Source organism: Burkholderia sp. MSHR3999, assembly GCF_000833595.1.
GTDB classification, from domain to species: domain Bacteria; phylum Pseudomonadota; class Gammaproteobacteria; order Burkholderiales; family Burkholderiaceae; genus Burkholderia; species Burkholderia ubonensis.
Genome location: NZ_JRFO01000006.1, coordinates 398391 through 454345, shown reverse-complemented (window position 1 = coordinate 454345; position 55955 = coordinate 398391). Strand labels below are relative to the sequence as shown.

At 69.3% G+C, this 55955-nt stretch carries 52 protein-coding genes (2 of these 52 cut by a window edge); 27 read left to right on the top strand and 25 right to left on the bottom strand.

Going from position 1 to position 55955, the window contains the following annotated elements; genetic code table 11:
* Positions 1-175, top strand: the 3' end of a protein-coding gene (locus KY49_RS19330; protein WP_042586868.1) for a cysteine hydrolase family protein. 479 nt of this gene lie to the left of the window's left edge; the window shows 175 of its 654 coding nt (coding positions 480-654); the start codon falls outside the window, past its left edge; its stop codon occupies positions 173-175.
* A 33-nt stretch (positions 176-208) separates the two neighbouring features.
* On the opposite strand, the gene KY49_RS19325 is transcribed toward KY49_RS19330, so the two are convergent.
* A complete protein-coding gene (locus KY49_RS19325) occupies positions 209-847 on the bottom strand; it encodes a TetR family transcriptional regulator (RefSeq protein WP_010098534.1) in 639 nt (212 codons plus the stop codon).
* A gap of 402 nt (positions 848-1249) precedes the next feature.
* On the opposite strand from KY49_RS19325, the gene KY49_RS19320 reads away from it, so the two are divergent.
* From KY49_RS19320 to KY49_RS19310, 3 genes are read left to right on the top strand one after another with little or no spacing between them, the layout of a single operon-like run.
* The gene (locus KY49_RS19320) at positions 1250-2533 is read left to right on the top strand and encodes an efflux RND transporter periplasmic adaptor subunit (protein WP_042586197.1); all 1284 of its coding nucleotides are present in this window, start codon (positions 1250-1252) and stop codon (positions 2531-2533) included.
* 15 nt (positions 2534-2548) lie between these two features.
* Complete coding sequence (locus KY49_RS19315; protein ID WP_042586196.1) at positions 2549-5749, top strand: efflux RND transporter permease subunit; 3201 nt, start codon at positions 2549-2551, stop codon at positions 5747-5749.
* The gene (locus tag KY49_RS19310) at positions 5749-7275 is read left to right on the top strand and encodes an efflux transporter outer membrane subunit (RefSeq protein ID WP_042586195.1); all 1527 of its coding nucleotides are present in this window, start codon (positions 5749-5751) and stop codon (positions 7273-7275) included. The genes KY49_RS19315 and KY49_RS19310 overlap by 1 nt, the downstream gene beginning before the upstream one ends.
* A 262-nt stretch (positions 7276-7537) precedes the next feature.
* Here KY49_RS19310 and KY49_RS19305 read toward each other — a convergent pair whose 3' ends face one another.
* Positions 7538-8911 carry a nucleobase:cation symporter-2 family protein gene (locus tag KY49_RS19305; RefSeq protein WP_010090831.1) on the bottom strand — a complete coding sequence of 458 codons (1374 nt, stop codon included), beginning with the start codon at positions 8909-8911 and terminating at the stop codon, positions 7538-7540.
* 415 nt (positions 8912-9326) lie between these two features.
* On the opposite strand from KY49_RS19305, the gene KY49_RS19300 reads away from it, so the two are divergent.
* The 3 genes from KY49_RS19300 to fghA all read left to right on the top strand — a co-directional run bounded on the left by KY49_RS19300 (position 9327) and on the right by fghA (position 12937).
* The gene (locus KY49_RS19300) at positions 9327-10784 is read left to right on the top strand and encodes a xylulokinase (RefSeq protein ID WP_042586194.1); all 1458 of its coding nucleotides are present in this window, start codon (positions 9327-9329) and stop codon (positions 10782-10784) included.
* 168 nt (positions 10785-10952) lie between these two features.
* Positions 10953-12059 (top strand): S-(hydroxymethyl)glutathione dehydrogenase/class III alcohol dehydrogenase, encoded by a 1107-nt coding sequence (locus KY49_RS19295; RefSeq protein WP_042586193.1) that lies wholly within the window; start codon positions 10953-10955, stop codon positions 12057-12059.
* Positions 12060-12088: 29 nt separating this feature from the next.
* Complete coding sequence (fghA, locus tag KY49_RS19290; RefSeq protein ID WP_042586192.1) at positions 12089-12937, top strand: S-formylglutathione hydrolase; 849 nt, start codon at positions 12089-12091, stop codon at positions 12935-12937.
* 104 nt (positions 12938-13041) lie between these two features.
* Here the strand turns inward: fghA and KY49_RS19285 are convergent, their stop codons facing one another.
* From KY49_RS19285 to KY49_RS19270, 4 genes are read right to left on the bottom strand one after another with little or no spacing between them, the layout of a single operon-like run.
* Positions 13042-13827, bottom strand: coding sequence for a metal ABC transporter permease (locus KY49_RS19285; protein WP_042586191.1), 786 nt, complete (start codon positions 13825-13827; stop codon positions 13042-13044).
* A complete protein-coding gene (locus tag KY49_RS19280) occupies positions 13820-14713 on the bottom strand; it encodes an ABC transporter ATP-binding protein (RefSeq protein WP_042586190.1) in 894 nt (297 codons plus the stop codon). Before KY49_RS19280 ends, KY49_RS19285 begins: the two co-directional genes overlap by 8 nt.
* On the bottom strand, positions 14710-15639 hold the full coding sequence (locus tag KY49_RS19275) for a metal ABC transporter solute-binding protein (protein ID WP_042586189.1): 930 nt from the start codon (positions 15637-15639) through the stop codon (positions 14710-14712). The genes KY49_RS19280 and KY49_RS19275 overlap by 4 nt, the downstream gene beginning before the upstream one ends.
* 46 nt (positions 15640-15685) lie before the next feature.
* Positions 15686-16156 (bottom strand): Fur family transcriptional regulator, encoded by a 471-nt coding sequence (locus KY49_RS19270; protein ID WP_042586188.1) that lies wholly within the window; start codon positions 16154-16156, stop codon positions 15686-15688.
* 355 nt (positions 16157-16511) lie between these two features.
* On the opposite strand from KY49_RS19270, the gene KY49_RS19265 reads away from it, so the two are divergent.
* The 6 genes from KY49_RS19265 (at position 16512) to KY49_RS19240 (ending at position 22491) form a co-directional block, all read left to right on the top strand.
* On the top strand, positions 16512-17288 hold the full coding sequence (locus KY49_RS19265) for an L-iditol 2-dehydrogenase (RefSeq protein WP_042586187.1): 777 nt from the start codon (positions 16512-16514) through the stop codon (positions 17286-17288).
* A gap of 109 nt (positions 17289-17397) precedes the next feature.
* Positions 17398-18717 (top strand): ABC transporter substrate-binding protein, encoded by a 1320-nt coding sequence (locus tag KY49_RS19260; protein ID WP_042586186.1) that lies wholly within the window; start codon positions 17398-17400, stop codon positions 18715-18717.
* Between the two features lie 110 nt (positions 18718-18827).
* The gene (locus tag KY49_RS19255) at positions 18828-19772 is read left to right on the top strand and encodes a carbohydrate ABC transporter permease (protein ID WP_042586185.1); all 945 of its coding nucleotides are present in this window, start codon (positions 18828-18830) and stop codon (positions 19770-19772) included.
* A complete protein-coding gene (locus KY49_RS19250; protein ID WP_042586184.1) occupies positions 19769-20632 on the top strand; it encodes a carbohydrate ABC transporter permease in 864 nt (287 codons plus the stop codon). The genes KY49_RS19255 and KY49_RS19250 overlap by 4 nt, the downstream gene beginning before the upstream one ends.
* Positions 20629-21324: an HAD family hydrolase gene (locus KY49_RS19245; RefSeq protein ID WP_042586183.1), complete on the top strand. Its 696-nt coding sequence runs from the start codon at positions 20629-20631 to the stop codon at positions 21322-21324. Before KY49_RS19250 ends, KY49_RS19245 begins: the two co-directional genes overlap by 4 nt.
* Positions 21325-21381: 57 nt before the next feature.
* Positions 21382-22491, top strand: a complete 1110-nt coding sequence (locus tag KY49_RS19240; protein ID WP_042586182.1) for an ABC transporter ATP-binding protein — start codon at positions 21382-21384, stop codon at positions 22489-22491.
* A 43-nt stretch (positions 22492-22534) separates the two neighbouring features.
* On the opposite strand, the gene KY49_RS19235 is transcribed toward KY49_RS19240, so the two are convergent.
* On the bottom strand, positions 22535-23419 hold the full coding sequence (locus KY49_RS19235) for a LysR family transcriptional regulator (protein WP_042586181.1): 885 nt from the start codon (positions 23417-23419) through the stop codon (positions 22535-22537).
* A gap of 114 nt (positions 23420-23533) precedes the next feature.
* On the opposite strand from KY49_RS19235, the gene KY49_RS19230 reads away from it, so the two are divergent.
* Together KY49_RS19230 and KY49_RS19225 are read left to right on the top strand one after the other, a co-directional pair.
* A complete protein-coding gene (locus KY49_RS19230; protein ID WP_042586180.1) occupies positions 23534-24730 on the top strand; it encodes a serine hydrolase domain-containing protein in 1197 nt (398 codons plus the stop codon).
* Positions 24727-25926, top strand: coding sequence for an MFS transporter (locus KY49_RS19225; protein WP_042586179.1), 1200 nt, complete (start codon positions 24727-24729; stop codon positions 25924-25926). Before KY49_RS19230 ends, KY49_RS19225 begins: the two co-directional genes overlap by 4 nt.
* A gap of 38 nt (positions 25927-25964) precedes the next feature.
* Here the strand turns inward: KY49_RS19225 and KY49_RS19220 are convergent, their stop codons facing one another.
* The 6 genes from KY49_RS19220 to kynB form a co-directional block, all read right to left on the bottom strand.
* Positions 25965-26966 carry a sugar-binding transcriptional regulator gene (locus KY49_RS19220; protein WP_071749337.1) on the bottom strand — a complete coding sequence of 334 codons (1002 nt, stop codon included), beginning with the start codon at positions 26964-26966 and terminating at the stop codon, positions 25965-25967.
* 52 nt (positions 26967-27018) lie between these two features.
* Complete coding sequence (gene xylB, locus KY49_RS19215) at positions 27019-28500, bottom strand: xylulokinase (protein WP_042586177.1); 1482 nt, start codon at positions 28498-28500, stop codon at positions 27019-27021.
* A gap of 96 nt (positions 28501-28596) precedes the next feature.
* A complete protein-coding gene (gene dalD / locus KY49_RS19210) occupies positions 28597-29991 on the bottom strand; it encodes a D-arabinitol 4-dehydrogenase (protein ID WP_042586176.1) in 1395 nt (464 codons plus the stop codon).
* A gap of 145 nt (positions 29992-30136) precedes the next feature.
* Entirely contained in the window at positions 30137-31072 is a 936-nt protein-coding gene (kynA, locus tag KY49_RS19205) for a tryptophan 2,3-dioxygenase (protein ID WP_042586175.1), read from the bottom strand.
* A 95-nt stretch (positions 31073-31167) separates the two neighbouring features.
* Entirely contained in the window at positions 31168-32421 is a 1254-nt protein-coding gene (gene kynU, locus KY49_RS19200; protein ID WP_042586174.1) for a kynureninase, read from the bottom strand.
* A gap of 24 nt (positions 32422-32445) precedes the next feature.
* Positions 32446-33099, bottom strand: a complete 654-nt coding sequence (gene kynB, locus KY49_RS19195) for an arylformamidase (protein ID WP_042586173.1) — start codon at positions 33097-33099, stop codon at positions 32446-32448.
* Between the two features lie 130 nt (positions 33100-33229).
* On the opposite strand from kynB, the gene KY49_RS19190 reads away from it, so the two are divergent.
* The gene (locus KY49_RS19190; protein WP_010090865.1) at positions 33230-33730 is read left to right on the top strand and encodes an Lrp/AsnC family transcriptional regulator; all 501 of its coding nucleotides are present in this window, start codon (positions 33230-33232) and stop codon (positions 33728-33730) included.
* On the opposite strand, the gene KY49_RS19185 is transcribed toward KY49_RS19190, so the two are convergent.
* The 3 genes from KY49_RS19185 to KY49_RS19175 form a co-directional block, all read right to left on the bottom strand.
* Positions 33717-34226 (bottom strand): flavin reductase family protein, encoded by a 510-nt coding sequence (locus KY49_RS19185; RefSeq protein WP_042586172.1) that lies wholly within the window; start codon positions 34224-34226, stop codon positions 33717-33719. The genes KY49_RS19190 and KY49_RS19185 overlap by 14 nt on opposite strands.
* 239 nt (positions 34227-34465) lie before the next feature.
* A complete protein-coding gene (locus tag KY49_RS19180; protein ID WP_042586171.1) occupies positions 34466-35131 on the bottom strand; it encodes a hypothetical protein in 666 nt (221 codons plus the stop codon).
* Entirely contained in the window at positions 35128-36534 is a 1407-nt protein-coding gene (locus KY49_RS19175) for a selenium-binding protein SBP56-related protein (protein WP_042586170.1), read from the bottom strand. Before KY49_RS19175 ends, KY49_RS19180 begins: the two co-directional genes overlap by 4 nt.
* Positions 36535-37043: 509 nt before the next feature.
* Here KY49_RS19175 and msrA point away from each other — a divergent pair.
* On the top strand, positions 37044-37592 hold the full coding sequence (msrA, locus tag KY49_RS19170; protein ID WP_042586169.1) for a peptide-methionine (S)-S-oxide reductase MsrA: 549 nt from the start codon (positions 37044-37046) through the stop codon (positions 37590-37592).
* A gap of 7 nt (positions 37593-37599) precedes the next feature.
* Here the strand turns inward: msrA and KY49_RS19165 are convergent, their stop codons facing one another.
* The 3 genes from KY49_RS19165 to pdxH all read right to left on the bottom strand — a co-directional run bounded on the left by KY49_RS19165 (position 37600) and on the right by pdxH (position 40902).
* Entirely contained in the window at positions 37600-38892 is a 1293-nt protein-coding gene (locus tag KY49_RS19165) for a DUF72 domain-containing protein (protein WP_042586168.1), read from the bottom strand.
* Positions 38893-38915: 23 nt separating this feature from the next.
* On the bottom strand, positions 38916-40136 hold the full coding sequence (locus tag KY49_RS19160; protein WP_042586167.1) for an SAM-dependent methyltransferase: 1221 nt from the start codon (positions 40134-40136) through the stop codon (positions 38916-38918).
* Between the two features lie 121 nt (positions 40137-40257).
* Positions 40258-40902, bottom strand: coding sequence for a pyridoxamine 5'-phosphate oxidase (pdxH, locus tag KY49_RS19155; RefSeq protein WP_042586166.1), 645 nt, complete (start codon positions 40900-40902; stop codon positions 40258-40260).
* A 128-nt stretch (positions 40903-41030) separates the two neighbouring features.
* Here pdxH and tcdA point away from each other — a divergent pair, with 128 nt between their 5' ends.
* Positions 41031-41888 (top strand): tRNA cyclic N6-threonylcarbamoyladenosine(37) synthase TcdA, encoded by an 858-nt coding sequence (gene tcdA / locus KY49_RS19150; RefSeq protein ID WP_042586165.1) that lies wholly within the window; start codon positions 41031-41033, stop codon positions 41886-41888.
* Positions 41889-41934: 46 nt separating this feature from the next.
* Here tcdA and trxA read toward each other — a convergent pair whose 3' ends face one another.
* Together trxA and KY49_RS19140 are read right to left on the bottom strand one after the other, a co-directional pair.
* Positions 41935-42783 (bottom strand): thioredoxin, encoded by an 849-nt coding sequence (trxA, locus tag KY49_RS19145; RefSeq protein ID WP_042586164.1) that lies wholly within the window; start codon positions 42781-42783, stop codon positions 41935-41937.
* 52 nt (positions 42784-42835) lie between these two features.
* A complete protein-coding gene (locus tag KY49_RS19140; protein ID WP_042586163.1) occupies positions 42836-43717 on the bottom strand; it encodes a pirin family protein in 882 nt (293 codons plus the stop codon).
* A gap of 226 nt (positions 43718-43943) precedes the next feature.
* Between KY49_RS19140 and KY49_RS19135 the strand changes: the two genes are divergently transcribed.
* A complete protein-coding gene (locus KY49_RS19135) occupies positions 43944-44822 on the top strand; it encodes an EamA family transporter (RefSeq protein ID WP_175550725.1) in 879 nt (292 codons plus the stop codon).
* A gap of 69 nt (positions 44823-44891) precedes the next feature.
* Here KY49_RS19135 and KY49_RS19130 read toward each other — a convergent pair whose 3' ends face one another.
* Together KY49_RS19130 and tsaE are read right to left on the bottom strand one after the other, a co-directional pair.
* Positions 44892-46421 carry an N-acetylmuramoyl-L-alanine amidase gene (locus tag KY49_RS19130; RefSeq protein WP_042586161.1) on the bottom strand — a complete coding sequence of 510 codons (1530 nt, stop codon included), beginning with the start codon at positions 46419-46421 and terminating at the stop codon, positions 44892-44894.
* Positions 46403-46957, bottom strand: a complete 555-nt coding sequence (gene tsaE / locus KY49_RS19125) for a tRNA (adenosine(37)-N6)-threonylcarbamoyltransferase complex ATPase subunit type 1 TsaE (protein ID WP_042586160.1) — start codon at positions 46955-46957, stop codon at positions 46403-46405. Before tsaE ends, KY49_RS19130 begins: the two co-directional genes overlap by 19 nt.
* A gap of 17 nt (positions 46958-46974) precedes the next feature.
* Between tsaE and queG the strand changes: the two genes are divergently transcribed.
* From queG to xerD, 3 genes are all read left to right on the top strand, one after another.
* A complete protein-coding gene (gene queG, locus KY49_RS19120) occupies positions 46975-48210 on the top strand; it encodes a tRNA epoxyqueuosine(34) reductase QueG (protein ID WP_042586159.1) in 1236 nt (411 codons plus the stop codon).
* Between the two features lie 146 nt (positions 48211-48356).
* On the top strand, positions 48357-48827 hold the full coding sequence (locus KY49_RS19115) for a methylated-DNA--[protein]-cysteine S-methyltransferase (protein ID WP_042586158.1): 471 nt from the start codon (positions 48357-48359) through the stop codon (positions 48825-48827).
* Positions 48824-49771, top strand: coding sequence for a site-specific tyrosine recombinase XerD (gene xerD / locus KY49_RS19110; protein WP_042586157.1), 948 nt, complete (start codon positions 48824-48826; stop codon positions 49769-49771). Before KY49_RS19115 ends, xerD begins: the two co-directional genes overlap by 4 nt.
* Before the next feature lie 24 nt (positions 49772-49795).
* Here xerD and KY49_RS19105 read toward each other — a convergent pair whose 3' ends face one another.
* Positions 49796-51358 carry a class I adenylate-forming enzyme family protein gene (locus KY49_RS19105; protein WP_042586867.1) on the bottom strand — a complete coding sequence of 521 codons (1563 nt, stop codon included), beginning with the start codon at positions 51356-51358 and terminating at the stop codon, positions 49796-49798.
* A gap of 251 nt (positions 51359-51609) precedes the next feature.
* Here KY49_RS19105 and ybaK point away from each other — a divergent pair, with 251 nt between their 5' ends.
* A complete protein-coding gene (gene ybaK / locus KY49_RS19100; RefSeq protein WP_042586156.1) occupies positions 51610-52101 on the top strand; it encodes a Cys-tRNA(Pro) deacylase in 492 nt (163 codons plus the stop codon).
* A gap of 308 nt (positions 52102-52409) precedes the next feature.
* Entirely contained in the window at positions 52410-53048 is a 639-nt protein-coding gene (gene plsY, locus KY49_RS19095) for a glycerol-3-phosphate 1-O-acyltransferase PlsY (protein WP_042586155.1), read from the top strand.
* Between the two features lie 70 nt (positions 53049-53118).
* Here the strand turns inward: plsY and KY49_RS19090 are convergent, their stop codons facing one another.
* A complete protein-coding gene (locus KY49_RS19090) occupies positions 53119-53604 on the bottom strand; it encodes a YajQ family cyclic di-GMP-binding protein (protein WP_042586154.1) in 486 nt (161 codons plus the stop codon).
* Between the two features lie 152 nt (positions 53605-53756).
* Between KY49_RS19090 and murB the strand changes: the two genes are divergently transcribed.
* The 3 genes from murB to KY49_RS19075 form a co-directional block, all read left to right on the top strand.
* The gene (gene murB / locus KY49_RS19085) at positions 53757-54800 is read left to right on the top strand and encodes a UDP-N-acetylmuramate dehydrogenase (protein WP_442854633.1); all 1044 of its coding nucleotides are present in this window, start codon (positions 53757-53759) and stop codon (positions 54798-54800) included.
* A 133-nt stretch (positions 54801-54933) separates the two neighbouring features.
* Positions 54934-55317, top strand: coding sequence for an ArsR/SmtB family transcription factor (locus KY49_RS19080; protein WP_042586152.1), 384 nt, complete (start codon positions 54934-54936; stop codon positions 55315-55317).
* Positions 55314-55955, top strand: the 5' portion of a protein-coding gene (locus KY49_RS19075; RefSeq protein WP_042586151.1) for an SRPBCC domain-containing protein. 441 nt of this gene lie beyond the right edge of the window; only the first 642 of its 1083 coding nucleotides appear in the window; its start codon is at positions 55314-55316; its stop codon lies beyond the right edge, outside the window. Before KY49_RS19080 ends, KY49_RS19075 begins: the two co-directional genes overlap by 4 nt.

The following is a 55955-nucleotide window of genomic DNA, read 5'->3' as shown; positions in this document are numbered from 1 at the left end:
GGCAAGCGCAGAGGAGATCCACCGCGCGTACACGGTGGTGTTCCAGTCGAACTTCGCGGCGGTGATGTCGACCGACGCATGGATCGCCGGGCTGGCGGGCGGCGCGATGCCGGCGCGCGAGTCGGTGTCCGCGTCGAACCGGCGGGCCCGCGCGCGCCGCGCGCAGGCCGCCTGACGTGCCGCCGCGTGCGCCGGCGCGCGCGGCGCGTCAGTCGTCCTTCAGCATCGCCGGGCTGTAGCGCAGCATGTCGAAGCAGCCGTCGACGAGCTTTTCCGCATGCTGCTCCGCGTCGATCTCGTCGGGGAGCATCAGCATGTCGCGCACGAAGCCGCTGACGAGCGCGTGCAGCATCAGGGTCGCGCGCCACGTGTCGAGCCGTTCCGGCAGCAACTTCAGTTGCACGGCCATCGCGAGATCGGCGTCGATCGCGTGCAGCGCGTCGCTCATGCCGGCACGATTGCGCTGCAGCAGCGGCTCCAGGTCCGCCACGTACTCGCACTTCATGAACAGGATGCTGAACACCCGGCGCAGCTGCGAATCGCGCTGGACGCCGAGCAGGCACCAGATCAGGATCTTGCGGACCTTGTCGAGCGGATTGCTGCCGGGCGCGTCGGCCGGCAATTTCTTCAGTTCGTCGATCGGCAGCAGCACGCGATCGAACATCGCGTCGAACAGCTCGCTCTTGTTCGCGAAATGCCAGTAGATGGCGCCGCGCGTCACGCCGGCGTGGTGCGCGATGTCCGCGAGCGACGTGTGCGACACGCCCTTCTCGAAGAACACGTGTTCGGCGGCGTCGAGGATGCCGTTGCGCGTGGCAAGGGCTTCCTCCTTGGTGCGTCTGACCATATTCAGGCCTGGGGGAGATCGATCGGTGGGCGAAACAATAAGGTTCGCATCCCTCGCCGTACCCGTGCAAACGGGCTATCCTAGCGACTCGTAACGTTTCGTAATACCAGCGGTCGCGGCGGCGCAGGGTCTTTTTACATACATTCGTGAATGTATATACAATACCACCCTACGATCGAATGGCCAAAGGGGCAATCAGTTAATATCCCACACTGCTGATTCCCGCCAAAGCACTACCAGCCCGCAGTTCGGGGCGTCTTCGTCGGCACAGTGGTTCCGTGCCGCTTGCTGTATCTAGCAGTCCAGTAATTCAGGTGTTCGATCAGCGCCGCAAGGCGCATCCGTGTTGCGTCCGGGCCGGGCGCGACACTCATTCCATTGGTTACACACAGAGGTCGCTCCATGCGCGTCGAACGGGTTCCATACCGCTTAATCACTGTCGCGACGGCCGCCGTTTTCCTGGCCGCGTGCGGGAAAAAAGAATCGGCACCGCCGCCGCAAACGCCGGAAGTCGGCGTCGTCACCGTCCAGCCGGAAACCGTGCCGGTCTTCACCGAACTGCCGGGCCGCACCAACGCGTTCCTGGTCGCGCAGGTGCGCGCGCGGGTCGACGGCATCGTGCTGCGCCGTGAATTCACCGAGGGCACCGACGTCAAGGCGGGCCAGCGCCTCTACAAGATCGACCCGGCGCCGTACCTCGCGCAACTGAACAGTGCGAAGGCGTCGCTCGCGAAGGCGCAGGCGAACCTCGCGACGCAGAACGCACTGGTCGCGCGCTACAAGGTGCTGGTGGGCGCGAACGCGATCAGCAAGCAGGACTACGACAACGCGGTCGCCGCGCAAGGGCAGGCGGCGGCGGACGTCGCGGCGGGCAAGGCGGCGGTGGACACCGCGCAGATCAACCTCGGCTATACGGACGTGGTGTCGCCGATCACCGGCCGCGTCGGCATCTCGCAGGTCACGCCGGGCGCGTACGTGCAGGCGAGCCAGGCGACGCTGATGTCGACGGTGCAGCAGCTCGATCCGGTGTACGTGGACCTGACGCAGTCGAGCCTCGACGGGCTGAAGCTGCGCCAGGACGTGCAGAGCGGGCGGATCAAGACGAGCGGCCCGGGGGCGGCGAAGGTGTCGCTGATCCTGGAGGACGGCAAGACGTACTCGGAGCCGGGCAAGCTGCAGTTCTCGGACGTGACGGTGGATCAGGCGACGGGCTCGGTGACGATCCGCGCGATCTTCCCGAACCCGAACAGGGTGCTGCTGCCGGGGATGTTCGTGCGCGCGCGGATCGAGGAAGGCGTGAACGAGCACGCGTTCCTGGTGCCGCAGATCGGCGTCACGCATGACCAGAAGGGGCAGGCGGTCGCGCTGGTGGTGGGGGCGGACAACAAGGTTGCGCCGCGTCCGCTGACGACGACGGGCATGCAGGGGCAGAACTGGATCGTCGAAGGCGGGCTGCAGGCGGGCGACCGGGTGATCGTGCAGGGCATCGACAAGGTGCGTCCGGGCGCGACCGTGAAGACGGTTGCGGCCCAGCTCGCGCAGGCGCAGGGCGCCGCCGCAGGGGCTGCAGCGCCGGCCGCCGCGCCGTCGTCGGGCTCGTCGCCCGCCGCGTCGCCTGCCGCCTCGTCGGCTGCAGCGTCGGGCGCCGCCCCGGCGAGCGCTGCCGCCGCGTCGAGTGCTCATTAACAGGGAGCCTGTTTCATGGCAAAGTTTTTTATCGATCGCCCGATCTTTGCATGGGTGATCGCCATCATCCTGATGCTGGCCGGGGTCGCGGCGATCTTCACGCTGCCGATCGCGCAGTATCCGACGATCGCGCCGCCATCGATCCAGATCTCCGCGAACTACCCGGGCGCTTCCGCGAAGACGGTGGAAGACACGGTGACGCAGGTGATCGAGCAGCAGATGAGCGGTCTCGACAACTTCCTGTACATGTCGTCGACGAGTGACGACTCGGGCACGGCGACGATCACGCTGACGTTCGCGCCGGGCACCAACGCCGACATCGCGCAGGTCCAGGTGCAGAACAAGCTGTCGCTCGCGACGCCGATCCTGCCGCAGGTCGTGCAGCAGCTCGGCCTGTCGGTGACGAAGTCGAGCAGCAGCTTCCTGCTGGTGCTCGCCTTCACGTCCGAAGACGGCAGCATGAGCCGCTACGACCTCGCGAACTACGTCGCGTCGCACGTGAAGGACCCGATCAGCCGGCTCAACGGCGTCGGCACCGTCACGCTGTTCGGCTCGCAGTACGCGATGCGGATCTGGCTCGATCCGACCCGCCTGACCAACTACGGCCTCACGCCGGTCGACGTGACCAGCGCGATCAGCGCGCAGAACGTGCAGGTCGCGGGCGGCCAGCTCGGCGGCACGCCGGCGAAGCCGGGCACGATGCTGCAGGCGACGATCACCGAGGCGACGCTGCTGCGCACGCCGGAGGAGTTCGGCAACATCCTGCTGAAGGTCAACCCGGACGGTTCGCAGGTTCGCCTGAAGGATGTCGGGAACGTCGCGCTCGGCGCGGAAAACTACAACTTCGACACCAAGTACAACGGCAAGCCGAGCGCGGCGCTGGGCATCCAGCTCGCGACCAACGCGAACGCGCTCGCGACCGCGAAGGCGGTGCGCCAGCAGGTGGACACGCTGTCGAAGTACTTCCCGCACGGCCTGTCGGTGTCGTATCCGTATGACACGACGCCGTTCGTGAAGCTGTCGATCGAGGAAGTGGTCAAGACGCTGCTCGAAGGCATCGTGCTGGTGTTCCTCGTGATGTATCTGTTCCTGCAGAACCTGCGGGCGACGATCATCCCGACGATCGCGGTGCCGGTCGTGCTGCTCGGCACGTTCGCGATCATGTCGCTGGTGGGCTTCTCGATCAACACGCTGTCGATGTTCGGCCTCGTGCTCGCGATCGGTCTCTTGGTCGACGATGCGATCGTGGTGGTGGAGAACGTCGAGCGGGTGATGGCGGAGGAGGGCTTGTCGCCGAAGGAGGCGACCAGGAAGGCGATGGGCCAGATCACCGGCGCGCTGGTCGGCGTCGCGCTCGTGCTGTCGGCGGTGTTCGTGCCGGTGGCGTTCTCGGGCGGCTCGGTGGGCGCGATCTATCGTCAGTTCTCGCTGACGATCGTGTCGGCGATGGTGCTGTCGGTGCTCGTCGCGCTGATCCTGACGCCGGCGCTGTGCGCGACGATCCTCAAGCCGATTCCGCAGGGTCACCACGAAGAGAAGAAGGGCTTCTTCGGCTGGTTCAACCGCACGTTCAACCAGAGCCGCGACAAGTACCACGTCGGCGTGCACCACGTGATCAAGCGCTCGGGCCGCTGGCTCATCATCTACCTGGTCGTGATCGTCGCGGTCGGCCTGCTGTTCGTGCGCCTGCCCAAGTCGTTCCTGCCGGATGAGGACCAGGGCCTGATGTTCGTGATCGTGCAGACGCCGTCCGGCTCGACGCAGGAAACCACCGCGAAGACGCTCGCGAACATTTCCGACTACCTGTTGAACGACGAGAAGGAAATCGTCGAATCCGCGTTCACGGTCAACGGCTTCAGCTTCGCGGGCCGCGGCCAGAACTCGGGTCTCGTGTTCGTCAGGCTGAAGGATTACTCGCAGCGTCAGCACGCGAACCAGAAGGTGCAGGCGCTGATCGGCCGGATGTTCGGGCGTTACTCGAAGTACAAGGACGCGCTGGTGATTCCGTTCAACCCGCCGTCGATTCCGGAACTCGGCACCGCCGCCGGCTTCGACTTCGAGCTGACGGACAACGCGGGCGTCGGCCACGACGCGCTGATGGCCGCGCGCAACCAGCTGCTGATGATGGCTTCGAAGGATCCGACGCTGCAGGGCGTGCGTCCGAACGGCCTGAACGATACGCCGCAGTACAAGGTGAACATCGACCGCGAGAAGGCGAACGCGCTCGGCGTCACCGCGCAGGCGATCGACCAGACGTTCTCGATCGCATGGGCGTCGCAGTACGTGAACAACTTCCTCGACACCGACGGCCGGATCAAGAAGGTCTACGTGCAGTCCGACGCGCCGTTCCGGATGACGCCGGAAGACCTGAACATCTGGTACGTGCGCAACGGCACGGGCGGGATGGTGCCGTTCAGCGCGTTCGCGACCGGCCACTGGACCTACGGTTCGCCGAAGCTCGAGCGCTACAACGGCATCTCGGCGATGGAAATCCAGGGCCAGGCCGCACCGGGCAAGTCGACCGGCCAGGCGATGGCGGCGATGGAAGCGCTCGCGAAGAAGCTGCCGGAAGGCGTCGGCTATTCGTGGACGGGGCTGTCGTACCAGGAAATCCAGTCGGGTTCGCAGGCGCCGATCCTCTATGCGATCTCGATCCTCGTCGTGTTCCTGTGTCTCGCGGCGCTGTATGAAAGCTGGTCGATCCCGTTCTCGGTGATCATGGTCGTGCCGCTCGGCGTGATCGGCGCACTGCTCGCGGCGACGCTGCGCGGCCTCGAGAACGACGTGTTCTTCCAGGTCGGCCTGCTGACCACGGTGGGCCTGTCCGCGAAGAACGCGATCCTGATCGTCGAGTTCGCGCGCGAGCTGCAGGTAACGGAGAAGATGGGGCCGATCGAGGCCGCGCTGGAAGCGGCGCGCCTGCGGCTGCGTCCGATCCTGATGACGTCGCTCGCGTTCATTCTCGGCGTGATGCCGCTCGCGATCAGCAACGGCGCGGGCTCGGCGAGCCAGCACGCGATCGGCACCGGCGTGATCGGCGGGATGATCACCGCGACGTTCCTCGCGATCTTCATGATCCCGATGTTCTTCGTGAAGATCCGCGCGATCTTCAGCGGCGAGAAGGAAGACGTCGACGAGGCGCTGCGTCTTGCGCAGGATCACATGCACCAGGCGGAGAAGGGCGACCACGGCGACGACGAGAAGAAGGGGCAGTGATGATGCAAAAACATGCTTTGACTGCAATCGCGGTCGCGCTCTTCGCCACGGGCTGCACGATGGCGCCGCATTACACGCGGCCCGATGCGCCCGTTTCGCAGGCGTTCCCGTCCGGCGGCGTGTACGCGACGCAGCCGGCCGCGGCGGCCGGCGCGCGCAGCGCGAACGGCCAGGCGGCGACCGACATCGGCTGGCGCGAGTTCTTCGTCGATCCGCGCCTGCAGCGGCTGATCGAGATCGCGCTGAACAACAACCGCGACCTGCGGGTCGCGGTGCTGAACATCGCGGCCGCGCGTGCGCAGTACCAGATCACGCGTGCGGACCTGTTCCCGACGCTCGACGCGGTGGGCACCGGCAATCGCCAGCGGCTGCCGAACGCGCTCACGGCGGTTCCGGGACGCAACATCACGACGACCTACAACGTCGGGCTGCAGGCGTCGTGGGAACTCGACCTGTTCGGCCGGATCCAGAGCCTGAAGGACCAGGCGCTCGCGAAATACCTCGCGACCGCGCAGGCCCGCAAGGCGTCGGAGATCGCGCTGGTCGCGCAGGTCGCGGACCAGTACCTGACGGTGCTGTCGACCGACGACCTGCTGAAGGTGACGGAAAACACGCTGAAATCCGCCCAGGCGTCGTACGACCTGACGAAACTGAAGTTCGACAACGGCACGGGCTCGGAGCTCGACCTGCGCCAGGCGCAGACCGTGGTCGAAACGGCGCTCGCGAACCAGCAGGCGCAGGCGCGCGCCCGCGCGCAGGCGGTGAACGCGCTGGTGCTGCTGATCGGCCAGCCGCTGCCGGACGACCTGCCGCCGGGCCTGCCGCTCGACGCGCAGAACTTCCTGACCGACATCCCGGCCGGGTTGCCGTCGGACCTGCTCACGCGCCGTCCGGACATCATGGAAGCCGAGCAGAGCCTGCTCGCGGCGAACGCGAACATCGGCGCGGCGCGCGCGGCGTTCTTCCCGCGCATCTCGCTGACGGGTGCGTTCGGCACCGCGAGCCCGACGCTCGGCGGGCTGTTCAAGGCCGGCACGGCGGCGTGGTCGTTCGCGCCGCAGATCACGATGCCGATCTTCGAGGGCGGCGCGAACCTCGCCAATCTCGATCTCGCGAACGTGCAAAAGCGCATCGAGATCGCGAACTACGAGAAGGCGATCCAGTCGGCGTTCCGCGAGGTGGCGGACGGGCTGGCCGCACGCGGCACGTACGACCAGCAGATCGCCGCGCTGCAGCGCAACGAGCACGCGCAGCAGCGTCGCTACGACCTGTCGGACCTGCGCTACAAGAACGGCGTCGACAGCTACCTGTCGGTGCTGACCGCGCAGACCGACCTGTACGCGGCGCAGCAGACGCTGATCAACGCACGGCTGGCACGGTGGACCAACCTCGTCGACCTGTATCGCTCGCTGGGCGGCGGCTGGATCCAGCGGGCCGGCGAGACGCCGCGTCCGGCCGACCAGCCGGTCGACTACGGCAAGGCGGCTGCGCCTGCACCGGCGTCGGCCGTTGCGGCGAAGGGCTGAGCGCCGCCGGTCATCGCGATGCATGGCGGGCAACCGCCAGCATCGAGCCGGCGGGCGTTGCATGCGTGACGCAACCCGGGTTACTCACGCAACGCCCCGCACACAAAAACGCCACGGATGAGAATCCGTGGCGTTGTGTTTTGGGCGGGGGCTTTGCACGTGCAAAGTTGGCGCGCGTGCCGGACGCAAACAAAAACGCCACGACAATGCCGTGGCGTGTTCCGGTCCGGACGCAGCGCCGCATCGCGGCGCGATCGGGCGGTCAGTGCAGGTCGGCCGGCCGCCCGTCGAAATCGTGACCGGCGCGGCGGATGTCGCACTTCGCTTCCTTCTCGCCCTTCACGCCGTTGAACACGATGTTCAGGATGACTGCGGAAACCGACGCGAGCAGGATGCCACTGTGCAGGATCGGCGCGAGCGCGCCCGGCAGCTTCGAGAAGAAGTGCGGCGACACGACCGGCACGAGGCCGAGGCCGATGCTGACCGCGACGATGAACAGGTTGTGGTGGTTCTCCACGAAGTCGACCTTCGACAGCACCTTCACGCCGTTCGCGGCGACCATCCCGAACATCACGATTCCCGCGCCGCCGAGCACGAACGGCGGCACCGACGCGACCACCTGCGCCATCTTCGGGAACAGGCCGAGCAGCACCAGGATCACGCCGCCCGTCGCGCACACGAAGCGGCTCTTCACGCCCGTCACGCCGATCAGGCCGACGTTCTGCGAGAACGACGTATGCGGGAACGAGTTGAAGATGCCGCCGATCAGCGTGCCGAGGCCGTCGACGCGCAGGCCGCGCACGAGGCGATCCTGGTCGACCGGACGATCGACCATGTCGCCGACCGCGAGGAACATCCCGGTCGATTCGATGAACGTGACGAACATCACCGTGACCATCGTCGCGATCGACAGCGGGTCGAAGTGCGGCCAGCCGAAGTGGAACGGCATCACGAAGCCGACCCACGGCGCGATCGACACGCCGTCGGTGTTCACGCGGCCGAGCGCGAACGCGATCGCGAAGCCCGCGACGATGCCGAGCAGCACCGAGATGTTCGCGATGAAGCCGCGGCCATACTTGTTGATCAGCAGGATCAGCGTGAGCACGAGCAGCGACAGGCCGAGGTAGACGGGGCTGCCGTACTCCGGATTGCCGACGCCGCCTGCGGCCCAGTTGATGCCGACTTCCATCAGCGACAGGCCGATCACCGAGATCACCGTGCCGACGACGACCGGCGGGAAGAACCGCAGCAGCTTGCCGATCGTCGGCGCGAGCACGATGCCGATGACGCCGGCCGCGATCGTCGAGCCGAAGATGTCGAGGATGCCGAGGCCGGGGTTCGTGCCGATCGCGATCATCGGGCCGACCGCCGCGAACGTGCACCCCATGATCACGGGCAGGCGGATGCCGAAGAGCCACAGGCCCAGCGTCTGGATCAGCGTCGCGATGCCGCACGAAAACAGATCGGCGCTGATCAGGAACGCGATCTGGTCTTTCGGCAGCTTGAGCGCGCCGCCGACGATCAACGGCACGGCGACCGCGCCGGCGTACATGACGAGAACGTGCTGCAGTCCGAGCGTTACGAGCTTGCCGGTCGGCAACACTTCATCGCACGGATGGACCGTGTTCGATTGCATCTGTCTCACTCCATGATCTTGTATTCGGGGTGGTACGAAGTTATGCGGAACGGCCATGCGCAACAAGAGCGCTGGGTTCTATTCCGTTCTTTGCTGGTTCGATATGCCGATTCGGCATGAAGCGGGGCGTCGCGCATCGGGAATCTGCCGCAGGAGTGAGGTTTCCCGGTTTTATAGCCGTCCAAAATAATGCGGACTCCCATGTCAAATATGGGGCGCTTTATGGTGTGTATCGCAATTCGGGAATAGTGGTCATTTCAGGGTGTGAAAAAATGCGCCGGGTTAACCCGCGAACGGGTGTTTTAAAGCACGTGGCGAGTTCGATCGCATTCGCAATTCACGATCGCGAAAAAATGGGGCGCATATTGCGATCCCGCTATCATCGAAGCTTGTCCATTCAAATCGTCGCTTCGTCATGCGCTTGCTCGGAATCGATCTCGGCACCGGCTCGGTGAAACTCGTTACGCTCGACCCGGACGGCGTCGAACGCGCGGTCGCGAGCGAACCGTATGCGCTGTCGTCGCCGCAGCCCGGCTGGGCGGAAATCGCGCCGCAGGCGTGGTGGGATGCGCTCGTGCGCGCGGCCGCGCGGCTGCCCGCCGACGAGCGGGCGCAGGTCGCCGCGATCGGTTTTTCGGGGCAGATGCACGGCGTCGTGCTGATCGATGCGGCCGGCCGAGCGGTGCGGCCCGCGCTGCTGTGGCCCGATACGCGCGCCGCGCGCCTCGCCGCCGCGGCGGACTGGCCGGACGCGCCGAACCCGGTTGCGCCGGGGATGGCGGGCCCGCTGCTGCGCTGGGTGGCCGCAAGCGAGCCGGCGGCGCTGCGCGCCGCGCGCTGGGCCGTGCAGCCGAAGGACTGGCTGCGCATCGCGCTCGGCGGCGACGTCGCGGCCGATCCGAGCGATGCGTGCGCGACCGCGCTCGCGACGCCCGACGGCGCATGGGATGCCGCGCGGCTCGACGCGCTCGGCCTGCCGCGCGCGCTGTTTGCGCCGGTGCGCGCGTCGACGGCGCCGTGCGGCGGGCTCGCCGCGCAGGCGGCCGCGGCGCTCGGCTTGCCGGCCGGCGTGCCGCTCGCGACCGGCGCGGCCGATACCGCGTGCGCGGCGCTGGGCAGCGGCCTCGTCGCGGACGGCGACGCACTGCTGACGACCGGCAGCGGCGGGCAGATCGTCGTGCTCGCGGACCGGCTGCCCGCCGCGCGACGCGGGCTGCATCGCTATCGCGCGGCCGCGGGCGGCGGCTACTACACGATGGCGGCGATGCAGAACGTCGGGCTCGCGCTCGAAGCGGTGCGCGGCTGGCTCGGCTACGCGAGCTGGCCGGCCGCCTACGACGACGCGTTCGCCCAGCCGGCGTCCGAACGGCTTTCCTTCCTGCCGTACCTGAGCGGCGAGCGCTCGCCGTGGATGAATCCGGACGCGCGCGGCGGCTGGCTCGGCCTCGGGCTCGGCGATACGCGCGGCGCGATGATGAGGGCGGCATTCGAAGGCGTCGCGTTCGCGCTGCGCGCGGGGCTCGATGCCATTCGTGCGGAAGGCGCGGAAGGTGCGGAGGGCGCGGAGCGCCGCGCGGTCGCATCGCTGCGCCTGGCCGGCGGCGGCTCGGTCGATCCGCGCTGGCGCCAGCTGCTGGCCGACGCGCTCGGCGCGTCGCTCGACGCGGTCGATTGCCCGAATGCCGCGACGCGCGGCGCCGCGCTGCTGGCCGGCGTGGCGATCGGCCACTGGAGCGAGGACGCATTGCGTGCGCTCGCGCCCGCCGCGTCGCCGGTGGCGGCGCCGTGCGGCGACCGCGCGCTCGCGACGCGGCACGCGCGCTTCGTCGACCTGTATGCGCGAACCGCTGCATGGTTCACGCTGGACGTTTAAACTCGGGCACTTGTCGTTTTGCGTCAACGATGACGCATTCGGGCAATACGACGGCCGTTTCCCGCACGCGGCGCGTGCGTCGATCGGCCATCATGGGGAGCACGATTTCACTCGACATGCCGCGCGACGCCGCGCGGCATGTCCACGTCTACAGATAGGAGTCACACGATGAAGACGAAAGCCGCGATTGCATGGAAGGCGGGTGCGCCGCTGACGATCGAGGAAGTCGACCTGGAAGGGCCGCGCGCGGGCGAGGTGCTGATCGAGGTGAAGGCGACGGGGATCTGCCACACCGACTACTACACGCTGTCGGGCGCGGATCCTGAAGGGCTCTTCCCGGCGATCCTCGGCCATGAAGGCGCGGGCGTGGTGGTCGACGTCGGCCCCGGCGTCGGCACGGTGAGGAAGGGCGATCACGTGATTCCGCTCTACACGCCGGAATGCCGCGAGTGCAAGTTCTGCCTGTCGCGCAAGACGAACCTGTGCCAGAAGATCCGCGCGACGCAGGGCAAGGGGCTGATGCCCGACGCGACGTCGCGCTTCTCGCTCGACGGCAAGCCGCTGTTCCACTACATGGGCACGTCGACGTTCTCGAACTACATCGTGGTGCCGGAGATCGCGGTCGCGAAGGTGCGCGAGGACGCGCCGTTCGACAAGATCTGCTACATCGGCTGCGGCGTGACGACGGGCGTCGGCGCGGTCGTGTACTCGGCGAAGGTCGAGGCGGGCGCGAACGTAGTGGTGTTCGGCCTCGGCGGGATCGGCCTGAACGTGATCCAGGGCGCGAAGATGGTCGGCGCGGACAAGATCATCGGCGTCGACATCAACCCGAAGCGCGTCGAGCTCGCGAAGAAGTTCGGGATGACGCACTTCATCAACCCGAACGAGGTCGAGAACGTGGTCGACCATATCGTGCAGCTCACCGACGGCGGCGCGGACTACTCGTTCGAGTGCGTGGGCAACGTGAAGCTGATGCGCCAGGCGCTGGAATGCACGCACAAGGGCTGGGGCCAGTCGTTCATCATCGGCGTTGCGGCAGCCGGCGAGGAAATCAGCACGCGGCCGTTCCAGCTGGTGACGGGCCGCGAGTGGAAGGGCTCGGCGTTCGGCGGCGCGCGCGGGCGCACCGACGTGCCGAAGATCGTCGACTGGTACATGGAAGGGAAGATCAACATCGACGACCTGATCACGCACACGCTGCCGCTCGAGAAGATCAACGACGGCTTCGACCTGATGAAGAAGGGCGAGTCGATCCGCTCGGTCGTGCTGTACTGATCGCGCGCTGTTCACCACAGGAGACGACGATGCTCGAACTCGTTTCGTCACACGCGTGCCATGGCGGCGAGCAGCGCTTCTATCGCCATGACTCGACGGCGATCGGCCTGCCGATGAAGTTCTCGGTGTACCTGCCGCCGCAGGCCGCGCACGGCCGCGTGCCGGCGCTGTTCTATCTCGCGGGGCTCACCTGCACCGAGGAGACGTTCGCGATCAAGGCCGGCGCGCAGCAGTACGCGGCGCAGCACGGCCTCGCGCTCGTCGCGCCCGACACGAGCCCGCGCGGCGCGGGCGTTCCGGGCGAGACCGACGCGTGGGACTTCGGCGTCGGCGCGGGCTTCTATGTCGATGCGACCGAAGCGCCGTGGTCGACGCATTACCGGATGGAGTCGTACGTGACGGGCGAGCTGCGCGAGATCGTCACGGCCGAGTTGCCGATCGACGGCGCGCGGCTCGGGATCTTCGGCCATTCGATGGGCGGGCATGGCGCGCTGACGCTCGCGCTGCGTCACCCGGACCTGTACCGCTCGGTGTCGGCGTTCGCGCCGATCGCCGCGCCGTCGCGCTGCCCGTGGGGCGAGAAGGCGTTCTCGGGCTATCTGGGCGACGCTCGCGAAGCGTGGAAGGCACACGACGCGAGCGAGCTCGTCGCGCGCGCGGATGCGCCGAAGTTCGCGGACGGCATCCTCGTCGATCAGGGGCTCGCCGACCAATTCCTCGCGAACCAGCTGAATCCCGACGTGTTCGAAGCGGCGTGCGCGGCGGCAGGACAGCCGCTGACGCTGCGGCGGCATGCGGGCTACGACCACGGGTATTACTTCATCTCGACGTTCATCGCCGATCACATTGCGCATCATGCGCGGGTGCTCGGGCGATGACCGTGTGACCGGCGTCGCGCGGGTCGCGCAATCAAGAACGCCGGCGTGCCCTCGAAGGCACGCCGGCGTTTTTCATGATGCGTGCAGTCACGCCGCCGCGTGCGTCACGCGTGCCGCCGCAACAGGCTCGCCCCATACACCATCGCCGACAGCGCCGTAATCCAGAAGCTCGTCGGCCAGTCGGTGTAATACGCGAGCACGATACCCAGCCACGCCTCGAACAGCGCGAACAGCGCGGCGAGCACGACGCCCGTCGACAGCCGCGTCGACACGTTCTGCGCGGCGGCGGCCGGGCCGACCAGCAGCGTGAACACGAGCAGCACGCCGACGATCTGCGTCGCCGCGGCGACCGCGAGCGCGCACACCGCGAGGAACAGCACCGACACCGCGCGCAGCGACACGCCCTTCGCTTCGGCGAGTTCGGGCTGCAGCGACGCGAACAGCAGCGGCCGCGCGATCAGCGCGAGCGCGGCGAGGCTCACCGCGCCGATGCCCGCGAGCACCGCGAGCGTGTCGTGGCTGACCGCGAGCACGTTGCCGAACAGCAGCGCCGTCACCTGCGTCGCGAACGACGTATAGAAATGCAGGAACAGCAGGCCGAAGCCGAGCGCGCCCGACAGGATCACGCCGATCGCGACGTCGCGCCCCGCGAGCCGCTCGCCGAGCGCGCCCATGCCGATGCCGGCCGCGAGCGTGAAGCCGACCATCCCCCAGATCGGCGAGATGCCGAGCAGCACCGCGCCCGTCGCGCCGGTGAAGCCGACGTGCGACAGCGCGTGGCCGGCGAAGGTCTGCCCGCGCAGCACCAGGAAGTAGCCGACGATGCCCGCGAGCACCGCGACGATTCCCGACGCCGCGAAGGCGTTGATCATGAAGTCGTATTCAAACATCGTGTGATTGCCCGCTCGCGTGAGGGTGCGCGTGTCCGTGGTGGGAATGGCCGTGGCCGCCGTGCGCATGGCCGTCGTCGTCGCCTTCGTGCTCGTGGTCGTGCTTCTCGACTTCCACGTCGCCGGACATCACGAAGATCTTGCCGTTCACGCGCATCACGTCGATCGGCGATCCGTACAGCCGCGACAGCACGGGCTTCGTGATCACCTCGTCGACGGTGCCGAGCGCCGCGACGCCGTTGCCGAGATACAGCACGCGGTCGAGCGCGTTGAGGAGCGGGTTCAGTTCGTGCGCGGAGAACAGCACCGTGATGCCGAGCTCGCGCTGCAAGCGGCGCACGAGCTCGACGACGCCGCGCTGGTGGTTCGGGTCGAGGCTGATCAGCGGCTCGTCGAGCAGCAGCAGCTTCGGGCTGTCGAGCAGGCACTGCGCGAGCAGCAGGCGCTGCCGCTCGCCGCCGGACAGCTCCGACAGCGGGCGGCGCGCGAGCGCGCGGCCGCCGACCAGGTCGAGCACGCGGTCGACGTCGCGCCGCGTCGCGGCGCTCGCGTGCGGCAGGCCCCAGCGGTGCCCGTCGGCCGCCATCGCGACGAAATCGTAGCCGCGCATCCGGCGGCTCGCGAGGCCGCTCCTGATCTGCGGCATGTAGCCGATCGACGGATTGCCGCGCGCGACCGGCTCGCCGCCGACGCGGAGCGCACCGCCCGCGACCGGCACGAGGCCGAGCACCGCGCGCATCAGCGTCGTCTTGCCGGCGCCGTTCGGCCCGAGCACGCCGACGAATTCGCCGGGCTCGATCGAGAAGCTGACGTCGCGCAGGACCGTGCGTCCGCCCAGTTCGAGCGTGACGCGATCGAGTTCGAGTGCGTGAGGGTTCGGGGTCATTTCTTGGCGGTGGAAAGGGCCTTGCCGAGCGCGTCGAGCTGGCCGGCCATCCATTGCTGGAAGGTCTTGCCGGCCGGCTGCGTCTCGGTCACGCTGACGGTCGGCACGCCGCCGTCGCGCGCGATCTTCAGCATCCGCTTCGTGATCGGCTCCTCGGCCTGGCTGTTGTAGACGAGCACGCGCACCTGCCGCTTGCGCAGGTCGCTCTCGAACGCGGCGACGTCCTGCGCGCTCGCCTCGGTGTTGTTCATCGTCGCGAGCTGGAAGCGCTGGTTGCGCATGTCGAGGCCGATCGCGTCGGACATGTAGCCGAACACGGGCTCGGTGGCCGTCACGGGCACGCCCTTGTACTGCGCGCGCAGCGCGGCGACCTTGTCGTCGACGGGCTTCAGCGACGCGATGAACTTCTGCAGGTTCGCGTCGTAGTCGGCCTTGTGCGCCGGGTCCGCGCGGCCGAGCTCGGCCGCGATCGCGCGCGCGGCGACCGGCATCGTCGCCGGGTCGTACCACAGGTGCGGGTTGTCGCCGGCCTTCTTGCCGACGAGATCGGCGACGACGATCGTCGCGCGCTTCGCCTGCTTCGACGCCGCGAGCAGCTTGCCCATCCACGGGTCGTAGTCGGCGCCGTTGTAGATCACGAGCTGCGCCTGCTGGAGTGCGCGCGCGGTCTTCGGGCTCGCCTCGAACAGGTGCGGGTCCTGCTCGGGATTGCTGAGGATGCTCGTCACCGCGACGTGGCGGCCGCCGATCTGCGACGCGACGTCGCCGTAGAAATTCTCGGCGGCGACCACGTTGACGGCCGCGGCCTGCGCGAGCGCGGGCACGGCGAGCGACAGCGCGGCGAGGCCGGCGGCGAGCCAGCGGGCGGGGCGTGAAAACGCGGGCAGCGGGGCGCGCAGCGACGCGCGCGTCAGGGCAATGGTCATGAAACTCCTCGTCGGGAAGGGGCGGCGCGAGGCCGCGCGTTCGGCGTCAGCGTTGCGCCGGCTTGGTCTTGCAGTGTCCGCACAGGCCGCTCAGCTCGACGACCTGGTGATGAACCTCGAAACCGTGCGCGGGCGGGCTCGCGGAAAGTTGCTTCGCGAGGTCGCCGCCCGGAATCTCGGTGGTGTCGCCGCACGATTCGCAGATCAGGAACTGGCCTTCGTGCGGCACGCCGATCTCGCAGCATGCGAAGAACGCGTTCTTGGATTCGATCCGGTGGATGAAGCCGTGCTCGACGAGGAAATCCAGCGCGCGATACACGGTCGTGGGCGGCACCCGGCCGCGCTGCGGCTCGAGCTCGGCGAGCAGGTCGTACGCGCCGATCGGGCGCTGCGCGGCGAGCACGCGCTCGTAGACCTGCCGGCGCAGCGGCGTCCACGCGAGCCCGTGGTCGGCGGCGAACGCGTCGGCGCGGGACAGCCGGTCGGCGATGGACGCCGTTGACGATGAAGTAGCCATGGCGCAATGCGGGCAATGGAACGGGAATATCGCGATGATATAACGTATCGCCTTCCCGCGCATGCGGCCATCCGTCCCGTTTCTTCCCGCCCGCGCCGCAGCCGGCCCCGTCGCCCGCCCCGCGGCGCGTCCGCCCGCGCCGCAACCTGTCCCGCTCGCCGTTGTCTCGCCTGCGCCCGAGGCCGTCGGCGCGGCGCCGTTCTGCCGCACCGCATCATCGAAAACGGCCCGATCCGCCTTGACAGCCCCGGTTTCGTATCCGATCATTTGATCGCAATCAGAGCAATTATTCGTGCTGCGAGCGTTTGCTCATCTCGCGGCCCATCGCACAAGCAGAACGAAACGGAGACAGCCAGTGAGATTGCAGGACAAGGTCGCGATCCTGACCGGTGCCGCGAGCGGCATCGGCGAAGCGGTCGCGCAACGCTATCTGGAAGAGGGCGCGCGCTGCGTGCTCGTCGACGTGAAACCGGCCGGCGGGTCGCTCGCGCGGCTCATCGAGGCGAGCCCGGGCCGCGCGGTCGCCGTGGCCGCGGACGTCACCCGTCGCGACGACATCGCGCGCATCGTCGCCACCGCGGTCGAGCGGTTCGGCGGCGTCGACATCCTGTTCAACAACGCCGCGCTGTTCGACATGCGCCCGCTCCTCGACGAATCGTGGGACGTGTTCGACCGCCTGTTCGCCGTCAACGTGAAGGGGCTGTTCTTCCTGATGCAGGCCGTCGCGCAGCGGATGGTCGAGCAGGGGCGCGGCGGCAAGATCATCAACATGTCGTCGCAGGCCGGGCGGCGCGGCGAGGCGCTCGTATCACACTATTGCGCGACCAAGGCGGCAGTGATCAGCTATACGCAGTCGGCCGCGCTCGCGCTCGCGCCGCACCGGATCAACGTGAATGGCATCGCGCCGGGCGTCGTCGACACGCCGATGTGGGAGCAGGTCGACGCGCTCTTCGCGCGTTACGAGAACCGGCCGCTCGGCGAGAAGAAGCGGCTCGTCGGCGAGGCGGTGCCGCTCGGCCGGATGGGCCTGCCCGCCGACCTGACCGGCGCCGCGCTGTTCCTTGCGTCGGCGGACGCGGACTACATCACCGCGCAGACGCTGAACGTCGACGGCGGTAACTGGATGAGCTGACGCGGGATGAGCTGACGCGGCCCGACCTGCGCGCAGCGGCCCGACCGGCCGGTTGCGCGCCGTTTCATCGACATCGACAACACAACACAGAAGACACTGGAGACATGCCATGCAACGAAAGACGCTTGCCGCCCGCGTGCTCGCCGGCGCGGCGCTCGCGACGGCCGCCGGCGCCGCGCTCGCGGGAACGCTGACGATCGCGACGCTGAACAACCCCGACATGATCGAGCTGAAGAAGCTCGCGCCGGCGTTCGAGAAGGCCAACCCCGACATCAAGCTGAACTGGGTGATCCTCGAGGAAAACGTGCTGCGCCAGCGCGCGACGACCGACATCACGACCGGCAGCGGCCAGTTCGACGTTGTGATGATCGGCACCTACGAGACGCCGCAGTGGGGCAAGCGCGGCTGGCTCGCGCCGGTGGCCGGCCTGCCGGCCGACTACGACCTGAACGACGTCGTGAAGACCGCGCGCGACAGCCTGTCGTACAACGGCCAGCTCTACGCGCTGCCGTTCTACGTCGAGAGCTCGATGACGTTCTACCGCAAGGACCTGTTCGCGGCGAAGGGCCTCAAGATGCCCGACCAGCCGACCTACGACCAGATCGCCGGGTTCGCGGACAAGCTGACCGACAAGTCGAAGGGCATCTACGGCATCTGCCTGCGCGGCAAGGCCGGCTGGGGCGAGAACATGGCGTACCTGTCGACGGTCGTGAACACGTTCGGCGGCCGCTGGTTCGACGACAAGTGGAATGCGCAGCTCACCTCTGCCGAGTGGAAGAAGGCCGTCAATTTCTACGTGAACCTGCTGAAGAAGAACGGCCCGCCGGGCGCGAGCTCGAACGGCTTCAACGAGAACCTGACGCTGACCGCGTCCGGCAAGTGCGCGATGTGGATCGACGCGACCGTCGCGGCCGGGATTCTGTACAACAAGCAGCAGTCGCAGGTCGCGGACAAGATCGGCTATGCGGCGGCGCCGGTCGAGGCGACGCCGAAGGGTTCGCACTGGCTGTGGGCGTGGGCGCTCGCGATCCCGAAGACGTCGAAGCAGCAGGACGCCGCGAAGAAGTTCATCGCGTGGGCGACGTCGAAGCAGTACGTGGAGCTGGTCGCGAAGGACGAAGGGTGGGCGTCGGTGCCGCCGGGCACGCGCACGTCGACGTATCAGCGCGCCGAATACAAGGCCGCCGCGCCGTTCTCCGACTTCGTGCTGAAGGCGATCGAGACGGCCGACCCGAACGATCCGTCCGCGCGGAAGGTGCCGTACACGGGTGTGCAGTACGTCGGCATTCCCGAGTTCCAGTCGTTCGGCACCGTGGTCGGGCAGAGCATCGCGGGCGCGGTGGCCGGGCAGCTGACGGTCGACCAGGCGCTCGCGGCCGGGCAGGCCGCGGCCGACCGCGCGGTGCGCCAGGCCGGCTACCAGAAGTAGCACGGCGAAGTCACGCGGCGCGCCGTGCGTCCGCGCACGCACGGCCGTCGTGAAGCGGCAAGGCGGGCGAGCGCTGCGCGCCCGCGTCTCAATCGGAGGTGGTCCCGATCATGCGTCACTTACGTCTTCCCCTGACCCACGCGCACCCGCTCGACGCCGCGCCGCGGCCGCCCGCGCCGGACCGGCCGCGGCGCGGCGCGAGCTGGCTCGTGTCGCCGTCCGTCGCGGTGCTGGTGCTGTGGATGTCGATCCCGCTCGCGATGACGGTCTGGTACTCGTTCTCGCGCTACAACCTGCTCAATCCGGACGTGAAGGGCTTCGCCGGATTCGACAACTACCGTTTCCTCGCGACCGATCCGGCGTTCCTGCCGGCGATCTGGCACACGCTCGTGCTGATCGGCGCGGTGCTCGCGATCACCGTGGTCGGCGGCGTGCTGATGGCGGTGCTGTTCGACCGCAAGTTCTACGGGCAGGGCGTCGCGCGCCTGTTCGCGATCGCGCCGTTCTTCGTGATGCCGACGGTGTCCGCGCTGATCTGGAAGAACATGATCCTGCATCCGGTGTACGGGCTCGTCGCGAACGCGATGCGCGCGCTCGGCATGACGCCGGTCGACTGGTTCGCCGACTATCCGCTGACCGCGGTGATCATCATCGTCGCGTGGCAGTGGCTGCCGTTCGCATTCCTGATCCTGTTCACCGCGATCCAGTCGCTCGACCAGGAGCAGAAGGAAGCGGCGCGCATCGACGGCGCCGGCCCGGTCGCGATGTTCTTCTACATCACGCTGCCGCACCTGAAGCGCGCGATCGCGGTGGTCGTGATGATGGAGACGATCTTCCTGCTGTCGATCTTCGCGGAGATCTACACGACGACGGGCGGCGGCCCCGGCAACGCGACGACCAACCTGTCGTACCTGATCTACGCGCTCGGCCTGCAGCAGTTCGACGTCGGCCTCGCGTCCGCAGGCGGGATCATCGCCGTCGTGGTCGCGAACGTCGTGTCGTTCTTCCTCGTGCGGATGCTCGCACGCAACCTGAAAGGGGAGTACGAACAATGAGCGACCTGACTTTCGATGCCGGCCGCCGCACGTCCGCCGTATCCGCCGCGCTCGGCCGGGCGCGCCGCGCGGCGCCGGGCCTGCTGGCGTGGCTGATCGCGCTCGCGCTGTTCTTCCCGATCTTCTGGATGGCGCTCACCGCGTTCAAGACCGAGCAGCAGGCGTATGCGTCGACGCTGTTCTTCATCCCGACGCTCGACAGCTTCCGCGAGGTGTTCGCGCGCAGCAACTACTTCTCGTTCGCGTGGAATTCGGTGCTGATCTCGGCCGGCGTGACGGCGATCTGCCTGCTGTTCGCGGTGCCGGCCGCCTACGCGATGGCGTTCTTCCCGAACCGCCGCACGCAGAAGGTGCTGCTGTGGATGCTGTCGACGAAGATGATGCCGTCGGTCGGCGTGCTGGTGCCGATCTATCTGCTGTGGAAGAACGCGGGCCTGCTCGACAGCGTGTCGGGGCTCGTGATCGTCTACACGCTGATCAACCTGCCGATCGCGGTGTGGATGACCTTCACCTACTTCAACGAGATTCCGAAGGACATCCTCGAGGCGGGGCGCATCGACGGCGCGTCGACGTGGCAGGAGATCGTCTACCTGCTGCTGCCGATGGCGCTGCCGGGGCTCGCGTCGACCGCGCTGCTGCTCGTGATCCTGTCGTGGAACGAGGCGTTCTGGAGCATCAACCTGTCGAGCTCGAACGCGGCGCCGCTGACGGTGTTCATCGCGTCGTACTCGAGCCCGGAGGGGCTGTTCTGGGCGAAGCTGTCCGCGGCGTCCCTGCTCGCGGTCGCGCCGATCCTGATCGTCGGCTGGCTGTCGCAGAAGCAGCTCGTGCGCGGGCTCACGTTCGGGGCGGTCAAATGAACGAAATGCGCAACGAAGGCGCGCTGATCTGCGATTGCGACGGCGTGCTGATCGACAGCGAGGCGGTGGCCGCCGACATGCTGGTGCGCGAGCTCGAAGCGCGCTGGCCCGGCGTCGACGCGCGGCCCGCGGTGATGCCGCTGCTCGGGCTGCGGATCGAGCGCGTGCTCGCCGGCGCGAGCGACGCGCTCGGCCGCACGCTGGGCGATGCGGACGTCGGCGCGATCCGGCGCGCGGTCGAAGCCGCGGCGGTGAACGCGCCGGCCGTCGACGGCATCGCGGCTGCCCTCGACGCGATTACGCTGCCGATCGCGTGCGCGAGCAACAGCTACCGCGCGTACGTCGAGGCCGCGCTCGCGCGCACGGGCCTCGAGCGCTTCTTCGGCGAGCGGCTGTTCTGCGCGGACGCCGTCGCGCGCCCGAAGCCCGCGCCCGACGTGTATCTCGCCGCCGCGCATGCGCTTGGCGTCGCGCCCGCGCAATGCCTCGTCGTCGAGGACAGCGCGACCGGCATCACCGCGGCGGCCGCGGCCGGCATGACCGTGCTCGGCTTCGTCGGCGCCGGGCATGCGTCGCCAGCGCAGGTCGATGCGCTGCGCGGCATCGGCGCGCGCCACGTATTCGACGACATGCACGAGCTGCCCGGCTACGTCGCGCGCTGGCAGGCGACCGGCGCGGTGCTGCCGAATTGAGCAACGCGCCGCCCGCGGGCGGCGCATCACGAATCGAACCTCGAACGGAGACAAATCATGGCAAGCGTGCTCCTGCGCAACATCGCGAAGCGCTACGAAGACAACGAAGTGCTGCGCGACGTGAACCTCGACATCGCCGACGGCGAGTTCGTCGTGTTCGTCGGGCCGAGCGGCTGCGGCAAATCCACGCTGATGCGGATGATCGCGGGGCTCGAGGACATCTCGAGCGGCGATCTGCTGATCGACGGCGCGAAGGTCAACGACGTGCCGAGCGCGAAGCGCGGCATCGCGATGGTGTTCCAGTCGTATGCGCTGTATCCGCACATGACGCTGTACGACAACATGGCGTTCGGCCTGAAGCTTGCCGGCGCGAAGAAGCCCGAGATCGACCAGGCGGTGAAGCAGGCCGCGAAGATCCTGCACATCGACCACCTGCTCGACCGCAAGCCGAAGCAGTTGTCGGGCGGCCAGCGGCAGCGCGTCGCGATCGGCCGCGCGATCACGAGGAAGCCCAAGGTGTTCCTGTTCGACGAGCCGCTGTCGAACCTCGACGCGGCGCTGCGCGTGAAGATGCGGCTGGAATTCGCGCGGCTGCACGACGAGCTGAAGACGACGATGATCTACGTGACGCACGACCAGGTCGAGGCGATGACGCTTGCGGACAAGATCGTCGTGCTGTCGGCCGGCAGCGTGCAGCAGGTCGGCACGCCGAACGCGCTTTATCACGCGCCGGCGAACCAGTTCGTCGCGGGCTTCATCGGCTCGCCGAAGATGAATTTCCTGCGCGGCACGGTCGAGGCGGTCGATGCGCTCGGCGTGCTGGTGCGCTTCGACAGCGGCGAGACGCAGCGCGTGTCGGTCGACGCGGCCGGGCTGCAGCGCGGCGCGGCGGTGACGGTCGGCATCCGGCCCGAGCACCTGAAGGTCGGGGCAGGGGCCGACGGCGTCGCCGCGCGGACGATGGCCGTCGAATCGCTCGGCGATTCCGCGTACCTGTACGCGGAATCGGCGCTCGCGCCGGACGGGCTGATCGCGCGGATTCCGCCGCTCGACACGTATCGCACCGGCGAGGCGCTGCGCGTGCAGGCGGAAGCCGACCACTGCCATCTGTTCGACGGCGAGGGGCGCGCGTTCCGGCGCCTGAGCGCGCACGCGAAGGCCGCTTGATGGCCTGAAGCGGCCTGATGCGGCCTGAAGCGGCCTGGATCGATCAGAGGCGCAGCCGCGCGACAACGTGATCGACGAACGCGCGCAATTTCGGCGTCGGATGCCGGCCTGACGGCCACAGCACGTAGAACGCGATGCGGCATTCGACGTGGTCGTCGAGCACCGTGCGCAGCGTGCCGTCGTCGAGCGCGTCGCGCACGAAGAACTCGGGCAGGCAGGCGATGCCGCGCCCGCGCAGCGCGAAGCACAGGCGCGCTTCCGCGTTGTTGCTGACCATCGACACGGGGACGACGGGCGGCGTGCCCGTGCGCGGCGCGCGCAGCGGCCAGATCTCGAGCTTGCCGCTGCTCGGGAAGCGATAGTGCAGGCAGCGGTGCGCCGCGAGGTCGGCCGGCGTGCGCGGCGTGCCGTGCCGCTCGAGGTAGCCGGGCGACGCGACGAGGTGCTGGCGGAAGTGGCCGAGCAACCGCGACGACAGCCGCGAGTCCGACGGCCGGCCGGTGCGCAGCACCGCGTCGAAGCCTTCGTCGACGACGTCGACGAGCCGGTCGCTGAAGTCGAGGTCGAGTTCGATCTCCGGATACGCGGCCATGAAATCGGCGAGCACCGGCAGCATCAGCGAGCTGAGCAGCGGCATGCTGAGCCGCAGCCGGCCGCGCGGCGCTTCGGCCGTCTGCGTCAGCTCCTGCTCGGCCGCGTCGATCTCGGCGAGCACGCGCCGGCAGCGCTCGAGAAAGCGCGTGCCTTCCGCGGTCAACGTGATGCTGCGCGTGCTGCGGTGAAAGAGCCGCACGTTCAGGCGCGCCTCGAGCCGCGCGATCCGCTTGCCGACCGCCGACGCCGACAGCCCGAGCGCGCGGCCGGCCGCGACGAAGCTGCGCGTTTCCGCGACCTGAACGAAGACGACGAAGCCGCCCAGACTTTCCATGCAGGGTTCCCGATTGCGGACGTCGGCGTCCGGATTGTCCGGAACTCTAACCCGGTTTTTCTTCTTTCGCAGGCTCCCTACGATGGGCGCTCCTTCTTCTTTCGAGGTCACGCCATGTCATCCCTGCCTGCCGTCGTGCACGAACACGAACCGGCCGTCGCGTTGCGCGCACGGCTCGACGCGACGCTCGAGCGCGCGCTCGCCGACCAACGCGTGGTCGGCGCGGTCGTGCTGGTCGCCCGTCACGGCGAACTGCGCTATGCGCGCGCCGCCGGGCTCGCCGACCGGGAGGCGGGCACGCCGATGCGCGAGGACGCGCTGTTCCGGCTCGCATCGGTCTCGAAGCCGATCGTGACGGCCGCGGCGATGCGGCTCGTCGCGGCGGGCCGCATCGGGCTCGACGAGCCGGTCACGCGCTGGCTGCCGGAATTCGCGCCGGCATTGCCCGACGGCCGGCCCGCGCGCATCACGCTGCGCCATCTGCTGTCGCACACGGCCGGCCTCGGCTACCGCTTCCTCGAAGCCGACGGCGACGGCCCGTATGCGCGCGCCGGCGTCTCCGACGGGATGGATCGCGCGGGCATCACGCTTGCCGAAAACCTGCGGCGCATCGCCGGCGTGCCGCTGCAGTTCGCGCCGGGGACGTCGTGGGCGTATTCGCTGGCGACGGACGTGGTCGGCGCGCTGATCGAGGCGGTCGACGGGCGTCCGCTCGACGAGGCGGTCGCGGCGCTCGTCACGACGCCGCTCGGCATGATCGACACCGCGTTCGTCGCGCGCGACGCCGCACGGCTCGCGACGCCTTACGTGAGCACGGATGGCGCGCCGCGCAGGATGGCGGCGTTCGATATCGCGCCGGTATACGAGGGCACGGTCGGCATTCGCTACGAGCCGGCCCGCGCGCTCGATGCCCAGGCCTTTGCATCGGGCGGCGCGGGCATGGTCGGCACCGCGCGCGACTGTCTCGCGCTGCTCGACGCGTTGCGCACCGGCCGCCCGGGCTGGCTGGAGGCCGTGTGGACCGACGAGATGGGGCGCGTGCAGCCGGGCGCGCACGACTTGCCCGCCGCGCCGGGATTCGGCTTCGGGCTCGGGTTCTCGGTGCTGCGCGATCCGGCGGCCGCGCAGTCGCCGGAGCCGGCCGGCACGTGGCGCTGGGGCGGCGCATACGGGCATGCGTGGTTCGTCGACAGGACGGCCGGGCTGACGGTCGTCGCGTTGACCAACACACTGTACGAAGGGATGCACGGACGCTTCGTGACCGACGTGCGCGATGCGGTCTACGGCGTCGGCGAACGGGGGACGGCATGAGCGACACGACGTCCACGCCGGCCCGGCTCGCGCATGCGGGCGAGCGCCTGCCGGTTGCGAACCTGCTCGCGCTCGCGACGGCCGGATTCATCACGATCCTCACCGAAGCGCTGCCCGCCGGCCTGCTGCCGCTGATGAGCGGCGACCTGCGCGTGACCGAGGCGCTCGTCGGGCAGCTCGTGACCGTCTATGCGCTCGGCTCGATCGTCGCGGCGATTCCGCTCGTCGCCGCGACGCGCGGGATGCGCCGGCGCCGGCTGCTGCTCGCGGCGCTCGGCGGCTTCGTCGCGTCGAATGCGTTGACGGCCGCGTCGCCGTACTACGCGCTCACGCTCGTCGCGCGCTTCGTCGCGGGCATGTCGGCCGGCCTGCTGTGGGCGCTGCTGGCCGGCTACGCGAGCCGGATGGCCGGCGAGCGGCTGCGCGGCCGCGCGATCGCGGTCGCGATGCTCGGCGCGCCCGTCGCGATGTCGATCGGCATCCCGGCCGGCACCGCGCTCGGGTCCCTGTTCGGCTGGCGCGTCGCGTTCGGCGGCATCACGCTGGCCGCGCTCGCGCTGGCGGCGTGGGTGCGCGCGCGGCTGCCCGACTATCCGGGGCAGCCCGCCGGCACGCACCGGCCGGTGCTCGACGTGCTGCGGCTGCCCGGCGTGCGGACGGTGCTCGCCGTGATGTTCGCGTACGTGATCGCACACAACATCCTGTACACGTACATCGCGCCGTTTCTCGCCGGCGTGCGCATGGGCGCGCGAGTCGATGCGGTGCTGTTCGTGTTCGGCGTCGCGTCGCTGATCGGCATTGCGCTGACGGGCGCGTGGATCGTCCATGCGCTGCGGCGCCTGACGCTCGCGAGCGTCGCGCTGTTCGCGCTGGCGGCGCTGATGCTCGGCGCGAGCGGCGCTCACCCGCTCGTCTATGCGGCCGTCGCGCTTTGGGGGCTCGCGTTCGGCGGTGCGGCGACGCTGTTCCAGACGGCGCTGGCGCACGCGGCGGGGGAGGCCGCCGACGTCGCGCAATCGATGCTCGTGACCGTGTGGAACCTCGCCATCGCGGGCGGGGGCGTCGTCGGCGGGCTGCTGCTTGACGGGCCCGGTGCCGGCGCGATGCCGTTGGTGCTCGTCGCGCTGCTGATGGCCGCATGGATCGGCGCGTGGCGCGCGCGTCGCCACGGTTTTCCGGCGGCGCGGCCGGCGTAGGTTCGGCGGTGGGTTCGGCGCGGGGCCGCGCCGCAGTGTCAGGACGCGGGGGCTTCCAGCGCCGCCCGCGCGCAGGTCTCGTCGGTGACGAGCCCCGACAGCCAGCCGCCGCGCAGCGCGGCGATCACCGCGTCGCGCTTTTTCGGCCCGCCCGCGAACGCGATCGTCGGGCGCTTCGGCGGCGTGTCGAGCGGCACGCTCGTCACGCGCGCGCTCGTCGACGCGGCGATCCGGCGGCCCTGCGCGTCGATCGGCACGCCGAGCAGTTCGGCGACCGCGCCGAGCGCGATCATCTCGTCGCGCTCCTGCTCGGTGATGAAGCCGTCCTCGTAAAGCGGGCAGTGCGTGCCGATGTTGCCGATGCCGACCAGCGCGACGTCGGCTTCGCCCGACAGCGCCTCGACGATCCGGTACAGCCGGTGATTGCACCACTGCGCGCGTTCGGCGCCGCTGTCCGCGAACAGCGGCGCGGGCAGCAGGAAGTGCTTGCCGCCCGTCTTCTCGGAGATGTCCTGCGCGACGTCGTAGCGGTTCGACGAGCCGTCGGCGGCGATCGCGCCGACCATCGACACGAGCCGGTGCTGCGGCCGGTCGATCTGCGCGATCTGCGCGACCGCGGCCTTCAGCGTGCGGCCGCTGCTGACCGCGATCACCATCGGCCGCGTCTCGTTCAGGTAGCGCTCCATCACCTGTGCGCCGGCGACCGCGAGCTTGCGGTCGATCGCCTCGGGCGCGTCGTCGTCGACCGGCACGACTTCGCACATCGACAGGCCGTAGCGTTTCGACAGTTGCGTGCCGAGGTCGAGACAGTCGGCGAGCTGGTGATCGACGCGCACGCGGATCAGGTTCTTCTCGACCGCGAACGCGACGAGGCGCTGCGCGACCGGGCGCGAAACCTGGAGCTTCTCGGCGATTTCGTTCTGCGTGTCGCCCGCGACGTAGTAGAGCCACGCGGCGCGGGTGGCGAGATCGAGTTTTTCGGAGGACTTGGGCACGATAGCGATTGAATTCGAATCCTGGCGGGCCGGCCGGCGGCGCATGGGTACGCACTGTACCGCACTCGCCGCCGCGGCCGGCCCGCGCATCGGTCAGTCAGGCGAGCCGCGCGCGCGACGGCTCGTAGAGCGGGCGCACGTGCCGGTACAGCGCGCGGAACGCGGCGAGGCGCTCGCGCAGCGCCGCATGGCGCGCGGCGTCGGGCGCGTATTCGGCGCGCACCGGCGGCTTGCCCAGCACCGTGTGCGGATCGCCGCCGACCGCGAGCCAGCCGAGCCGCGCCGCGCCGAGCGCGGCACCCGTCTCGCCGCCGCCGTGCTGGCGGGTGCGCACGTTCAGCGCATCGGCGATCAACTGCGCCCAGTACGCGCTGCGCGCGCCGCCGCCGATCAGCGACAGCGCGTCGGCCTCGACGCCGGCCGCATGCAGCGCGTCGAAGCCGTCGGCGAGGCCGAGCGTCACGCCTTCGAGCACCGCATAGCCGAGATGCGCGCGTTCGGTCGCATGGGTCATCCCGAAGAACACGCCCTGCGCATACGGATCGTTGTGCGGCGTGCGCTCGCCCGACAGGTAGGGCAGGAACAGCGGCGCGGCGGCGAGCGCGCCGGCGTCGAGCGCCTCGACTTCCGCGAGCAGCGTCGGCTCGTCGGTGCCGGTCAGCTTGCAGACCCAGCGCAGGCAGCTCGCCGCCGACAGCACGACGCTCATCAGCTGCCAGCGGTCGGGAATCGCGTGGCAGAACGCGTGCACCGCGGACGCCGGGTTCGGCATGAAGCGGTCGCCGACGACGCTCAGCACGCCCGACGTGCCGAGCGACACGAAGCCGTCGCCCGCGTGGATCGCGCCGATGCCGAGCGCGCTCGTCGCGTTGTCGCCGCCGCCGCCCGCGACGACGACCGCTTCCGACAGCCCGAGCTCGCGCGCGACGTCGGCGCGCAGGGTGCCGGACGGCGCGTTGCCTTCGACGATCCGCGGCATCTGCGCGCGCGTCATCCCGCATGCGGCGAGCAGCGCGTCGGACCAGTCGCGGCGCGCGACGTCGAGCCACAGCGTGCCCGCGGCGTCGGACGGATCGGACACCTTCGCGCCCGTCAGCATGAACCGCAGGTAGTCCTTCGGCATCAGCACGCAGGCCGTCGCCGCGAACAGGTCGGGTTCGTGCGTCGCGACCCACAGCAGCTTCGGCGCGGTGAAGCCGGGCATCGCGAGATTGCCGGTGAGCGCATGCAGGTCCGGCGCGCGTTCGGTGAGCAGCGCGCATTCGTCGGCGCTGCGCATGTCGTTCCACAGGATCGCGGGACGCAGCACGCGATCGGCGCGGTCGAGCAGCACCGCGCCGTGCATCTGGCCCGACAGCCCGATGCCGCGCACCTGCGCGAACGCGTGCGGATGGCGCTCGCGCAGCGCGGCGAGCGCGCCGAGCGTGCCCCGCCACCAGTCGTCCGGATGCTGCTCGGCCCAGCGCGGGCGCGGCCGCGACACGGTGAACGGCGCGCCCGCGGTGCCGACGACCGTGCCGTCCGGGGCGAGCAGCAGCACCTTCACTTCCGAGGTGCCGAGGTCGATGCCGAGATACATGTGCGATCCGTTCCGTCAGGGAGGAGCCGCTACTTTAGCCGCGCGGGCGCGGGCGTGCCAATGCCGGCAGACCCGACGCGCGGCCGGGCGGCGCGCTCAGCGCTGCGCGAGCCACGCGTCGACGCGCGCGAGGCCGGCGCGCACCGCGTCGACGAGCGCGGCGTTGCCGGCGAGCGACCCCCAAAGCTGCCGCTGCGCGCACAGCGCGGCGACCGGGTCGCCGGCCGCCACGATCGCGCGCGCGGCGCCTTCGTCCATCACGCCGTCCTGGTATTCATACGGCAGCGCGCCGCGGGCCCAGCGCTCGAGGAAGCGCAGGAACAGCGCGGGCAGCACCGCGGTCGCGACCGGCGCCGCGCCGCGCGCGACGCATTCGGCGAGCGTCGGTGCGATGAAGCCGGGCAGCTTCGAGAAGCCGTCCGCGGCGACGCGCTGGTTGGTGTCGAGTACATAAGGATTGCCGAAGCGCTCGAGCACGACGTCCCGATAGCGCGCGAGATCGAGCGGGCTCGGAGTAAGGCACGGGATCACGTCCTGCGTCGCGTAGTCGTGCGCGAAGCGGCGGATCGCCGCGTCGTGCGTGCCTTCGTGGATGTACGTATGGCCCGCCAGCGTGCCGGCCCACGCGATGCAGCTATGCGTCGCGTTGAGCAGGCGGATCTTCGCTTCCTCGTACGGATGCACGTCGTCGACGAGTTCGGCGCCCGCCCGCTCCCATTGCGGCCGGCCGGCCGCGAAGCGGTCCTCGATCACCCATTGGATGAACGATTCGCCCATCACCGGGCACGCGTCGTCGACGCCGGTCGCCGCGCGCACGCGCTCGCGCACGTCGGCGGTCGGGCGCGGCGTGATCCGGTCGACCATCGCGCCTGGGGTTGCGACGTGCGCATCGAACCAGTCGAGCAGGTCGCGCGCGCCGCGCCGTTCGAGGAATTCGCGCATCCCCGCGCGAAAGCGCGCGCCGTTGCTGCGCAGGTTGTCGCAGCTTTGCAGCGTGAGCGGGCCCGCGCCGCGCTTCATCCGCTCGGCGAGCAGCGCGGCGAGCGCGCCGTACAGCGTCGTGCGGGCGCCCTGCAGGTCGGCCGCGAGATCGGGGTTCGCAAGGTCGAGCCGGTTGTGCTCGTCGAGGTAGTAGCCGCCTTCGGTGACGGTGAACGACACGATCCGGCATGCGGGGTCCGCGCCGGCGTCGATCAGCGCGGCGAGATCGATCGACCACGGCAGCACGCGCGTGATCGCGCGGATCGTCTCGTACGCGCGCTCGCCTTGCGGCGTAACCGTCTCGAGCGTGTACGCGCCGTGCTGCGCGGCAAGCGCATCCATGGTCGCGCGCATGTCGTCGCGGATGTTGCCGACGACCAGCGACCAGCGCTCGGCGGCCGGCACGGCCGCGTTCACGCGATGCAGGTACCACGCCTGGTGCGCGCGGTGGAACGATCCGGCGCCGATGTGCAGCAGCACGGGCGCGCGGGCGGGCGACGACTCGCTCATCCGTTGTCTCCTTCCGGCGGCCGAGCATGGCGATGCCGGATCATTTGCTCGTTGTGTGAGCGAATGATCGTATTCGGGCGAGCGAAAGTCAAGGCGTGCGCGCGGCTTTTCGATGGTGCGCTGCGGCGCGACGGCCGGCAGCGGATTACAGCGTCGTGCGCACGTGCCAGAGCTCGGGGAACAGCACGACGTCGAGCATCTTGCGCAGATACGGCGCGCCGCTCGTGCCGCCCGTGCCCTGCTTGAAGCCGATGATGCGCTCGACGGTCGTCACGTGGCGGAAGCGCCACTGGCGGAATGCGTCCTCGAGATCGACCAGCTCCTCGGCCATCTCGTACAGCTCCCAGTGCTGCTGCGGATGCCGGTACACCTCGAGCCACGCGGCTTCGACCGTTTCGTCGTGCTGCGTCGGCTGCGTCCAGTCGCGCGCGAGCCGCTCTGGCGCGATCGGGAAGCCGCGCCGCGCGAGCAGGTGCACGACCTCGTCGTAGAACGACGGCGCCTCGAGCGTCGCGCGCACCTGCTCGAGGATGTCCGGGCGGTGCGCATGCGGCTGCAGCATCTGCGGGTTCTTGTTGCCGAGCATGAATTCGAGCTGGCGGTACTGGTACGACTGGAAGCCCGACGACTGGCCGAGATACGGCCGCATCGCCGAATACTCGGACGGCGTCATCGTCGCGAGCACGTTCCACGCCTGCACGAGCTGCTCGAAAATGCGCGACACGCGCGCGAGCATCTTGAACGCGGGCGGCAGCGCGTCGCGATGGACCGCGTCGAGCGCCGCGCGCAGCTCGAACAGCGCGAGCTTCATCCACAGCTCGCTCGTCTGATGCTGGATGATGAACAGCATCTCGTTGTGATCCGGCGACAGCGGATGCTGCGCGTCGAGGATCTGGTTGAGCGACAGGTAGTCGCCGTAGCTCATCGACTTCGAGAAATCGAGCTGCGCGTTGTGCCAGCCGGCTTGCTCGCCGGCGTCGCCCGGCACGTGCGGCGCTTCGTGCGCCGGGTGTACAGGGGCTGGGGTACGTGCGCCCGAGAACGGGCAGCCTGCCGGCGCGTCGCTGCCGGGCGGTTGCATATGACCAGAATTCACGACTTCCATCTCCAGATTTGAATGTGTATCGCTGGGGGCGCCCAGCTGGGGGCGCCTGGCCGGGGGCTCGCGGCGGCCGATCAGGTCACCGCGCCGCGCGTGGCGAACTCGGGCGCTTTCCATGCGCCGGTGTCGAGGATGTCGCGCAGCGTCTCGACGGCGTCCCACACGTCGACGAAGCGCGTATAGAGCGGCGTGAAGCCGAAGCGCAGCACGTGCGGCTCGCGGTAGTCGCCGATCACGCCGCGCGCGATCAGCGCCTGCATCACCTCGTAGCCGTGCGGATGCTCGAAGCTCGCCTGCGAGCCGCGCTGGTGATGGCTGCGCGGCGTGACGAGCTTCAGCGAATGGCCCTCGCAGCGCGCCTCGACGAGCGCGACGAACGCGTCGGTCAGCGCGAGCGACTTGCGGCGGATCGCGTGCATGTCGGTCTGCAGGAACACGTCGAGCCCGCATTCGACCATCGACATCGACACGATCGGCTGCGTGCCGCACAGGAAGCGCGCGATGCCGGGATCGGGCGCGAACTCGGGCTGCATCGCGAACGGCGCGCGGTGGCCCCACCAGCCGGACAGCGGCTGCGAGAAATGCGCGTGATGGCGCTTCGGCACCCACACGAACGCGGGCGAGCCGGGGCCGCCGTTCAGGTACTTGTACGTGCAGCCGACCGCGCCGTCCGCGCGCGCGCCGTTCAGGTCGACCGGCACCGCGCCCGCCGAATGCGCGAGATCCCACAGCATCAGCGCGCCCGCGTCGTGCACGAGCTGCGTGACGGCCGGCATGTCGTGCATGTAGCCGGTGCGATAGTTCACGTGCGTGATCATCGCGACCGCGGTGTCGTCGCCGAGCGCGTCGGGCAGGTCGGCCGGATCGTCGATCAGGCGCAGTTCGTAGTCGCCGCCCAACTGCGCGATCAGCCCCTGCGCGATGTACAGGTCGGTCGGGAAGTTCGAGCGCTCCGACACGATCACGCGGCGCTCGGGCGCGCGTTCGGCCTGGTAGCGCAGCATCGCGGACAGCAGCTTGAACAGGTTGATCGAGATCGTATCGGTGACGACGGTCTCGTCCGGCGCGCCGCCGATCAGCGTCGCGAGCTTGTCGCCGAGGCGGCGCGGCAGCGCGAACCAGCCGGCGGTGTTCCAGCTGCGGATCAGGCCGTCGCCCCATTCGGCGCCGATCACCTGCTGCGCGCGGGCGGCCGACGCGCGCGGCTGCGCGCCGAGCGAGTTGCCGTCGAGGTAAATCACGCCGTCGGGCAGCGCGAACTGGTCGCGCAGCGGGGCGAGCGGGTCGTCGCGGTCGAGCGCGAGCGCATCTTCACGGGTCTTGATCATGATGGTCGGGGTTGGTTCGAAGGTTCAGTCGGCGCGGCCGGGCAGCGCGCGCAGCACGGCGCGCACGGGGCTCGCGTCGAGCGTCGCGAGCTTGAGCGGCAGCGCGATCAGTTCATAGTCGCCGGCCGGCACGGCGTCGAGCACGATGCCTTCCAGGATCGCCATCCGGTGCGCGCGGATGCGGCGATGCGCGTCCATCGTCTTCGATTCCTGCGGATCGAGCGACGGCGTGTCGATGCCGATCAGCTTCACGCCGCGTGCGGCGAGCAGGTCGATGGTGTCGGGCGCGACCGCGCAGAAATCCGGGTCCCACTGCGCGGCGGGCGCGTGCGCATAGGTGCGCAGCAGCACGCGCGGCGGCACGCCGTCGAGCGCGGCCGCATGACTGGCCACGATATCGGCCGGCGTGACGACGGGGGATGCGCCGATGCAGTGGATCACGCGGCACGGGCCGAGATACACGTCGAGCGGCACCGCGCCGATCGGCGCGCCGTCGGCGTCGTAGTGAAGCGGCGCGTCGGTGTGCGCGCCGGTATGCGGCGACAGCGTCAGGCGCGCGACGTTGACGGGCGAGCCCGCCTCCATCCGCCAGACGCGTTCGACGGTGACCGGCGTGTCGCCCGGCCATACGGGGGTGGCGGGGTCGACCGGCGGCGAGATGTCCCAGAGTGTGTCCATGGCATGACGAAGCAGCGAAATGATGCTTCGCATGATAGGCGGACGCTCGCAAAAAGTGCTTGCGAAATAGACATGGACAAACCGCCAGATTGGCAGATAATTCGAATCAGAGAGAAAACGGAGACCAAAAATGCACGCGATCACGCTCGACGCCACCGACTGCCGGATTCTCGCGGTCCTGCAAGAGGAAGGCAGAATCAGCAACCTGGATCTTGCCGAACGGATTTCATTGTCGCCATCGGCCTGCCTGCGGCGCATGCGCCTGCTGGAGGACCAGGGCGTGATCGAGCATTACCGCGCGTGCCTGAGCCGGGAGAAGCTCGGCTTCGAGCTGGAGGCATTCGTGCAGGTGTCGATGCGCAACGAGCAGACGCAGTGGCACGAACGGTTCGCCGAGGAGCTGCGCGAATGGCCCGAGGTGGTCGGCGCGTTTGTCGTGACGGGCGAGAGCCACTACCTGCTGCGGGTGCTCGCGCACAACCTCAAGCACTATTCGGATTTCGTGCTGAACCGGCTGTACAAGGCGCCGGGCGTGATGGACATCCGTTCCAACATCGTGCTGCAGACGCTGAAGGACGAGGCGGGCGCGCCGGTCGTGCTGGCGCGCACCGGGGCGATCAAAGCTGTGTGAGGCCGTGGAAGCCGCCGCCGTGGAACACGAGCGGCGCGGTGGCGCCGGCATCCGGATTCACGCCGCAGCGCTCGACCTCGCCGACGAAGATCACGTGGTCGCCTTCGTCGTAGCGGCTGCGGTTGTGGCACTCGAACCACGCGATCGCGCCGTCGAGCACCGGCATCCCCGAATTGCCGGCCGCGTGCGCGATGCCCTCGAAGCGGTCGCCCTTGTAGGTCGAGAAGCGCTTGCACAGGTCGAGCTGCGACGCCGCGAGCACGTTGACGACGTAGTGGCTGTTGCTGCGGAACACCGGCGTCGACGCCGACTTGTGCGCGAGGCTCCACAGCACGAGCGGCGGGTCGAGCGACACCGAGTTGAACGAGCTCGCGGTGATGCCGATCAGTTGCCCGGACGGCGCGCGCGTCGTGATCACGGTCACGCCGGTCGCAAACTGGCCGAGCGCCTGCCGGAACGCGGCGGCGTCGAAATTCGGCGGCGTAGCGCGGCTCATCGGGCGGCCATCCGGAACGGGGCGCGCGCGCACGGCGCGCGGCGGGTGAAGCGGGCGAAGGGCGACAAGGCGGTCAGTCTGGAAATGGGACGCATGGCGCGATTTTAGCGGAATCGACCGTGGCGGGACGCGGCGCCTCGCGCCTCCGGTCGGTATGGTGGCGCAACGAACTTGCCGGCGAAGGATGGCGCGACGCGCGGCGGCCGGTGGCGCAAGCCCGTCATCGGCGTGAACGGGCTTCAGCCCGCCGCGCCGAGCCCGAGCGACAGTGCGCCGATCAGGATCAGGCTCGACGCCCACAGCGCATCGAGGTTGAACCAGCTCCGCGACACGAACTTCAGCCCGAGGTAGCGATAGACGAGCCACGCGAGCAGCCCGCCGGCGGCGAGCATCGCGGCCGCGTGGGCGGTTGCGACGACGAGCGCCATCCCGAGGTTCGCATTCACGAGCGCCGTCGCCGCCCGATGCCCCGGGTCCATGTCGATCCCGCAGAGCCCGAGATAGATCGGCACCAGCATCAGCCCCGCGCCGTGCGCGATCGCCACCGCGAACGACCAGAGCCCGAGCCGCGACGGCGGAATGCGCGCGAGGATCCGCGGGTGGCGCGGCCGCAGCAGCAGGAAGGCCCCGCAGGCGATCACGAGCACGCTCGCGCCGATCCGGATCGGCGCCTGCCACGCGACGAGCGCGGCGAGCGCCGCGAACGGCAGCATCATCGCGAACACCGACAGCGCGTGCCCGAGCGCGAGATAGCCGAGCGCCGCGACCAGCGCGCGGCCGCTGCGCGCCATCAGTCCGTTCGACACGGCCAGCGGCCATCCCATCGCGGGATTGAACCCGTGATAGAGGCCGCTTGCCAGCACCGCGGACCAGAGACCGACCTGGGCCGTGACGTGGCCGCTCAAGATCGGACCGACGGATAGCAAAACGAATCGGTCGAGCAGTCGCCGCCTTCGAGCCGGATCTGGTGCGCGCGGTAGCCGTCCGGGAACGCCACCCAGTAGTCGTCGGCGAGCGTCAGGCCGCCGTCGGGGCCGGCGTGCGCCATCACTTGCGCGCCGGGCACGCCGTCGGGGTAGAACTGGTCGTCCCACGTCGAATAGAGCGAGTTGGTCCAGTAGACCCGCTTGCCGTCGCGGCTTATCTCGACCATCTGCGGGCCGCCCGCGAACGTCTTGCCGTTCGGATGCGGCGTGCGCCGCACGATGCCGCCGATATGCACCGATCCCGCGAGCTTCGGCTTGCGCGGGTCGGTGACGTCGTACTGGCGCATCTCGCCGGTGCCCCAGCAGGACACGTAGAGGAAGCGGTCGTCGAGCGACAGGTCGATGTCGGTCACGAGCGGCGGCACCGCGCCGAACGGTTTCAGCAGCGGCGGCAGCTGGTCCGCGGGCGCGGGCTCGGCCGGGATCGTCGCGGTCTTCTCGATGTGGAACCGGCCGTCTTCGCGCCACCAGGTCCAGATCGAGCCTTCGAGGTTCGTCGTGTCGATCACGACGCCGAGGAAGCCGTATTCGCGCGCGGGGTCGTGCGCGGGCCGCACTTCCAGCGCCATCTGGTGCTGCGCGCCGAGGTCGATGGTCTGCACGTTGCGCCGCGCGCGCAGGTCCCAGAAATGCAGCCGGTGCCCGTACCGGTTCGCCAGCAGTTCCTCGGGGACGATGCCGTTCTCGAATTGCGGCGGCAGCGCCCATTCGCTCGACACCATGTAGTCGCGCGGCAGGTTCCACCAGAAGTCGTAATGCTTGTCCTGCGTGCCCCGGTCGATTTCCCAGCGGCCGACGACGTCGAAGGTCTCGCAGTCCATGATGAAGATGCCCGGCTGTCCGTCCATGCCGTCCTTGCCGGCGCCGCCCAGCGTGCTGACGTAGATGCCCTCGGGGCCGCAATGGACCGTGTGCGGCCGCGAGTAGCCGGTCTTGCTGAACACTTCGTCGGGTTCGATGATCTTGTGGATGCGCGCCTGGGTCGGGTGCGGATGCGTGTCCACGACGTAGATGCGCGACGAGCGCAGGCCAGGAATGATCAGGTAGCGGCGCTGCAGAAACGCGTGGCCGGTGAGCGGCGACAGCGCCGACGAGCACGCATTCCAGCCGAAGTGATGGAATTCGTCGCCGGTGGTCGGCATCGTCACCGTATGCACGACCTGCCCGTAGGTTTCCGAGCCGGGCTTCACGTCGATCACGGCGAGCGCGTCGGGCTGCGAAAAGTCGGGGCTGAGCAGCAGGGTGTACGCGAAGGATTCGGCCGGCGCGCGCATCGCGAGTTCCGGCGACGCATGAAACGTCGGGTCAGGCCGCATGGTCATGGTAGTGCCCTCGTTATCGTATTGGAGCGCCCGGCGCGGGATGGCCGGCGTCGGACGCGGTGGTCATGCGAAACGGCCGGACGGGATTGCCGCCGCGGCCGAACGGAGCTGCCGGCAGCCGCGACGACGGGCGGCGCCTTCCATCCAGAAGCGAAAACAGATGACGTGTATCGGGTGAAGCGTCGACGCTTGGCCGGTTGCGGCGCAACGTTGCCGCCGACCGGCCGGGGCTCGATCGAGCCGGTGATGCGAGGGGTGTTCGCTGAAGCATCCGGAACGCTGCTGCAACGGACGATGATGCATCAGGGTGGAGCATGGGGCGATCACGGCGGAAGGGATGATCAGTCTTCACGGCCGGGTGTGGGCTAGTGTAGTCGAGAATCGGCGGCGACGTGTTCGCCGCGATGCGCGGGCGGCCGCGCATTGCGCATTCCGTGATCGTGCAGCGCGATGGGTTCGGATGCGATACTGCTCGTTCTCGACGGCCATTTGATTTCAGGGGGAACGGAATGCTTGAAACCGCGACTTTAGGAGGGGGATGCTTCTGGTGCACGGAAGCGGTGTTTCTCGACGTCGACGGCGTGACGGCGGTCGAGTCCGGCTACGCGGGCGGCCACACCCGCAATCCGGGCTACCGCGACGTATGCGACGGCGACACCGGGCACGCGGAGGTCGTCAACGTGACGTTCGACCCGGCGCGCATCGGCTATCGCGAGATCCTCGAGATCTTCTTCGCGACGCACGATCCGACGCAACTGAACCGGCAAGGCAACGACGTCGGCACGCAATACCGGTCGGCCGTGTTCACGCATTCGGACGCGCAGCGCGACACCGCGCTCGACGTGATCCGCGAGCTCGAGCGCGAGCAGGTGTTCGCGCAGCCGATCGTCACGCAGGTCGTGCCGCTCGACGGCAATTACTGGCCGGCCGAGGACTATCACCAGAACTACTATGCGCAGAATCCCGGCCAGGGGTATTGCGCGGTCGTGATCGGGCCGAAGCTCGCGAAGTTCCGCCAGAAGTTCGCGCACCGGCTGAAGTCGTCGCGCGGCGCGTGAACGGGCCCTAGGCTGCCTCGCTGCGCAAGTGCGCGCACGCGGCGGCGATCTCGCGCGCGAGCGCGATGCACGACAGCGGCGCGGAGCCTTCGGCCTTGTTGTTGATCGTGATGATCACGGGTTGCCCGGCCAACGCATAGCGCGCGGCCAGCTCGGCGAGCGCCGAGCGCGTGTGCGGATCCTCGTCGACGAGCCGGTCGAACGGCTCGTATTTCGCTTTCGCCTGCTCGTACTTGAACCCGCCGTGCAGGCTCCAGCGCACGATCAGCGGGCCCGGCGCGTCGCCGTCGAGCAGCGCGAGCGCGGCCGCCTGCCGAAGCGGGTCGGGCATCCGCGCGTGCAGGCCGACGCAGTAGCGCACGCCGAGCGCCGCGAGCGCGCGGATGAAGCGCGGCGTGAGCAGGCTCGCGTCGCGGATCTCGATCGCGTAGCGCGGGCCGTCCGGCTCGGGCGGCAGCGGCGGCAGCGCCGCGAAGAACGCGCTCAGCCGGTCGATCAGCGCGGCGGGGTCGGCAAGCAGGCGATCCGGCAGCGGCGAGAACTGGAACACTAGCACGCCGGCCTTCTTGCCGAGCCCGTCGACGCACGGCCGCACGAATTCGTTCGTCGCGAGCGTCGCGTCGAGGAAGCTCGGATTCGGTCCCGACGGCTCGCCGCGCCGGCCGCGCACGACCGCGTCGGTGACCGATGCGGGCGCCTTGACGACGAAGCGGAAGTCGTCCGGCACCTGCTGCGCGTAGCGCAGGTAGTCGGCGACGGACAGCGGCCCGTAGAACGACCGGTCGAGGCTCACGCTCCTGAGCAGCGGATGCGCGCCGTACGCTTCGAGCCCTTCGCGCGACAGCTTGGTCTGCGCGAAGTCGCCGTCGTAGACGATGCCGTTCCAGCCGGGGAAATACCACGACGACGTGCCGAGCCGCACGTTCGGCGGCAACCCGGCCGCGGCGTCCGCCACGTCGGGCGCGATCGGCGCGGGCGGCACGCCGCGCCGGCGCTTGCCTTGCTTCGGCGCGGGCGGCGGCGCGGGTTCGTCCCACAGCAGGCCGGTGGAGGGAGGGGCTACTTCGTCGGGTGCGCCGCGGGGCGATGGCGATGGCGTCGGCGGCACGCTGCCGCCGTCGTCCGGCGGCGTCACATCGACGTCATCGCCGGCGTTCGCACGGGCGTCGTCGTCCGCAGCGCGTGCGTCATCGGGCGCCGCGCCGAACAGGTCGAACTGTCCGTCGGCGGGCGTCCCGTCCGAATCGTCGTGTTGCCGCTTTCCCGGCGGCGCCTTGCGCCGCATGCTGCCGTCACCCATGCATGCCGTGCGTGAAGCGCCGCCTAGCGCGGCAGCGCGTGTTCGTACATGTAGCGCCGCGACCACGGCAGCGTCTTCGCGCTCTGCCCGGCCTTGCGGCACACGATTTGAAAGATCGACACGTCGTCGTGCTCGAACGCATACGCGCAGCCGGCGAGATACACGCGCCAGATGCGGAATTTTTCGTCGTCGACGAGCTTCCTGGCTTCCTCGGCCTTCGCCTCGAAGTTCTCGGTCCAGATGTCGAGCGTGCGCGCATAGTGCCGCCGCAGGCTTTCGACGTCAATCGCCTCGAGCCCGCCGCGCTGCGCCGCTTCGAGCGCGAGGCTGATGTGCGGCAGCTCGCCGTCCGGGAACACGTAGCGGTCGATGAACTCGCCGCCGCCGAGCGCCGTCTCGCCGCTTTCCGCATCGGTCGACGTGATGCCGTGGTTCATCGCGATGCCGTCGTCGGCGAGCAGGTCGTGAATGCGCGAGAAGTAGAGCGGCAGGTTCTTGCGGCCGACGTGCTCGAACATCCCGACGCTCGTGATGCGGTCGAACTGGCCGTCGATCTCGCGATAGTCCTGCAGGCGGATCTCGATTTTGTCCTGCAGCCCCGCGGCCTTCACGCGCGCGGTCGCGAGGTCGAACTGGTTCTGCGACAGCGTCACGCCGAGGCACTGCGCGCCGAACTTGCTCGCGGCCCGCAGCACCAGCGCGCCCCAGCCGCAGCCGATGTCGAGCAGCCGCTGGCCCGGCTGCAGCCGGATCTTCGTGAGGATGTGGTCGATCTTCTTGATCTGCGCGGTGGCGAGATCCTCGTCGCCGTTCTCGAAGTACGCGCACGAGTAGACCATGTTCTCGTCGAGCCACAGCTGGTAGAACTCGTTCGAGACGTCGTAGTGATACTGAACCGCCTTCTTGTCGGTGCTCTTCGTGTGATTGAAGTAGCGCTTCACGCGCGCGAGCTTGCTCGCATGCGTCACGGTGCTGCGCGCGAGCGAGTAGCTGATGTTGATGATGTCGGAGAGCTTGCCCTCGATGTCGATCTTGCCCTTCACGTACGCCTCGCCGAGGTTGTCGAGGCTCGGGTCGAGCAGGAGCGGCAGCGCCGATGCGCTGTTGACCTTCAGCGTGACCTGCGGCGCGGCGAACGTGCCGAAATCGAGCTGATCGCCGTTCCACAACACGAGGCGCGCCGGAATGTTCGCCTTCGCCCGTACATCGTCCGCCCACTGTGCCAGCTTCTTTTCCCAGAACATTTGGAATCTCCGTTGTTCGTTGAATCGAATACAGCCAAGTTTCTTGACGGCGCCCGCCGACCCGGCGGGCGCCCGCATGCCATACGAAAAATACGAAACGCGATCGGTGGTGCGCGCCGGCTTACGGCGACAGGCGCGAAATCGTCCAGCCGTGCGGCGCGGCGTCGTCGCGCGTATACAGCAGCCGGTCGTGCAGCCGCGACGGGCGGCCCTGCCAGAATTCGAGCGAGTCGGGCACGAGGCGGTAGCCTCCCCAGTGCGGCGGCCGCGGCGGGTCGTCGCCGTAGCGTTCGCTGACGGCCTTTTCGCGCGCTTCGAGCGTCGCGCGGCTGTCGATCACGGCGCTCTGGTCGGACGCCCACGCGCCGATGCGCGAGCCGAGCGGGCGCGACGCGAAATAGCGGTCGCTGTCCTCGGCGCTGGTCTTCTCGACGCGGCCTTCGACGCGCACCTGGCGCTCGAGCTCGATCCAGTAGAACAGCAGCGCGGCATACGGATGCGCGGCGAGATCGCGGCCCTTGCGGCTTTCGTAATTGGTGAAGAAGACGAACCCGCGTTCGTCGACGCCCTTGATCAGCACGATCCGCGCGGACGGCCGGCCGTTTTCGCCGACGGTGGCGAGCGTCATCGTGTTCGGCTCGGGGAGCTTGGCGTCGAGCGCCTCCTTGAACCAGCGATCGAACTGCGCGAAGGGGTTCGGGGCGGCGTCGGCTTCGTCGAGCGAAGCACGCGAGTAATTGATGCGGAGATCGGCGAGTGTCGTCATGTTATGCAAACGCTTCAATCTGGGGCCAGTATAGCGAAGGCGGGAGAAACGTGCGTGCACAGGGGCGCGTGTCGGCGAGCGGTTCAGGCAAAATACGGGGCTGCACGATTTACGTTTTCCTTCCCGCCATGTCATCCCACGACGCCGCCCCGATAACTTCTGATCTTACCCCGAGCCCGTCAAGTCAGCTTGACGTGGATCGCGCACGGCGCTTCGGCGGCATCGCGCGGCTGTACGGCGCGCCTGCGCTCGCCGCGTTCGAGCGCGCGCACGTCGCGGTGATCGGCATCGGCGGGGTCGGCTCGTGGACGGCCGAGGCGCTCGCGCGCAGCGCGGTCGGCACGTTGACGCTCGTCGATCTCGACAACGTCGCCGAAAGCAATACGAACCGGCAGATCCACGCGCTCGACGGCAATTACGGCAAGCCGAAGGTCGACGCGATGGCCGAGCGGATCGCGCTGATCGATCCCGCGTGCCGCGTGCACCGGATCGAGGATTTCGCCGAGCCTGACAATTTCGACGCGCTGCTCGGCGGCGGCTTCGACTACGTGATCGACGCGATCGACAGCGTGCGCACGAAGGTCGCGCTGATCGCGTGGTGCGTCGCGAAAGGGCAGCCGCTCGTCACGGTCGGCGGCGCGGGCGGGCAGCTCGACCCGACCCGCATCCGCATCGACGATCTCGCGCTGACGATCCAGGATCCGCTGCTGTCGAAGGTGCGCGCGCAACTGCGCAAGCAGCACGGCTTTCCGCGCGGGCCGAAGGCGCGCTTCAAGGTCAGCGCCGTGTATTCGGACGAGCCGCTGATCTATCCGGAAGCCGCCGCCTGCGACCTCGAGGACGGCGCGGAGCCGTCCACGGCCGCGCACGTCGCGGGGCTCAACTGCGCGGGCTTCGGCTCGAGCGTGTGCGTGACCGCGAGCTTCGGCTTCGCGGCGGCCGCGCATGCGCTGCGGGCGATCGCCGCGCGGGCCGTCGCGGCCTGAATGGAGGGGGGAGGCGGCGGGCGCGCCTGCCGCCCGCCGCGCCGGTTCAGTTGAGCGCCATGCTCAGCTTGCGCCGCCACACGGCGACGAGGTCCGGGCGGTCGCCCGCCAGCTCGAACACCGAGATCATCGTCTTGCGGCCGAGGTCGTCGCCGTACGCGCGGTCGCGCACGACGATTTCCAGCAGCTGCTCCAGCGCGCCTTCGTATGCGCGACGCGCGATCAGGCTCTGCGCGAGATCGAAACGCGCGTCGAGGTCGGCCGGATTCCCGGCGATGCGCGCTTCGAGCGCGTCGGTTGGCGGGAGGTCGGCGGTCGCGGCGAGTGCGTCGAAACGGGTCTGGATCGCCTGCAGGCGCGGATCGCCGCTCTGCACGGTCTGCGGCGACAGGCGCTCGGTTTCCGCGCGCGCCGCATCGACGTGGTTGCCCGCGAGCAGCAGCTCGATCAGGTCGAGCCGCGCGTCGTCGAAGCCGGGGTTCAGCGCGAGCGCCGCTTCGAGGTGGGCGCGCGCATCGTCGAAGCGCGCTTCCGCCGCCGCGAGCTGCGCGGCGCGGCGCTCGGCTTCCTCGGGCGCCGGCAGCAGCCGGTCGAGGAACGCGCGCAGCTGCCCTTCGGGCAGCACGCCGACGAACTGGTCGACCGGGCGCCCGTCGGCGAACGCGATCACGTGCGGAATGCTGCGCGTCTGGAAATGCGCGGCGAGTTCCTGGTTCTCGTCGACGTTGACCTTCACGAGCTTCCAGCGGCCCTCGTAGTCGCTTTCGAGCTTTTCCAGCAGCGGGCCGAGCGTCTTGCAGGGGCCGCACCACGGCGCCCAGAAATCGACCAGCACGGGCGTGTCCAGCGACGCCTCGATGACGTCTTTTTCGAAAGTGGCAAGCGTGGTGTCCATGTCGTCCTCTTGGGTTCGAATGTCGTCAGGGTGGGGGCGGCACACGCGTTTTTCAACGCGGCTTGCGCTCCGGCAACGGGATCCATTCGGTCTCGCCGGGCACCTTGCCCATTTCCTGCCGCGTCCAGGCCTCCTTCGCGCGCTCGATCGCGTCGCGGCTGCTCGCGACGAAATTCCAGTCGATGAAGCGCTCGCCTTCGAGCCGGTCGCCGCCGAGCAGCATCGCGCGCGCGCCGGCGCCGCTCGTCAGCGTGACGGTCGCGCCCGGTGCGAGCACGGCCATCTGCGCGGGGTCGAGCGGCGTGCCGTCGATCGCGAGGTCGCCGTCGACCAGATAGATCGCGCGCTCCTCGTGCGACGCGTCGAGCACGAGGCGGCCGCCGTCCGCGAATTCCGCGGCGACGTAGAGCGTGCGCGAAAACGTCGTGACGGGCGAGCGCAGCCCGAACGCGTCGCCGGCGATCACCGTCAGCGACACGCCGTCGTCGTTCAGCTTCGGCAGCGCCGCGGCCTCGTGGTGCTCGAACGACGGCGCGTCGGTCTCGTGCGCGAGCGGCAGCGCGACCCAGGTCTGGATCCCGTGCACGGTGTGGCCACGCTCGCGTAGCGCGTCGGGCGTGCGCTCGGAATGGACGATCCCGCGTCCCGCGGTCATCCAGTTGACGTCGCCGGGCACGATCTCCTGCAGCGAGCCAAGGCTGTCGCGGTGCAGGATCGCACCCTCGAACAGATAGGTGACGGTTGCGAGCCCGATGTGCGGATGCGGGCGCACGTCGAGGCCCGTGCCGGGCGGCAGCGTCGCAGCGCCCATGTGATCGAAGAAGATGAACGGGCCGACGAGGCGCGCGGCGAGCGCGGGCAGCGTGCGGCGCACCTGCAGGTTGCCGATGTCGCGCACGTGCGGCTTCAGCAGGGCTTGGATGGAATCGGGCATGGCGGGTCCTGTCGACTGCGGGGATGCGGGTCATTGTACTGGCGCCCGGCAGCACGCGCGTGACGCGTCGCGGGCCGCGCGGCGCGGTACGGTTCCTGCTCGCGGGCAGTGTGCTCACCGCACGGCGTCGGCGCGTTATCCACAATGCGCGTGCGGGATTCCGGGCGGCTCCCGATCGCCGGTAAACTGGCGGCCTTCCATACGACAAATCAAGGAGACCCGGATGATGACCCCGAAGGATCTGCTGCTGGCGCTGGTCGTGATCCTCGCGTGGGGAGTGAATTTCGTCGTGATCCGGGTCGGGCTGGACGGGATGCCGCCGATGCTGCTCGGCGCGCTGCGCTTCACGCTCGCGGCGGTGCCGGCGGTGTTCTTCGTGCGCCGTCCGCAGATTTCGTGGCGGCTGCTCGTGCTGTACGGCGCGACGATCCAGCTCGGCCAGTTCGTGTTCCTGTTCACCGCGATGTACGTCGGGATGCCCGCCGGGCTCGCATCGCTCGTGCTGCAGTCGCAGGCGTTCTTCACGCTGGTGTTCGCGATGGCGTTCCTCGGCGAGCGGCTGCGCGTGCAGAACCTGATCGGCCTCGCGATCGCCGCGACGGGCCTCGTCGTGATCGCCGCGCAGGGCGGTCGCGCGATGACGCTGGCCGGCTTCCTGCTCACGCTCTGTTCGGCCGCGATGTGGGCGTTCGGCAACATCGTGACGAAGAAGGTCGGGCAGGCCAACCTCGTGTCGCTCGTCGTGTGGGCGAGCCTCGTGCCGCCGGTGCCGTTCTTCCTGCTGTCGCTGTGGTTCGAAGGGCCGCAGCGGATCGCGGCCGCGCTCGGCGCGCTGACGGGGGCGTCGATCTTCGCGGTCGTCTATCTCGCGTTCGTCGCGACGCTGCTCGGCTACGGATTGTGGAGCCGGCTGCTGTCGCGCTATCCGGCCGCGCAGGTCGCGCAGTTCTCGCTGCTGGTGCCGGTCATCGGCCTCGCGTCGGCGGCGCTGCTGCTCGACGAGCACCTGACGCGCGCGCAGCTCACGGGCGCGGCGCTGGTGATGGGCGGCCTCGCGGTCAACGTGTTCGGCGGGAAGCTGGTGCGCCGGCTCGCGGCGTCGTGACGTCTTGAAGCGCGCGCCGGCACGCAGCGCGTGCGGCCGGCGGCCAGGGGGAAGCGCGGGAAGAGGGCGTCAGGTCATCCGGTTCTTCGCGAGCGGCGGGTTCGCCGCGAAATAGCGCTTGATGCCGCGGAAGATCGCATCGGCCATCTCGTCGCGATAGCTGTCGTCGTTGAGCCTGCGCTCCTCGTCCGGGTTGCTGATGAACGCGGTCTCGACGAGGATCGACGGGATGTCGGGCGCCTTCAGCACGGCGAACCCGGCCTGCTCGACGGAGCCCTTGTGCAGCTTGTTGATGCCGCCGACTTCCTTCAGCACGTAGCTGCCATAGCGCAGCGAATCGCGGATCTGCGCGGTGGTCGACATGTCGAACAGCGCGCGGCTCACCGCGGCGTCCTGGGTCTTGATGTTGATCCCGCCGATCAGGTCCGACGCGTTTTCCTTGTTCGCGAGCCAGCGGGCCGCCGCGCTCGACGCGCCGTGGTCCGACAGCGCGAACACCGACGAGCCGCGCGCGGACGGCGTCGTGAACGCATCCGCGTGGATCGACACGAACAGGTCCGCGCCGACGCGGCGCGCCTTCTGCACGCGCACGTTGAGCGGCACGAAGAAGTCGGCGTCGCGCGTCATCATCGCGCGCATGTTCGGCGCCGCGTCGATCTTCGCGCGCAGCTTCTTCGCGATGTCGAGCGCGACGTGCTTCTCGTAGGTGCCGTTGCCGCCGATCGCGCCCGGGTCCTCGCCGCCGTGGCCCGGATCGATCGCGACCGTCAGGAGGCGCACGGTGCCGCCCTTGCCGGCGCCTTTGCCAGTATTCGGTGCGATGAATTTGTAGGTGTCGTCGCCTTCGTCCTCGTCGTCCTTGCGCGCGATGACGGGCGGCGGCTTGACCGCGGGCTTCGCGCTCGCGGCAGGCGGCGTGCGCGGCGCGGGCGTGCCCGGCGTGTTCTGCGCGAAGCGCTGGAAGAACGCATCGCTGTTGTCGTTGCCGGCGACCGGCGGCTGCGTCGGTCCGCTCAGCGCGGTCGGCGGCTGCACCTGCTGCGCGCGCGCCGCTTCGTTCAACTGCTGTTCCTTGCGCTCCGTCTGCGCGATCAGGTCGGTCAGCGGATCGGGCGCGACGGCCGGATACAGGTCGAACACCAGGCGGTACTTGTAGGTGCCGACGGGCGGCAGCGTGAACACCTGCGGCTTCACCGAGCCCTTCAGATCGAACACCATCCGCACGACGTGCGGCTGGTACTGGCCGACGCGCACCGAGTGGATCTGCGGATCGTTCGGCGCGATCTTCGACACGAGGTCGCGCAGCGCCTGGTCGAGATCGAGCCCGTTCAGGTCGACGACGAGGCGGTCGGGGCCCTGCAGCAGCTGCTGGGTATTCTGCAGCGGCTGGTCGGATTCGATCGTCACGCGCGTGTAGTCGCGCGCGGGCCACACCCGCACGCCGAGCACCGACGTCGCGTGCGCGAGCCGCGGCACCGCGAGGCCGAGCACCAGCGTCGACGCGCCCGCGCACAGGATCTGGCGGCGCCGCCAGTTATGCGTCGCGGTGGCCGCCGATTCGATCGAGCGGAACGGTTTGATCAACATCTTTCGAGACATGCGTTTCCTGAAGCGCTGTACGCCCGGACGGTGAGGGCGCGGCCGTCGCCGTCCACGTCGAGCGAGAAGACCAGATCGGGCACGCCGAGCAGCGTGCCCGCCTGTTGCGGCCATTCGACGAGGCAGATCGCGCTGGAATTGAAATACTCGCGAAAGCCGGCGTCGGACCATTCGGCCGGGTCGTTGAAACGGTACAGATCGAAGTGATAGACCTCGAGTTCCCCATCGTCGCGTTCGAGCGCGTACGGCTCGACGAGCGTGTAGGTCGGGCTGCGCACGCGGCCGCGATGGCCGAGGCCGCGCAGGATCGCGCGCACGACGGAGGTCTTGCCTGCGCCGAGATCGCCGACCAACTGGATCTGCAGGCCGTCGAACGCATGCGTGCGGGCCAGTTCGGCGCGCGTCGCGTCGAGCACCTGCGCGAAGCGTGCGCCAAAGGCCTCGGTCGCCGCCTCGTCGGCGAGCGCGAACACGCGCTCCGCGAGCGGGGGGGGCAGCGTCGAGACATGGGGCGGGTGGCTGTGCGTGGCTGGCATTCTCGTAAAATAGTGCGATGAACCGATTACCGGAACTCGCCGCATCCGATCCGCGCCCGACTCAGGCCGAGCGCGCGGCGCCGTGCGTCCTCGACGATGCGGCGTTGACCGCGCTCGCCGCGCGCATCAGGGCGTGGGGGCGCGAATTGGGTTTCGGGGCGATCGGCATCAGCGATACCGATCTCTCGGATGCCGAAGCGGGGCTCGCCGCCTGGCTGGAAGCCGGTTGCCACGGCGAGATGGATTATATGGCGAAACATGGGATGAAACGCGCGCGGCCGGCCGAACTTGTGGCCGGTACGCGACGCGTGATTTCGGCCCGGCTCGCCTATCTGCCGGCGCAGACGCTCGCGGCCGACGCAGCGGACGATGCGCCCGGCGCGCCCGCGCCGGGCGACTGGCGCGCGCGCGAGCAGGCCCGGCTCGACGATCCGCAGGCCGCCGTCGTGTCGATCTACGCGCGCGGCCGCGACTATCACAAGGTATTGCGCAACCGCCTGCAGACGCTCGCCGAGCGCATCGAGCGCGAGATCGGCGCGTTCGGCTACCGCGTGTTCACCGATTCCGCGCCGGTGCTCGAGGTCGAGCTCGCGCAGAAGGCGGGCGTCGGCTGGCGCGGCAAGCACACGCTGCTGCTGCAGCGCGACGCGGGGTCGCTGTTCTTCCTCGGCGAGATCTACGTCGACATTCCGCTGCCGACCGATGCGCAGACCGCGCCCGACGCGGCGCCCGAGACGCCGGGCGCGCATTGCGGCAGCTGCACGCGCTGCATCGACGCGTGTCCGACCGGTGCGATCGTCGCGCCGTACCGCGTCGATGCGCGGCGCTGCATCTCGTACCTGACGATCGAGCTGAAAGGCAGCATCCCCGAGCCGCTGCGGCCGCTGATCGGCAATCGCGTGTACGGCTGCGACGACTGCCAGCTCGTGTGCCCGTGGAACAAGTTCGCGCAGGCCGCGCCGGTCGCTGATTTCGACGTGCGTCACGGGCTCGACCGCGCGACGCTCGTCGAGCTGTTCGGCTGGAGTGCAGACGAATTCGACGCGCGGATGCAGGGCAGCGCGATCCGGCGCATCGGCCACGAGTGCTGGCTGCGCAATCTCGCGGTCGGGCTCGGCAATGCGTTGCGCGCACCGCCGGAGCGGCTCGCGCCGGCCGCGCGCGACGCGATCGTCGCCGCGCTGCGCGCGCGTGCCGACGATCCGTCGCCGCTCGTGCGCGAGCACGTCGAGTGGGCGCTGCGGGCGGCGTGAAGGCGGCGTACAGTGGCGGTTCGACAGGTGACGGGCCGCGGCCGCGCTTGCCGGCGAAGCGCGCCGGCGGGACGGGCGGCACGCCGCCTGCAATTCTTTCGGCTTGGCACGGGAAGGGCGTGCGAAGCATGGGACCGGAGACAGCAATGTTCAACGCAGTAATCGACGCACCGTTCGGCAAGGTCGGCATCCGCACGGATGCGGGCGTGGTGCGCGAGATCGTCTATCTGCCCGAATCGGTGAAATCCGTCGATCCGGATACGCCGCTCGCGAAGCGTGCGGTCGAGCAGATCGAACGCTATTTCGAGCGCGCGTCGGCGACCTTCGACCTGCCGCTCGCCGACGTCGGCACCGCGTTCCAGCACCGTGTGTGGGACGCGATTTGCGAGATTCCGCCGGGCGTCGTGCTCACGTACGGACAGGTTGCGAAACAGATCGGCAGCGCGCCGCGCGCGGTCGGCCAGGCGTGCGGCGCGAATTATTTCCCGCTCGTGATCCCGTGCCATCGCGTCGTCGCGTCGAGCGGCATCGGCGGCTTCGCGAACCACGACGACGACGGCTACTACCTGCGGGTGAAGCGCTGGCTGCTCGCGCACGAGGGCGTGCCGTACCGATGAGCGAACCGCTGCTTTCCCCGGAGGCCGCCGACGACGCGGCCGCATCGCCCGCGCTGCTCGCGAGCCGCGCGTCGATCGACGTGTTCTGCGACGCGCTGTGGCTCGAGCACGGCCTCGCGCGCAATACGCTCGACGCATACCGTCGCGATCTGGCGCTGTTTGCGCAGTGGCTCGCGGCGACGCACGACGCGTCGCTCGACGTCGCCGACGAGATGATGGTGACGGGCTACATCGCCGCGCGCAGCGACGGCAAGGCGACGTCGTCGAACCGGCGCCTGTCGGTGTTTCGCCGCTATTACGGCTGGGCCGTGCGCGAGCATCGCGCGAGCGCGGACCCGACGCTGCGGATCACGTCCGCGAAGCAGGCCGCGCGGTTTCCGTCGACGCTGTCCGAAGCGCAGGTCGAGGCGCTGCTCGGCGCGCCCGATGTCGACACGCCGCTCGGTTTGCGCGACCGCACGATGCTCGAGCTGATGTATGCGAGCGGGCTGCGCGTGAGCGAGCTCGTGACGCTGAAGACCGTCGAGGTCGGGCTGAACGAAGGTGTCGTGCGCGTGATGGGCAAGGGCTCGAAAGAGCGGCTCGTGCCGTTCGGCGAAATCGCGCACGGCTGGATCGAGCGTTACCTGCGCCACGCGCGGCCGGCGCTGCTCGGCGCGCGCGCGGCCGACGCGCTGTTCGTGACCGCGCGCGGCGACGGCATGACGCGCCAGCAATTCTGGAACATCATCAAGCGCCATGCGCGGCAGGCGGACGTGCGCGCGCACCTGTCGCCGCACACGCTGCGGCACGCGTTCGCGACGCACCTGCTGAATCACGGCGCGGACCTGCGCGTCGTGCAGATGCTGCTCGGCCACAGCGACATCTCGACGACGCAGATCTATACACACGTCGCGCGCGAGCGCCTGAGGACGCTACACGCGCAGCACCACCCGCGCGGATAGCGCGGGGCGGCGCGGCTGCCGGTGTCAGATCATGTCGCGCAGCTTGTGCTTCAGCACCTTGCCGGTCGACGCGGCCGGCAGCGCGGCGAGCACGCGGATGTGCGCGGGCCGCTTGTACGGCGCGAGCCGCGCCGCGCACCAGTCGTGCAGCGCGGCCTCGGTCGCCGCGGCGCCCGGCGCGAGCTCGACGAACGCGAGCACTTCCTCGTTGCCCTCGACCGGGCGGCCGACCACGGCCGCCTGCACGACGTCCGGGTGCGCGTTCAGCACCTGCTCGACCTCGACCGGATACACGTTGAAGCCCGAGCGGATGATCAGCTCCTTGCTGCGGCCGGCGATCGTCACCGCGCCGCCGGCGTCCTGCCGCGCGAGATCGCCGGTCTTCAGCCAGCCGTCCGGTGTGACTGCCGCGCGGGTCGCGTCCGGATTGCGGTAATAGCCGAGCATCACGTTCGGCCCGCGTACGTGGATCTCGCCGACCTCGCCCTGCGGCACGTCGCGGCCGTCCGGCGCGACGATGCGCATCTCGACGCCCGGAATCGGCACGCCGACCGAGCCGTCGGCGCGCGGCGCATCGAGCGGCGTCTGCGCGATCGTGGGGCTGCTTTCGGTCATCCCGTAGCCGTTGTGCAGCGGCACGCCGTACACGCGCTCGACGCGCGCCTTCAGGCCGGTGTCGAGCGGCGAGCCGCCCGAATACGCGAAACGCAGGCGTGGCGCGCGCCACGCATGGCCGTGCGTGTTCAGGTGCTCGAGCAGCTTCGCGTGCATCGCGGGCACGCCCTGGAAGATCGTGACCCCTTCGTCGGCCAGCGCGACGCGCACGGCCTCGGGCGAAAAGCGCGGCGCGAGCCGCAGCGTCGCGCCCGCGTACAGGCTGCCGAGGCACACCGACGCGAGGCCGTATACGTGCGACACGGGCAGCACCGTATAGACAATGTCCTCGGGCGACACGCGCCGCAGCGCGCTCGACGTCGCCGCGACGTACAGCAGGTTGCGGTGCGACAGCATCACGCCCTTCGGCGTGCCGGTGGTGCCGGTCGTGTAGATCAGCGCCGCGCATTGCGCGGCGCCGTCCGCGGCCACCGGTTCACCGGGCGCGTCCGCGTCGACGCGGGTCGACCATGCGCCGATGTCGATCGCGGGCGCGGGGGCGGGTGTTGCGTGGTGTCGCGCGGCATGCGCGCGCGCGTCCGGCGACGCGGCTTCGGCGAACGCGATCAGCTTCGGGCGCGCATGCGCGGCGATCGCGTCGAGCTCGACGGCCGACAGCCGTGCGTTCGACATGAGCGCCCACGCGTCGAGGCGGGCCGCCGCGAACAGCAGCACGATCTGCGCGACGCAGTTCTCCGCGACGATCATCACGCGGTCGCCGCCGCGCACGCCGCGGCCGGCGAGCTGCGCGGCCGCCGCATCGATCGCCTCCGACAGCTCGCGGTACGACAGGCGGCGCGCGTCCTCGATCAGCGCCGGGCGATCGGGCGCACGGGCGGCCCAGTGCGCGGGGACGTCGGCGATGCGGCCGGGCAGGGCGGCCAGCAGCGCGTCGACGTCGAGCGGCGCGGAGGGGGGGATGGACGAGATCATTGCGTCTCCTGGAGAGGGGCGGGCGTGGCAGGCGAGGGTCGCGAACGATCGTGCCATGTCGGCGGGCGCGCCACAATCGGCCATTCGGTCAATAGCGCTTCGCGATGCGCGCAATGATGATGGACGGTGTCGCGTCGAGTTCGCCGCTGCCGCCCGGGTGACGGAAAAGCGGGCCGCGAGTATACCGCCGACGGTGCCGCCGACGAGAAGCGCGGCACGCCCCGGCCGCCGTTCCCCTTTAAAATGCCGCCATGAGCAAATCCAGACACGTGTCCGAAACGCCCGCGACCCAGCTGCTGCGCCGCCACGGCGTCGTGTTCGGCGAGCATCCCTACGATTACGTCGAGCACGGCGGCACCGGCGAGTCCGCGCGCCAGCTCGGCGTCGACGAGCACGTCGTGGTGAAGACGCTCGTGATGGAAGACGAGCACGCGAAGCCGCTGATCGTGCTGATGCACGGCGACCGCACGGTGTCGACCAAGAACCTGGCGCGGCAGATCGGCGCGAAGCGCGTCGAGCCGTGCAAGCCCGAAATCGCGAACCGCCATTCGGGCTACCTGGTCGGCGGCACGTCGCCGTTCGGCACCCGCAAGGCGATGCCGGTCTACGTGGAGTCGACGATCCTCGAATTGCCGGCGATCTACCTGAACGGCGGCCGTCGCGGCTATCTGGTCAGCCTCGCGCCGTCCGTGCTGACGACGCTGCTCGACGCTAAGCCCGTGCAGTGCGCGAGCGTCGACTGAGAACCGAGGGTTTCACCTTCATGGGGCCTGTTCCCGCCAATAACGGGCCCTTCTGGCGGCCAGCCCCAAGAGAGATTTTTTAGTTACGGGAACGTGCGTTGCCGGCCGTATTGCGGCGTCGCGCGTCGCTTGTTTGGCGCGGCCAAACGGCGCTCCTTGCTCCTTGCACTACGACCGGCAACGCACGTTCGCAAGCCCGTTATTGGCGGGAACAGGCCCCGCCCTCGCCGCTTCGGTAGAATGAGCGCCGCTGCGGCCCGCCGTCGCGGCCGTCCGTCCATCGATACGTTGAAAGAAGAGTCATCCGCATGCAGATCCTGCTCGCCGCCGTTGTTGCCTACCTGATCGGCTCGGTGTCGTTCGCCGTCGTCGTCAGCGCCGCGATGGGCCTGGCCGACCCCCGTTCGTACGGTTCGAAGAACCCCGGCGCCACCAACGTGCTGCGCAGCGGCAACAAGAAGGCCGCGATCCTGACGCTCGTCGGCGACGCGTTCAAGGGCTGGGTCGCCGTCTGGCTCGCGCGGCGCTTCGGCCTGCCCGACGTCGCAATCGCGTGCGTGGCGATCGCCGTGTTCATCGGCCACCTGTACCCGATTTTCTTCCGCTTCCAGGGCGGCAAGGGCGTCGCGACCGCGGCCGGCGTGCTGCTCGCCGTGCACCCGGTGCTCGGGCTCGCGACCGCGCTGACCTGGCTCATCATCGCGTTCTTCTTCCGCTACTCGTCGCTCGCGGCGCTCGTCGCGGCGGTGTTCGCGCCGGTGTTCGACGTGTTCCTGTTCGGCACGCGCCACAACCCGGTCGCGTGGGCCGTGCTCGCGATGAGCGTGCTGCTCGTGTGGCGTCACCGCAGCAACATCTCGAAGCTGCTGGCGGGGCAGGAAAGCCGGATCGGCGAAAAGAAGAAGGCGGCCGGGAACGGCAACGCGCAGGACGGCGGGAAGGCCTGAGAAGGCCGGCCGGAGGCGCGCGCCGGGCGCATTGCGCAGCCCGGCGGCATGGGCGGCATGACGAGACCGGTCAGTCGCGGAAGTTGTTGAAGTCGAGCGGGGTGTCGGTCACGTCCTTGCGCAGCATCGCGATCACGCTCTGCAGGTCGTCGCGCTTCGTGCCCGACACGCGCACCGCGTCGCCCTGGATGCTCGCCTGCACCTTGATCTTGCTGTCCTTGACGAGCCGCACGATCTTCTTCGCGAGATCGCCCGTCACGCCTTTCTTGACCGTCACGACCTGCTTGACCTTGTCGCCGCCGATCTTCTCGACCTTGCCGTAGTCGAGGAAGCGCACGTCGACGTTGCGCTTGGCCAGCTTGCCGATCAGCACGTCCTTGACCTGGCCGAGCTTGAAATCGTCGTCGGCGAACAGCGTCAGCTCGCGTTCCTTCTGCTCGACACGTGCGTCGGAGCCCTTGAAATCGAAGCGCGTCGAAATTTCCTTGTTCGACTGCTCGATGGCGTTCTTCACTTCGATCATGTTCGCTTCGCTGACGACGTCGAACGATGGCATGGCATTCTCCCTGTAAAACGCGTGGGCCCGGCTTGCGCGCGGGCACTCGCTATAATTGCGGACTGTTTGCCATTCTACCGATGCCCCTTCGTTTGCCCAAGGCCGGCCGCCTGCCGTCCGGGCAAGTCCGGGCCGTCCGACCGCGATTGCCGATGCTTCCAGCCGATTCCACCCTGTCGCTGCTTCCCGACCATCCGCTCGCCGCGCACAACACGTTCGGGTTCGACGTGACCGCGCGGCTGGCCGCGCGCGTGACGCACGCCGCCCAGTTCGCGGCGCTGCATCGCGACGCGCGCGTCGCGAACCTGCCGCGGCTGGTGCTCGGCGGCGGCAGCAACGTCGTGTTCACGCGCGACTTCGACGGCCTCGTGCTGCTGGACGAGATCGCCGGCCGCCGCGTCGTGCGCGAGGACGACGACGCGTGGATCGTCGAGGCGGGCGGCGGCGAGAACTGGCACGCGTTCGTCGCGTGGACGCTCGAGCAGGGCATGGCCGGCCTCGAGAACCTCGCGCTGATTCCCGGCACGGTGGGCGCCGCGCCGATCCAGAACATCGGCGCGTACGGGCTCGAGATGAAGACGTATTTCGATTCGCTCGTCGCCGTCGAGCTCGCGACCGGCCGCAGCGAGCGCTTCGACGCCGCGCGCTGTGCGTTCGGCTATCGCGACAGCTTCTTCAAGCGGGAAGGCCGCGCTCGCTTCGCGATCGTGTCGGTGACGTTCCGGCTACCGAAGCGCTGGGCGCCGCGGCTCGGCTACGCGGACGTGTCGCGCGAACTCGATGCGCGCGGCGTTGCGCCGGATGCGGTCACGGCGCGCGACGTGTTCGACGCGGTGGTCGCGATCCGCCGTGTGAAGCTGCCCGATCCGCTCGTGCTCGGCAATGCGGGCAGCTTCTTCAAGAATCCGGTGATCGGCGCGGCGCAGTTCGACGCGCTGCGCGCGCAGGCGCCCGATATCGTGTCGTATCCGCAGCCGGACGGGCAGGTGAAGCTCGCGGCCGGCTGGCTGATCGACCGCAGCGGCTGGAAGGGGCGCGCGCTCGGCGCCGCGGCCGTGCACGACCGGCAGGCGCTCGTGCTCGTCAACCGCGGCGGCGCGACGGGCGCCGAGGTGCTCGCGCTCGCGCGGGCGATCCAGGACGACGTGCGCGCGAAATTCGGCGTCGAGCTGGAGCCGGAGCCGGTGTGCCTGTAAGGCGGGCAGCCACGCCCGCGTAGCGTGCGGATGTCGCACCGTTGCGCCGCCTGTCCATCCCCATCGATGTCGTCGCGCTCACCCCGCGCATCCTTTCCTTGACTCTCATTTAACCTTGAAGTTAAATGAGATCATGCGTTCCCCATCCGATTCCCTGTCCGCGGTGTTCGCCGCACTGGCCGACCCGACCCGCCGCGCGATCCTGCTGCGGCTGGCCGAGGGCGCGGCGCCCGTCAGCGAACTGGCCCGGCCGTTCGACATCTCCGCGCCGGCGGTGTCGAAGCACCTGCGCGTGCTGTCCGACGCGGGGCTGATCGAACGGGAAGTCGACGCGCGCTGGCGGATCTGCCGGCTGCGCGCCGACGGGATGCGCGATGCGCACGGCTGGCTCGAAACCTATCGCCAGTTCTGGGAAGACAGCCTTGATCGCCTGAAGATGTTCGTCGAACAGTCGAGCGCGGAGCGCGACGCCGGCGACGCTTGCCCACCCGCTCCGCCCCCTGAGGAGAAGCCATGAGTCAAGCAGCGACGTTTCACCTGGAAATGGACCGCTTCATCCGCGCGCCGCGCGAACGCGTGTTCGACGCGTTCACCAGCGAAACCGCGCTGGCTGCCTGGCATTGTCCGCGCGGGATGAGCGTGGTCGAAGCGAGCGCGGACGCGCGGGTCGGCGGCAAGTACCGCATCGTGATAGGCGGGCGCGACGGTTCGCGGCACATCGCGGGCGGCGAGTACCAGAAGGTCGATCGTGTCGACTTTCTGGCGTACACGTGGGCGTGGGAGGCCGGGGCGATGCCGGCCGACCTGAAGACGCTGATCGAGGTCACGTTCACCGACCAGGACGGCGGCACGCATCTGCACATGCGTCACAGCGGCTTTCCGAGCGAGCAGGCGCGCGATTCGCACATGGGAGGGTGGCAATCGGTGTTCAACCGGCTCAGCGACCTGCTGGACCCGGAAGGCAGCGCGGGAACGGTGCATGTATTCGGCGATCCGCGCAGCACGTATGTCCGCACGGTGCGGATGGCGCTCGCGGAGAAGGGCGTCGCATACACGCTCGAATCGCTGCCGCCGCATTCGCCGGAAGTGCTCGCACACAACCCGTTCGGCCGCATCCCGGCATTCAGCGACGGTCCGATCGAATTCTACGAAACC

Bases quoted from the DNA above. Each gene is read 5' to 3' on its own strand.
- KY49_RS19325 (WP_010098534.1), bottom strand. From the start codon at position 847: ATGGTCAGACGCACCAAGGAGGAAGCCCTTGCCACGCGCAACGGCATC.
- KY49_RS19320 (WP_042586197.1), top strand. From the start codon at position 1,250: ATGCGCGTCGAACGGGTTCCATACCGCTTAATCACTGTCGCGACGGCC.
- KY49_RS19315 (WP_042586196.1), top strand. From the start codon at position 2,549: ATGGCAAAGTTTTTTATCGATCGCCCGATCTTTGCATGGGTGATCGCC.
- KY49_RS19310 (WP_042586195.1), top strand. From the start codon at position 5,749: ATGATGCAAAAACATGCTTTGACTGCAATCGCGGTCGCGCTCTTCGCC.
- KY49_RS19305 (WP_010090831.1), bottom strand. From the start codon at position 8,911: ATGCAATCGAACACGGTCCATCCGTGCGATGAAGTGTTGCCGACCGGC.
- KY49_RS19300 (WP_042586194.1), top strand. From the start codon at position 9,327: ATGCGCTTGCTCGGAATCGATCTCGGCACCGGCTCGGTGAAACTCGTT.
- KY49_RS19295 (WP_042586193.1), top strand. From the start codon at position 10,953: ATGAAGACGAAAGCCGCGATTGCATGGAAGGCGGGTGCGCCGCTGACG.
- fghA (WP_042586192.1), top strand. From the start codon at position 12,089: ATGCTCGAACTCGTTTCGTCACACGCGTGCCATGGCGGCGAGCAGCGC.
- KY49_RS19285 (WP_042586191.1), bottom strand. From the start codon at position 13,827: ATGTTTGAATACGACTTCATGATCAACGCCTTCGCGGCGTCGGGAATC.
- KY49_RS19280 (WP_042586190.1), bottom strand. From the start codon at position 14,713: ATGACCCCGAACCCTCACGCACTCGAACTCGATCGCGTCACGCTCGAA.
- KY49_RS19275 (WP_042586189.1), bottom strand. From the start codon at position 15,639: ATGACCATTGCCCTGACGCGCGCGTCGCTGCGCGCCCCGCTGCCCGCG.
- KY49_RS19270 (WP_042586188.1), bottom strand. From the start codon at position 16,156: ATGGCTACTTCATCGTCAACGGCGTCCATCGCCGACCGGCTGTCCCGC.
- KY49_RS19260 (WP_042586186.1), top strand. From the start codon at position 17,398: ATGCAACGAAAGACGCTTGCCGCCCGCGTGCTCGCCGGCGCGGCGCTC.
- KY49_RS19255 (WP_042586185.1), top strand. From the start codon at position 18,828: ATGCGTCACTTACGTCTTCCCCTGACCCACGCGCACCCGCTCGACGCC.
- KY49_RS19250 (WP_042586184.1), top strand. From the start codon at position 19,769: ATGAGCGACCTGACTTTCGATGCCGGCCGCCGCACGTCCGCCGTATCC.
- KY49_RS19245 (WP_042586183.1), top strand. From the start codon at position 20,629: ATGAACGAAATGCGCAACGAAGGCGCGCTGATCTGCGATTGCGACGGC.
- KY49_RS19240 (WP_042586182.1), top strand. From the start codon at position 21,382: ATGGCAAGCGTGCTCCTGCGCAACATCGCGAAGCGCTACGAAGACAAC.
- KY49_RS19235 (WP_042586181.1), bottom strand. From the start codon at position 23,419: ATGGAAAGTCTGGGCGGCTTCGTCGTCTTCGTTCAGGTCGCGGAAACG.
- KY49_RS19230 (WP_042586180.1), top strand. From the start codon at position 23,534: ATGTCATCCCTGCCTGCCGTCGTGCACGAACACGAACCGGCCGTCGCG.
- KY49_RS19225 (WP_042586179.1), top strand. From the start codon at position 24,727: ATGAGCGACACGACGTCCACGCCGGCCCGGCTCGCGCATGCGGGCGAG.
- KY49_RS19220 (WP_071749337.1), bottom strand. From the start codon at position 26,966: ATGCGCCGCCGGCCGGCCCGCCAGGATTCGAATTCAATCGCTATCGTG.
- xylB (WP_042586177.1), bottom strand. From the start codon at position 28,500: ATGTATCTCGGCATCGACCTCGGCACCTCGGAAGTGAAGGTGCTGCTG.
- dalD (WP_042586176.1), bottom strand. From the start codon at position 29,991: ATGAGCGAGTCGTCGCCCGCCCGCGCGCCCGTGCTGCTGCACATCGGC.
- kynA (WP_042586175.1), bottom strand. From the start codon at position 31,072: ATGCAACCGCCCGGCAGCGACGCGCCGGCAGGCTGCCCGTTCTCGGGC.
- kynU (WP_042586174.1), bottom strand. From the start codon at position 32,421: ATGATCAAGACCCGTGAAGATGCGCTCGCGCTCGACCGCGACGACCCG.
- kynB (WP_042586173.1), bottom strand. From the start codon at position 33,099: ATGGACACACTCTGGGACATCTCGCCGCCGGTCGACCCCGCCACCCCC.
- KY49_RS19190 (WP_010090865.1), top strand. From the start codon at position 33,230: ATGCACGCGATCACGCTCGACGCCACCGACTGCCGGATTCTCGCGGTC.
- KY49_RS19185 (WP_042586172.1), bottom strand. From the start codon at position 34,226: ATGAGCCGCGCTACGCCGCCGAATTTCGACGCCGCCGCGTTCCGGCAG.
- KY49_RS19175 (WP_042586170.1), bottom strand. From the start codon at position 36,534: ATGACCATGCGGCCTGACCCGACGTTTCATGCGTCGCCGGAACTCGCG.
- msrA (WP_042586169.1), top strand. From the start codon at position 37,044: ATGCTTGAAACCGCGACTTTAGGAGGGGGATGCTTCTGGTGCACGGAA.
- KY49_RS19165 (WP_042586168.1), bottom strand. From the start codon at position 38,892: ATGGGTGACGGCAGCATGCGGCGCAAGGCGCCGCCGGGAAAGCGGCAA.
- KY49_RS19160 (WP_042586167.1), bottom strand. From the start codon at position 40,136: ATGTTCTGGGAAAAGAAGCTGGCACAGTGGGCGGACGATGTACGGGCG.
- pdxH (WP_042586166.1), bottom strand. From the start codon at position 40,902: ATGACGACACTCGCCGATCTCCGCATCAATTACTCGCGTGCTTCGCTC.
- tcdA (WP_042586165.1), top strand. From the start codon at position 41,031: ATGTCATCCCACGACGCCGCCCCGATAACTTCTGATCTTACCCCGAGC.
- trxA (WP_042586164.1), bottom strand. From the start codon at position 42,783: ATGGACACCACGCTTGCCACTTTCGAAAAAGACGTCATCGAGGCGTCG.
- KY49_RS19140 (WP_042586163.1), bottom strand. From the start codon at position 43,717: ATGCCCGATTCCATCCAAGCCCTGCTGAAGCCGCACGTGCGCGACATC.
- KY49_RS19135 (WP_175550725.1), top strand. From the start codon at position 43,944: ATGACCCCGAAGGATCTGCTGCTGGCGCTGGTCGTGATCCTCGCGTGG.
- KY49_RS19130 (WP_042586161.1), bottom strand. From the start codon at position 46,421: ATGTCTCGAAAGATGTTGATCAAACCGTTCCGCTCGATCGAATCGGCG.
- tsaE (WP_042586160.1), bottom strand. From the start codon at position 46,957: ATGCCAGCCACGCACAGCCACCCGCCCCATGTCTCGACGCTGCCCCCC.
- queG (WP_042586159.1), top strand. From the start codon at position 46,975: ATGAACCGATTACCGGAACTCGCCGCATCCGATCCGCGCCCGACTCAG.
- KY49_RS19115 (WP_042586158.1), top strand. From the start codon at position 48,357: ATGTTCAACGCAGTAATCGACGCACCGTTCGGCAAGGTCGGCATCCGC.
- xerD (WP_042586157.1), top strand. From the start codon at position 48,824: ATGAGCGAACCGCTGCTTTCCCCGGAGGCCGCCGACGACGCGGCCGCA.
- KY49_RS19105 (WP_042586867.1), bottom strand. From the start codon at position 51,358: ATGATCTCGTCCATCCCCCCCTCCGCGCCGCTCGACGTCGACGCGCTG.
- ybaK (WP_042586156.1), top strand. From the start codon at position 51,610: ATGAGCAAATCCAGACACGTGTCCGAAACGCCCGCGACCCAGCTGCTG.
- plsY (WP_042586155.1), top strand. From the start codon at position 52,410: ATGCAGATCCTGCTCGCCGCCGTTGTTGCCTACCTGATCGGCTCGGTG.
- KY49_RS19090 (WP_042586154.1), bottom strand. From the start codon at position 53,604: ATGCCATCGTTCGACGTCGTCAGCGAAGCGAACATGATCGAAGTGAAG.
- murB (WP_442854633.1), top strand. From the start codon at position 53,757: ATGCTTCCAGCCGATTCCACCCTGTCGCTGCTTCCCGACCATCCGCTC.
- KY49_RS19080 (WP_042586152.1), top strand. From the start codon at position 54,934: ATGCGTTCCCCATCCGATTCCCTGTCCGCGGTGTTCGCCGCACTGGCC.